This is a genomic window from Nostoc sp. CHAB 5836 (assembly GCF_020829445.1).
In the GTDB taxonomy this organism is placed as follows: Bacteria; Cyanobacteriota; Cyanobacteriia; order Cyanobacteriales; family Nostocaceae; genus Nostoc.
This window is the reverse complement of sequence record NZ_JAIVFV010000035.1, coordinates 1-50,183: the sequence shown is the minus strand read 5'-3', so window position 1 is coordinate 50,183 and position 50,183 is coordinate 1. Positions and strand designations below refer to the sequence as shown.

Sequence of the window (50,183 nt, the reverse complement as noted above, 5' to 3'; positions counted from 1 at the left end):
CGGTGTTACAGCCAACTACCACACCATCTTCCAAAACTGTATAGCCGGATTGTTCCATTTTTAACCAACCAGTCCGAGTCGGAACAAAACCAAAGCCTTCTGCACCATATTTCTCAGTGACATATTCAATCACTTTATCTCGTTGTTCAATACAGAAATCCGTATCAATATCAGGCATAGATTTCCGTTCTGGGTTCAAGAAACGCTCAAATAGTAACCCATGATGTACAGGGTCAATATTGGTAATTCGCATTGCATAGGCGACTAATGAACCAGCCGCCGAACCTCGACCCGGCCCCACAGGAATGTTATTATCCCTAGCAAATTTGATGTAGTCCCATACAACTAAAAAGTACTTAGAAAAACCCATCTGCTGAATCATTTTCAGTTCGTATTCCAATCTTTCTTTATAGACGGAATCGACTTCATTGCGAGATTTACGATTTAATCGGTCTAAAAGTCCGCTCCATGCAACATCTTCGGCGTAAGTATCAGCAGTATGACCAGAGGGAATGGGAGGTGTAGGAATCTGAGGCTCACCCATAATATTGTAAGGCTCGACTTTATCTGCAACCTCTTCAGTGGTGGCGATCGCTTGGCTAATCACATCACCCGGTAAATGGTCACGAAATAGCTGCTCCATCTCCTCACCAGATTTGAGATACTCTGTGCCGCTATAGCGCATCCGCTTATCTTCAACAATTAATTTGCCAGTTTGAATACATAGCAAAGCATCGTGGGCTTCAACGTCAAAACAAGAAATAAAATGCGAATCATTAGTAGCAACAAATTTAATCCCTAGCTCCCGCGCAATCTTAATAATTTCAACATTAACAATCCGGTCTTCTTGTGAGCCGTGGTCTTGAATTTCTAGATAATAATCATTACCAAATACATCTTTATACCACTGAGCAATTTTCCGGGCTGCATCTGGTCTATTACTGAGAATCGCTTGAGGGACTTCTCCACCTAAACAAGCACTGGTGACGATCAAGCCTTCATGATATTGTTTTAATAAATCTTTATTAATACAAGGGCGAGAAAAAATTCCTTTACCTTGAACACCTTTAAGGTGAGAAATCGTGGTTAATTTGACTAAATTCTTGTAACCTTTGGCATTTTTAGCTAAAACAACTTGATGATATTTGGGGCGACGTTCTTGTTTCTCGATATCGCCGTTAATGATATACATTTCATTGCCGATAATCGCCTTAATGTTATGACTACGGCAGATTTTGATCAGTTCAACGGCTCCATACATGACACCATGATCAGTAAGGGCGATCGCTTTCATGCCCAGTGCGATCGCTTGATTCACCAACTCTGGTAGCTGACTTGCCCCATCGAGTAGACTGTAGTCACTGTGAATATGTAAAGGGACAAAGGACATAAGCGTCTCCAACCACAAGCCAAGATATCTCTAGGGGCCTACCTTGTGGTATACCCTTTCGAGCTAGATTTTGCAAAGCAACGGAATCTTAGATTAACAGTTTTTAGCTAAAATTAAAGCAGTTCTTTTTCCAGAATTGTCACGGTTATCACTGTTGTTTTAATAGTTACAGCAGTTAATCAGCATCTAGCCAGTGAATCAAAAGACCTCTTGCATAAATCAAACAATTTGAACCCCACCCCGCCCCTCCCGAAGAGCGGGGAGGGGTTGGGGGTGGGGTGTTAAGACTTTTGCAAGAGGTCTAAACAGAAAGTACTACTTCCCCTGCAACCAAGGGTAGCCCTTAGTGGCAGAGTATCCCTCTCACCTTGCAAATTCTCAAATTCCAGCTGAATTGGTGCTAAAGGCTCTTTGCGCCCTAGCTACGCCCCTAATTTTGGTAGCGGTGCTGCATACTTTAAATATCTAATGCTGTTGAGGCCCCTTGGCATCACATTCTCTAGTCCAGCAGCGTTCTAGAAGTTGAAGATGCCAGATCAATGCAAAGCGTTGGGGATTCAATACTAATTTAGTATCGGGACTAAATAGGGGCTGGTTCAGATATTGCCAGAGGGGAAATTTGATTTTGGTGTGTTTTGGAGCCATAAGAACAACAAAGTTTTATAAAAGTTCTGTCTATAAACTGCCTGATACTGTTTTTCTAGTTAAAGGCTACACTGCGGAATGGCACTTGTCTTGGTTGCAATTGCGGAATCTCCGCAAGTGAATTTATGTTGTTTCCGCTTTAATACTGAAATTGCACGCACCATTTTAGATTTTAGCTAGTCATACTATTTTAGGACTTACGCAAGTGTCACAAAAAAATCAGATTTGTAGTTTGTAGTAAGGGCTTTAGCCCTTCTCGCATCGGGAAGGGGGGAAGGGGGTTAGGTTTTTGGTGGACTTTTCCACAGAACCTGAATTGTCAGCCCGATAATCGGGTCGTGGAAGCCCAAAAAATGGGACGGGCAAGATGCCCATCCCACAAGAAAAAAGAATTTTTGTCATCAAACGCCTTGGCTATATTTACAGCTATTTTCAGGTAAATAGACCACGGGGTAGGGAACATTGCTGTGCCCTGACAACAGATGTGGAACAAAATACATGATTTCTGCTGTAAGCTAAAGCGGTTTCGTTAAGTTATAGCGCTTCTCAATTGCATGGAATACAGACCTAACCCCCAGCCCCTTCCCTTGTAGGGAAGGGGAGAGACTCAAAGCCTCTCTCCTCTTAGGAGAGAGGTTTGGAGAGAGGTCAAAACTGTACTGCATCCAAGCGAGAACCGCTATAAATTTCTCACTGTCTAATAATGAGTGCCGGTTTTGCGATGGTTGATAGCAGTAACAGCATCAGGCTTGAGTAATTTACCTTCATCTACAGTTGCATACACAACCCAGTGATCGCCACATTCCAGACGTTGATTGACTGAGCATTCCAAATATGCTAAAGCATCAGTGAGGACGGTACAGCCGTTATCTGCAACTGCTGTACTAAAGTTGGCAAATCGGTCTTCCCCAGGTGCGAAAGATTTACGGAAATGCTTCATGTAATCTTGATGATTGCCTTCAGATAAGATATTTAAGGCAAACTTACCGCCTGGATACATCAAAGATTCGATCGCTCGGTCTTTGGCGATCGCCACAGTTAATCCAGGTGGGTTGAAGGTGGCTTGAGAAACCCAAGCGCCTAACATCCCCGTAGACACTTCTCCAAGTTTTGCTGTAATCACGCATACGGAACCAACAATCCTACCAACAGCCTGTTCCACTGGAGTCGCGGCTTGTTGTGGTACCCGTACCTTTTTAGCTTTTTTCAGTGCTTGGGCAAAGTCTGTACCTAGTTCTTCACAGAACTTGAGAGTGACATCATCAGGTTTAAATTTGACCTTCAGGGTGTCAAAGCCAAAGCGATATCCAGCATCCCGGAGTTTACCTTCGATTAAGTCAAAGGCTTCGCCACTCCAGCCATAAGAACCAAAGACTCCGGCGAGTTTGCTGTTGTCACCACTTGATAACACAATCCCTAAAGCAGTATGAATGGGAGTTGGTGCATGACCACCGATAGTAGGAGAACCAATGATAAAACCCTCTGACTGTGCGAGGTTGATGCGAATTTCATCAGGGGTGGCAAATTCGCAGTTAATCGATTTGACTGCGACTCCACCTTTAGTTAGTCCCAAAGCGATCGCTTGTGCTAAAGTCGCCGTATTGCCGTAAGCTGAAGCATATAGTAGGGCAACAGAAATCTCGCGATCGTTGTGAGAACGACTCCACTCTCCATAAGCTTTGGTGAGTTCAATTAAGCTGCTGCGTACTAAAGGCCCATGACCCACAGCATACATTCTCACCTGCAAATCTGATATTTTCTCCAAAGCTGCTTGCACATGAGTAATTTGAGGAGCCATCAAGCAGTTAAAGTAGTAACGCTGATCTTCTTTGAGCGCTTCCCAGTTATCATCAAACACTTCATCACCACAGAGATGAGTTGCAAATAACTTATCTGTGTAGAGAATTTGGGTTTGCTGATCGTAGGTACAAAGTCCTTCTGGCCAACGTGGACTGGGAGTGGGGAAGAATTTTAAAACATGACCCTTGCCTAAATCCAGAGTTTCTTTCCCCCGCATCACCAAAACTTTCAAATCTTGCTCTAAGAAAGCAGCACGCAAATTGTTCGCACCGGGAAGAGAACAGACAAAAGTTACCTGTGGTGCTAGTTCCAAAATTGCTTTGATGGTTGCAACTCGGTTAGGATTAAAATGACCCAGGATTATATAATCCAAACGTCTTAAATCTAAAGTCTGCCGCAATGCCTCTAAATAAATTTCGGTAAAGCTCTCTGGCGGTGGATCAATAAGTGCGGTTTTATCAGCTTCAATTAAATAGCAATTGGAGGTAGTACCTCTTTCAAGTGCATATTCAATTTCAAACCGCAGACGTGACCAACTACGCGCTCTGATAGCTTTAGTATTTGTAGCAATTGGTAAAACTTGGACGTCGCGTGGCTTGGAATTGGTCATAGCTGTTGGATAAAGTTAGGGAACAGGGAATAGGAAATAGGTTATAGAGCAATACGGTTCACTTAAGGCTAAAACCCTTGTCCAGTGGACAGTGTAGAGACGTTGCAATGCAACGTCTCTACAGGCCTATGGTTCTCCAGAAAATCCTTAACTGAACGGTATTGGGTTATCAGAAATTTGGGTTTAAAACCCCGTGCTTCTAGCACGGCTTTCTGGTAAGATATGTCTAGTCGCCATAGGGCATTGGGAGACTCTAAACGGACGTGGAGAGGCTGTAAGACTACCTAGTAGCTAGTTTCGGTGAAGCGTCAAGGAATCTCTGAACTTTTAGGTCAGGGAGGTATGTCAAAGAGTATGGATCATCGGAAACAGGGGATAGTTTTTTGCTGTCCCCTGTCACCTGTTACCTCTGGACTCTTTCTTAGTAGTAATTACCTACTTTGCGATGGCGAACGGCTGTCAATCCATCGTTTTTGGAGACCCGACCTTCTTGGACGGTGCAGTATAAAATCCAGTGGTCGCTGCATTCCATGCTGGTCTGTATTTCACATTCCATGTATGCTAAAGCATCTGCCAAAATCGGCGAACCGTTTTTCGCGGTTTGAGTTTTCACTCCTGCAAAGCGGTCAGCACCAGGATGCAAGCGCTTGAGAAAGTGCTTTTTGAGTTCTTGAAAATTACCTTCTTCCAAAACGTTGAGGACAAAGCGATCGCCTACTTGCATTAAGGAATCAATGGCGCGGTCTTTAGCAACGGCAATTGTGAATCCTAATGGTTGCAAACTCGCTTGCGTTACCCAGGATGCCAGCATTGCGCTTGACACATTTCCTTTTTTCGTGGTGACTATATACAGTCCACTGCTAATGCGACCCAGGGCCTTTTCCATGTTGACATCAAGGGACTTGATTTGCTTGATGTTGCGATCGCGCACTAGCAATTGTCCGATGTCTTTACCCGCTTCTTCACACAACTGGAATGTAGAGTCGCTGGGAGCTTCTTTAATCCGAATGGGTGGAAATGCTTCTTTGATGCCAGAGTCAAGAAATTGTCTGCGCAGTGTATCAATGGGTTCATCATCCCCACCGTAACATTCAAACAGCCCAAGAAATTGCTTGTTCTTGGCGACAGCTAGCACCGAACTGATACTAGCTTGGGCGGCGGCGGAGGTAGTTGGGGGCATACCAATAATGATGCCAGCTGCTCTCCCGGCTAGTTCTTGAATTTCTTGGCTTTCAGCAGTACTCAAATCCAGTACTTCTACCCCAATGCCAGTTTTCAATATACCTTCGGCAATTGCGTGACCAAGGCGCTCACCATAACCATATTCTGAGACAAAAAACAAGCCAACTGTTGTTTCTGCTTTTGCTTGTTTTTGGCTCCAATTTTCGTAGCACCCGGTTAAAACATCTAGATGGTGGTATAATAAAGGGCCGTGACCGTTAGCGATGATATTAATCTTTCCAAGATCACCCATCCGCTTCATCGCATTCAGCAGCGAACGAGCATTAGGGCCCATCAAGCAGTCGTAGTAAAATCTAAAGTCAGCTTCGATCGCTTCTAAATCTTCGTCGAAGGTGCGATCGTCACAGAAGTGCATCCCAAAAGCATCACAGGTGTAGAGAATTTGGGTTTTGCGGTCAAAGCTAAAGATTGTATCCGGCCAGTGCAGGTTAGGCGCACTCACAAATTCAATTTCGTGTCCTTTACCTATATCTATGCGATCGCCGGTTTTCACAACTCGCTTAGAAAATGGATCGTGTACTAAGCCTTCCAAAAACTGAAGCGCAACTTTTGAGGCTAAGACGGTAGCTCTAGGAGCTAACTGGAGAACATCTTCTACTAAGCCGCTATGGTCTGGCTCTGTGTGACTGACAATTATGTAATCAATTGTCTTGAGGTTTACAAGACCTTTGAGGGTCTCTAAATACAGATCACGAAACTTCTGGTGAGAAGTATCAATCAAAACTGTTTGTTCACCCCTAATTAGATATGAATTGTAGGTTGTGCCGTTTTGCAGTCCGAATTCGATATCAAAGCGATCGCGATCCCAATCAAGAGAGCGAATCGCCGTTGTGTTAGGGGCAATTTCTACAGTTTGTATACTTAGCCGATGCTGAACGTTTTCTGCGATCGCTACCATTATTCGTCTCCGAGCGCAAATCATCAGGTTTTTATTCTGCCCCCATTGTCCCTATTATTTGTTTCTTAAGTTGTAATGAATATCAGTTTTTGGAAATTTTCAATCGTATCATTTATTGCTGTTTTTCCGCAATAAATATCACTCCCAAAATATACTAAATATTAATTTATTCCTCTAGGCTTACTGAGTCTTTTTTTCCTATTTAAACCTCATCTAAGTTGAGAACCGTACTTTTCGCCCTCACCCTAAATCCCTCTCCCAGATCTGGGAGAGGGACTTTGAAATTCTAGCTCCCCGAATCCCATGTCTGGGAGAAGGGGTTGGGGATGAGGGCAAATCCTTTTCAAAAGAGTTGAACTACAGGTTTCAAGATAGACGTAGTTTATCTGTTTTGAGCATAATTCCAAAATATCATATTTAGGACTTACGCAACTGGCATATTATTTGGAGTTTGTAGTGAGGACTTTAGTCCTCTTTCATCAGGGCTGTTCGCGAAGCGTTCCCGTAGGGTAGCTCTTACTACAAACTAAAAGCTTTTATTTTTTGTGACACTTGCGTAAGTCCTAATATTGATTATCTCATTTTACCAGGAAACCATAATTTCAGCAAGATTGGATTCTTCGTTGATATATAGCAATCCTTGCAGGAGTTGTGAAATTACTAGTTGAGGCAGGGAACAGTGAATAAGGATGTACAAATGTACTTTGTTTTTTCACAAATAGAACTGTTATGGCAACTTGAAATCATTTGTAATATTCGATTTCATCATCTACCAAATGTAATATGTAGGAATAATTCCTAATTCCTAATTTAAAATAGTAGCTTATGAACTGTCCTCTGTCTTCTTGACCAGTCAATTAAAATTTTCATCTAATTCTCGGTCAAGTAGGAAAATTTCTCCAGCTACTCTTTTAGAAGTAATGGTTAAAAGTAGGAAAGGTGGGAAAAGTGGGAAAAGTAAGATAAATTTTCATCAGGTTGTTATAAGCATCAAATAAACTGCTAATATCATTTTTCCAATGGATATTGAATATCTTCCTGTCTCAATCAACCATCTACTTACGTCAAATATAAATTTTATGTAAAGTTTAAAAAACAGCTATTTTTTTGGAGATAGTCAGAGCAAATGTTCCGAAGACGAGTTGAGTAAAAAACAACTGTGCTTGCATATCTTTTTCTGCTCATTCAAGCGGGAAGTAGCACAAAAATGATTTTTAAAGTTTCCATAAATATCCGTAAGTCTACGAATCATGTCATATTTTTAATGATACAGTCCTTTATTATCGACTTTAGACACTAATCAGGATAACGCCAACAAATTATTATCGTTATAGCTATAAGCTACAGGCTCTAGCTATGCAATAAACCTGTTCATATAGGCTAATGGTGTTATTTATGATGTGCCTAACAGACTACAAAAATCCATTTTCGATGATAAATTGCAAACTTTGATAGTGTTCTCAAGCCAATACTTCTCACGTAACAGCCTTATAGATGCCGGTATCCTTAATACTTGTAGTTCCGATTGGAATCTGTACTATGTAAATACATATGTAATTAAGTATATAGGCGTGAATAAACATAAAAATAGCAAAAATTGACTGTGTAAAAGGTTATTGTTTATGGGATGCCGATTAAAAGTCGGGCAAACTCCTCTGCCTAAATTACTTTACAATCCTGCTAACCGCGCTCCTATTTCCAATGAACCCATCGCCCAATTCCGAATAGTATTTACTACAAATGGTGTGCTACAAGTTAGCCCTTGGCGCGGATATGCTAGGACGCCAGAAGTAATCGGTGCAAAAATTACTGACTCTAATATAACTAAAGGTTTAAATCAAAAGCTTTATAATGCACTTCGCCAAAGTTGGAGTGGTACTCCCACCTTTACGCGAGATTTGAAATATCGGGTAGCAGTCAACAAAGATAGTGTAATTGCTGACTATGAACCACTCAATCAAGTCGCCTTTGACTATTTCCGGGAAACACCCCTTCCCAAAATGTTCAACGATATCTACGGTTCCAATGTAGCTGCTCCCAACAACAAAGAACCTCTCGCTCACTTCCAAGTAATATTCAAGCCTAGCGGCAAACTTGAAGTCACACCTTGGCAGGGATATCAATAATTGGGAATGGGGAATAAGGCAAAAAAATTAAGTTGCTATTCCCTATTCCCTAAGTACAATATTTCATAAATTCGTAGCGAATTCTCTTTGCGTTCCTTTGCGCTTCCCTTTGCGCCCCTACCCTGCGGGAAGGCAAAGCGCCTATGCGTTTAAATTTCAACCCTCAATTCGCCACGATTTTATGCTGCATCTGTACTAAGCACTTCCAAATAAAAAAATACCCAAAAAACTCTCTTCTCTTCATTCCTCTGCGCTCTTTGCGCCTCTGTGGTTCGTTTATTTGAGTAATTTATTTCTTGTCAGTCCCCTATTTCGTATTTCCTATCTATAGGAGTTTTAGTTCAAATCTCAAAGGTAGTTCTAACTACTCCTAAAAAAATGTCCCCATTCTGTTCGTTGTGATTTGGTGCTGTCAGCCAAATCAAACCAGGAGTAACACTGATATTATCGTTGATTTTATATCGATAAAATCCTTCAATATGAAATCCAGTATCTGGATCACGACGAGGTAAGCCCGATAGGGGTGCTGAAGTACCAGTCAACTTAGGCTGCATCCCGATGATAATCCCTCCCAAATTACCCTTTTTGCCCAAATCCGGAAAGGCTAGGGTGGCAGCCCAGCTCCAAATATCAGCATCGCCTTTGACCTCTCCACTCAGCGCCCGCGCATTGGTGTAGCTTACCCATCCACCAAGTTGAAAGCCATTACTAATATTTACATTCGTTTCAATCCCAAAGGAATTAGAGGAAACTTTTCTGCCTCGCAAATTAGATAATAAGCTGCCCGTATTATGTGCTAAACCGTCGTCGTTGTAAGCATTAACGTAAGTGAAGGCAATTTTGGTAATTGGATCTTTTTCGTTTGGATAGAATACAATCTGCCCCAATGCACCATATTTACCAGTGAACAAGCCGCTACCAGGGTTGTTGGTATTACCTGCTAAATAAAACATCTCTGCTTTGAAATTGCCATTCGGCTTAAAAGTCACACCTACACCCGTATCTCCACCTAAACGAAAAATCGGACTGTATCGACCGAATCGAGAAATAGCAGCATTCCCATCGCTTTGCAGAGGATTAATCACATCCGCATCATCAAAGTAAGTATTAAAACCTGTACCCAACAGAAAACTTACCTTATCGCCTATGGGAAAACGATATTCCAGCTTACTGAGGAAAACATTATTATTTGTATCACTACCAGATTGGAAGCTTAAACGAGCTTCATTTCCAGGTGCAGTTGGGTTTATCACATTACTCGCCTGAAATCTTATCCGCAGCCGATCTTGTCCAGTAAAGCTGCTATCAAAGTTGAGACGCACCCGACTAGAAAATGTGAGGTTGCTTTGATCCCCATTTCCACTAGGACTAGCATCTCCAAAAGCATCTGTAGCAGCAAATATCACTTGAGCATTAAGTTTTGTGGTGGTAGAAAACTCCTGTTCCTCTAGCTGTTCGGTACGTGCTTCCAAGGCATCAACTCTACCCCGTAAGGTAGCAAGTTCTGTTGCAAATTCCTCTTGTAGCTTTTGCAAAGTCGCCAAATCTTCTTTGTTAACCATCGCTGTAATATCAGCATCAATTTGTTGATTAACTTTGTCTAAGCAGGCGTTTAATGCAGTAGCAAACTCAAAGCGAGTCATGGCACGATTCCCTTTGAAACTACCATCGGGGTATCCAGCAATACAGCCATAACGCTCAACTAGAGACTGCAATGCTTGAAATGCCCAGTCAGTCGGTTGCACATCAGAAAGCTGAGTAACTGAAGTGACTGGTGCAGAATCCAGTTGAGCATATCGACTAACTTTTTGAAGGGAATCAGTACTTTTGTCAGTTGTTGAAACTCCTAGTGAATCTTCAGCCTTAACCCTTGCGAAGGGAGTTAGCACTAAAATCAAGACAGCAGTAACTAAGCTCAGAGAAGTTCTGAGAAAACTAAACATATTTTTGTCCTGGCAAGAATTATTTTTACAGAAACCTGAAATCAATATTTTTTGTAAGTACGTTGGTACGAAAAAAGTCAAGTATGTTACGAAACGTAAATAAGCTTATATTACATCTTGGTAAACCAATGGCAATGGAATTTGCTTACCTACATTCAATCCGGCTTTCTTCAACTCATAATCCAAACACTGTTCATAAGCCGACTCCAATAAACCAGGCCCCAAAGTAGTATGTACCCTCATCGCACAACCAATAATCAGCCCACTCAACTCATTCTCTCTCATCCTCTGCGACCCTCTGCGCTTTCCTTCGCGTCCCTCTGCGTTTAAAAATCTTTCACAAATTCCGTCAAGAACCTAAATGCCTTCAAAATATAACTAGCACAATCTCTGGGAGAGGTATTGTAAAACGATCGCCACGCACTAGCTTTATCCTCATCATAGCGATCGCTGCGATGAGTATGGTTTTCTAGCCACGCCAATCGCACTGCATGGCCGACTAACACATCTAAGACGATATATTCTTCGACTTGCAATTTTGGATTATTGGCAGCGATCGCAGCTAATTCGATTAATGCTTCAATGTTAACCTGTCGGTATTCTGGAGCTTCGATTTTATTCAGCAAATGCTCAACTAACAAAGCAAAATTTCTTTCCCCTGCTGTCATTTCTGACAACATCAATTCACTATCTAAACGATTGCGACGCTCTAGTTTATCACCAATTACTAGACCTTTACAATGTCGCATTAATAGCCAAATTTTCTTGAAAAAGTCTTTTGGTACGCGTCCTGTTGCACCCTCGGCTTGGCGAAACCGTCGCCAACCACCCGGCGGAACTTCTATTCCTTCTCCGATTGCTGGTGACACTACCCAAGCAATATCGCTTTCTTTTTGCTTAACGTGCAGTGATTCTTGCTGGCGTAACAGGTTACTCATGCCAGTATATCCAGTTAATACCTGACGTAAGCGCATTTTCACTTCAAAGGGTGAAAGTTGCATTAAGTAATCGTACGCTTCATCTTGAGTGACGTGTAATTCCCGCGCTAGTTCGCTGGTGATCAATAAGATGAGATAGCCGACTCTCAAGGTTAATAGTCCCTGAAATAGTTCCGGTTCTGAGCGAATTAAGATGCCAAGATAGATTAAAATCTCTTGGGTTAGGACGCGATCGCGTATATCTTCACGACAAAAATGATTTATTTTATCGGCAATTTCATCGTGAGACATGGGTACGGTAATCAAGGACGCTTCACTGTAAGCTTTACCCACGGCAATTTGCTTACCCCGTACCAAAATACTTGTCACTGCATCTGATAGGCTGATATCAACCATTTGCCGCAACCCCGCAGCCCGACGCACTACTGCCCAAATACCTAAATCTCCAGCTTTGGTGTAAACTTCATCTAGTAAATCGGCTACGGTGACGGGGTATCCTGGGCCGCCATACCCAGTGTCAAATTCCATTCCCTGCAAGCGAGTCAAAGTTTGCAATAATTCGATTTGCTCGTAGATATTCTCTGATGAGCGCAAATAAGAAAGCAATAACCCAAAGTTGGTTTCACACTCCATTTGAAATTCTTGGGTATGTCCTAAGCGCCAATTTTTCTCAGGATGATATGCTAAATGATCGCAACGTGGACTAGCATTTTTCACTGGCGATCGCAAAAATTCTGCATTGGGTAGAAAATCAATTCTTTGGATTCCAGCTGTCAACATTAGCTGATTTAGCCGCCCTAATTTCACCCGCACACCGTTACAAACACCATTTTTTAGTTCTTGCATTAGTTCTAGTAATGCTTCTGAACCGATTTCTAACATGGTGTGCGTCAACATCAAAGTCAAGGTAGGACGCCCTAAATCGCTCCAATATTTTTGAATGTAAGCTAGTTCGCTTCTAATTTGATCTAACAGAAAATGGTAATCAAGGGTTAAGTAAAACTGTTGAGAATCGGAAAATGAAGGCAAAAATACAATTGTTTCACCACTAATCCGAAATATTCTGGATGTCGTTAAACTCCGCAGCCGCCGCACTGGACGGCCAGTTAAACCCAGTTTTTCATTACGTCCAATTTGAGTATAAATGGCTGAAAATTCTTCAGCTTTTCTCACTTGAATCGGTTCTACTTGAGCGGGTGTTTGTGTTTCAATCCCGTGGACTTCTAGTTGAGCTTGTAAATTTTCATCTTCTGCTAATAAGGCAATTTGTACCAGTGCATCGCGCTGTTTCCCCACACACAAATGTCTTCCTAAAGGGTCGATATCACCCACCGCAAGGAACCCTTCACTCAACATTTGACTGAGAAAATATAAACTCTGTGCCCACACTAAGGGAATATTTTCATTGGGCAAACGTGGTTGTGTTTGGGGTGCTAACTTTTCTGCTTCTATGTTTTCTGCGGGAACGTAATAAAGTTCTGGTAATAAGCGTAAACCATTTTGTTCTATAAGTAATGATTCTAAAAGCTCCCGGTATTTTTTCACTTGTTCTCGTTCGCCGCGAAATAATCCATCTAGAACTAAATAAGTGAAAAATAACGGCCATTCGCATTCAATATGCTCAAATTGCTTGAGTTCCCACGGTTCATAGTGTAAACGTTGATTATCTTCTAAAACGGTTTGGTGTCCATCACGCAGAAAGCGCTTGCAGCCGTATTTACCAGCGAGTTTATTGATAATATCGTTAAAGGTGCGATCGCGTAATTGCAAATCTTCCACTGCAAAGGCAGGATAACTAATAATACTCAACAGCGCCGCATCAATTTCTTTGGAACCAGATTCTCTCGGTAATAGGGATTCTAAAGTAATCCGGGCGCGGGCGATTTCATCAGGTAGTACATGAATCACCGATGCTTGACTACCACGCACACCAAACAAATCCAGTCCGTTGATAGCTTCTAAAGCAGCTTTTGCCATACCTACAGAACTGGTATTTAACTCAGCGCTACCACGATTAATTTTATTACCACGTTCCCAAATGCCGTAATCTGGTGTGCGGTAAGCTCGTCCAATATAGTAAACCAGATTTTGGACGAAATTCACTTCATCAATGGTATAAATTATTTGCAATCCTCCTGCCGTCATTTGCCCCAACATCAGCAAAAATATAGATGTGGCATCCAATTGCAAATGTCCCCATTGGTCATCACCAACAACAATGTCACCAGTGGCGGTATTATATTTGGCGTGCAGTCCATCTAGTAGCGACTGAGTATGTTTAAATGTTTCTACTTTATGAGCCTGTCGCATCATTGCAAACAACAACCCGCGCATTAGTTTGATGACGCTGTGTTCTAATTCATAAGTGCGTCCCTCATCGTCATCAATTTTGCGGTATGCAAGTCCTAAACCCCAAACTGCCAAAATGCTATAAACATTGTCTCGCACCCAGGCATCAGTATAATCGCCGTGGGCTGTAATCGCTGTACTCGCAGGTAGTAAACCCGTAATTGGATTTTGCCGAGTCAGGATGATCGTTTTTATTTGCTGGTAGTAATAGTCTAAGCGAGATAGCAATTTGGTAGATGTTTTCATGATTTGGTTCAGAACAACTTGCAGAATTCGACCCTGTGACTCCAAACCAAGCCAGAACTTGTTCTGTAATGGTTCATGGGACAACAGCTAAGGGTGGTGTGAGTTTATTATTATCTCGTGTTAGTAGACCTCTGGGGACTGAATTTTAGCGATTTTATTTCGGCGTGGCAGTGGCGAAATAGTCAAAAATTGGGTAGATTTTTCAGTGTGGTCAGAATTACGTACTATAGAGCAATACAGTTGGGTTAAGCATTTCCTCCTTCTCTCTTCTCTCTTCTCTCTGTGTTCTCTGCGCCTCTGTGGTTCGTAAAAAAAGAGTTTCGGCCCTTTTGTGAACCGTATTGTGCTATGGAGTGCAATCTGGGGGACATGAGCTAGTATGCGGAGATATGACGAATGACTAAGCCTAAGTTTGCAGCAATGAGTAAAACAGAGTTAAAAGGTTATTTATTAGAGAATCGTAATGATACAGAAGCTTTTCATGCTCTAATGGATAAAATTAACGCTGAACCTAACCCCAAGTTTTATACCATAGATGAAATTGGTGAACTGGAAAAACTAATAGAAGCAAAACGGACACGAGAAAATCTCTAAAAATTACCGAAGAAAGGCAGAGGGGAGTTCAAGAGTGAAGGCAGGAGAAAGAAAATATATTTTTTGTCCTTCTGCCAAACGGGTTTAACACAGTCAAGGATACAGCTAATTTTTAGTCATGGGTTAGAAAATGACCGCGATCGCAAACTAAAATACAATATTTGTTCAAATCGTGGATGGCATCGTCAGCGATGCCTTCGGCGATCTTCGCTAACGCCAAAGCTCAAACACCTTACCACGACTATGAAGTGAAATCTGCCAGCCCATTTCTGATTCTCCGTCGTCCCAGCGACTATGCATGAAGTTGCTTGATCTAAAAAAATTACTTAATAGTGCTGTAAATATTTTAACTATGTAAAGTTTACGAAAAAAATCGTTAATTTGCTTGACATAGCTGATGACAATAGTAAAATCTACTTTAAGTTAGATGAAAATTACTGAAATTATCAGGTAATTAAGTTAGCTATTAGTGGTGAAGATCACAAAAGCTGAATGCTAGTATTCAGTATCTCGTGGAGAGCGCTATTCCGGGTTAGGATGATGAATAGCGATGCCTTAATTTAGATATCGATATTGAATTGTTGAAATTTTATGGGCAATAGTCCACCAGATGGCAGTATCAACCTCCTCTGAACTGGCGAGGAAGCCTCCCAGCGCGGGGGAGACTTAGGAGATATATCTCATGCTCACACAAGATATTCGTGATTTGCTGACTGATACTACCGATTTAAACCAGTTGAAATGGGATTTAAATCGCTTGCAACCTGTGGATGTGGGAGAATACATTACACAATTGCCTGAACAACAACGCGCGATCGCATTCCGTTTACTCAACAAAGCTCAGGCAATTGATGTATTTGAATATCTGCCCACAGAGGTGCAGGAAGAACTAATTAATTCTCTGCATGATGTCCAGGTAGTGCAACTTGTAGAAGCCATGAGTCCCGACGAACGGGCAGAATTGTTTGATGAACTACCTGCTGGGGTAATCAAACGGCTATTGCAACAACTGAGTCCAGAAGAAAGGCAAGCAACAGCAACGATTCTTGGCTATCCAGAAGGGACTGCTGGGCGGGTGATGACAACCGAGTATGTGCGGTTGCGCCAAGGATTGACTGTAGGTGAAGCCTTGAGCAAAATCCGCCGTCAGGATGAAGACAAGGAGACAATTTACTACGCCTATGTCACAGATGATAACCGAACGCTGGTGAGAGTAGTTTCACTGCGCCAGTTGTTGTTTACCTTTCCCGATGTTTTCATCAAAGATATTGCTAGCGATCGCGTCATTAAGGTGACAACTGAAACCCCTCAAGAAGAAGTGGCGCGAATCATGCAGCGCTACGACTTAATCGCTATCCCCGTAGTTGACCGAGAAGACCGATTGGTGGGCATTGTCACCATTGATGATGTCATGGATATTTTGGAAGAGGAAGCCACAGAAGATATTCAAAAACTGGCGGGTGTCAGTGGTGATGAAGCAGCTTTGTCCTCTCCCCTACTTACCATCCGCAACCGCTTGCCTTGGCTATTGGGCATCATGGCACTATATATTGGTGCAGCCAGTGCGATCGCGCCTTTCCAATCTGTAATCTCCGCAGTGCCAGTTCTAGCAGTCATCATGCCAATTTTTTCTAACACAGGTGGTACTGTTGGAATTCAATCATTAACGGTAACAATCCGTGGCTTGGGAATAGGCGAGGTAACACCCAGAGATACCTTAAAAATTCTTCGCAAAGAACTTCTAGCAGGTTTAGCCACAGCCTTAGTTTTAGCCACAACGATGATCCTGCTTTCCTTGATTTGGGCGCGACCCCAAGAGCGATGGGTGGCTTTAATTGCCGGAATGGTAATGGCAACTAATACAATTGTGGCTGTTACACTCGGCACTTTACTGCCAATGGCTTTGAAACGACTGAAGCTTGACCCTGCTTTGGTTAGTGGCCCGTTAGTGACTACAATGCTAGATACAATTGGGTTCTTAACGTTCCTCAGCCTAATTTCTCTAGCTTTAAACCTTTTCCATTTACCAACTTAAAAGGATTGGGCGTTAGGAGTTAGGAGTTAGGAGTTAGGAGTTAAGAGTTAGGAGTTAAGAGTTAGGAGTTTTGTTCATCTCCCTCATCCCCCTCATCCCCCTCATCTCCCTCATCCCCCTCATCCCCCCACTCCCAAAATTCTATGCCTACTGCCACTTGGAATCGTCATCACATTCTTTCCCTGGCTGACTTCACCACAACTGAATATGATACTGTTTTGCAAACTGCTGCTAGTTTTCAAGAGGTGCTATCACGGCGGACGAAGAAAGTGCCAACCTTACAGGGACAGGTGGTGGCTAATTTATTTTTTGAACCGTCTACTCGGACTCGCAGTAGTTTTGAACTCGCTGCCAAACGCTTAAGTGCAGATACGCTGAACTTCGCCGCAGCCACATCTTCTATGACTAAAGGAGAGACAATTCTCGACACGGCGAAGACCTATTTGGCTATGGGAACTGATATTATGGTAGTCCGCCATCGAGAGGCAGGAGTACCCAATGCGATCGCGGCTGAAATGGATCGTCTAGGTGTAAAAGTTAGCGTCCTCAATGCTGGTGATGGTCAACATGAACATCCTTCCCAAGCACTGCTAGATTTATTTACCATAACTACTCTAATTGACCCAGCTAGTCCCAGACTGGAACTTTTAAAGGGGAAAAAGATGGCGATTATTGGGGATATTCTTCATTCTCGTGTGGCGCGATCGAATATTTGGAGTTTAATTGCTAGTGGTGCCGAAGTGCATCTAGCAGCACCACCAACCCTCTTACCCAAGTTATTTGCTGAGTTTATCTCAGAGGAAGTAGTAGGCAGAAGTCAGGAGGTAACTGAGCGTAGTCGAAGTGAGTCAGGAGTCAGAAGTAATTCCCCCACTCCCCAACTATTTCTACACTGGCAATTAGAACCAGCTTTACAGAATGCTGATTTTGTCATGACTTTACGTTTGCAAAAGGAACGCATGACAGCTCATTTACTGCCAAGTTTGCGAGAATATCATCAGCTATTTGGGATTACACGCACAAAACTGCAACTTTGTCAACCTAATGTTAAAGTTTTGCATCCAGGGCCAGTTAACCGTGGTGTTGAAATTAGTTCTGAGTTGATGGATGACCCAGAATTTAGTCTTATTCAATCGCAAGTTACTAGCGGTGTCGCCGTTCGTATGGCCCTACTGTATTTGTTAGGTAGCGGCAAGGCTTAATTAGTATATTTTTGTCCCAAGTCCAATATATCCTAATACGGTTCACTTAAAGCTGAAACTCTTTTTTTTACGAACCACAGAGGCGCAGAGGGCACAGAGAGAAGAGAGAAAGAGAGGGAAGAAATGCTTAACCCAAACGTATTGCAATATATCTAATAGACAGACATCTGGTAGAAATTAAATATGCGTTACCCAGAACCCTTGTAGAGACGTAGCAGTGCTACGTCAAAACAATTCTTTTTGGGAGATGTCTAATGATGAGTAAAGATTTTAAAGTGATGAGTTAAGAGTTATATTCAACTCCTAACTTTACACTTTCTCAGTTCTATTCACCAGTAATCGACAATTCATTCACCCAGATTTTCGGGCAAACTCCACCTGGCGTTAACTCTGGCTCTTTTTCTACATAAATAATTGACTTTAAGAGTTCTAAGAAGTCGCCAGCAACAGTTGCTGACTCAATACTTGTCTTAACACCCTGATTAACTAGCCAACCATCAAAGGGCAAAGAAAAGGAACCTTGCAAGGATTTAACTCCAGCATGGAGAGCTTGTAAATCATCGATAAAAATCACATTTTCAGCCTTTTCTAAGCTCAACTCTTGCTCAGGAGTTGCTGTTGAAAAAACGTGATAAAAATTGGGACTGACGCTAACTTTTGCGCCAATACTAGCATTACCTGTCGGCTGGGCATTTAACCTTTTAGCAGTGCCTGCACTATGAAGAAATCCTGTTAAAATGCCATTTTCAATCAATGAAATCTGACGAGTAGGAGTTCCTTCCCCATCAAAAGTTTCTGCACCTACGTTAGCTGGGTGCAATGCATCATCATCAACTGAAAGTAGAGGAGAAGCAATTTGCTTACCTAAATCATCAGGTGTAGATAGACTTTGATTGTCCAAAATACTTTGGGCATTGAACAAGTTAGAAAAACCACCCAACAGACTTAAGAAAGCTTCCGGTGAAAAAACAACTCGATATTTACCAGTTTTGATTTTTTCATAATTCAAATGACTGATAGTTTTATCTGCGGTTTCTTTGATGCAACCATTAATATCTAGATTATCTAAACTCTGGTTGATTCTATAAGCGCCTGCACTGCGAGGTTTTTTCCCTTCTTCCTCAGTTTTGCTATAAAGATAAACTGATGCCAAGGAGTGAGATTCAGTTCTCACTGCACCGTCGCTATTGAGATAGAATCTGTCAACATCCCTTTGTGATAACCCGTTATAAGGTACACCTTTAATTGCTGGATGAGCTGCTAGTAATTCTTTTTCAGCTACCAACAATTTTTCTATAAGTTCAGCAACAGGTGCTTGGGGTGTCTTATCCAGAGGTTTATTTGCGATAGGAACAGTAGCTTCTGGACTAAAATCAGGAACATTTTCTTTAACTCCAAAGAAACTAGCTTCGTAGGCAGTTTTTAAAGCTAATTCCAGTCCTTTAGGGTCTACATCTGTGGTGCTGGTGACACCCATTGTATTATCTTCATTCCAAACACGAACAGTAACACCAGAGCGATTTGAAGCTTTGACTTGTTTTGGCTCACCTTGGTCTACTTGCACACTAGTGTCATCTACTGTTGAGCCATAAATGTCGAATTTTTTAATGCCAAGCTTATCGGCATTGTTCTTGGCAGAATTTGCAATTTCATTGATATTCGGCATAGTCAATTTTTGATTTTAGATTTTGGACTAATTATTATCGTCCACCGACGGTAATAGAATCAACCTTGATATGGGGTTGTCCTACTGTGGTGTAAATACTGCCACTGACAGAGCCACAAAAACCTGGTGCAATTTCCAAATCTTGGGAACACATGGAAATTTTGTTCATAATTTCCTTGGCTTCACCGATAAGAATTGCTCCCTTTAACGGTTTACTGATTTTGCCATTTTCAATCAAATAAGCTTCATCAACACTAAAGTTAAATTGACCTGTAGCACCAACGCTACCACCACCCATCTTTTTACAGTAAATACCTTTATCAACAGAGGCAAATAATTCATCAATGGTGTGTTCGCCAGAATCAATATAAGTATTACGCATCCGGCTAGCAGCAGCAAAGGTATAATTTTGGCGACGTCCACTTCCCGTTCTGGGGTGTCCGGTGCGTGTAGAGCCTGTTCTATCTGCAAGGAAGTTTTTCAGAACGCCTTTTTCAATTAATAGGGTTCTTTGAGCGGGCATACCTTCGTCATCCATATCAATTGTCCCGAAGGCATTTTCAGAACGCCCTTCATCCCAGGCTGTCAAACTTTCGTGGGCAATTTTTTCGCCTTTTTTGTTAGCAAAGGGAGAGGTATTGCGTTCAATTTGAGTGGTTTCTAGGAGGTGTCCGCAAGCTTCGTGGAAGATTACGCCGCCAAAGTGGTTGGCCATAATGATGGGGTAAGTACCCGATTCCACATAATCTGCATAGAGCATTTTTCCAGCAGATTCAGCTATTTTCTCAGCAGCTTGTTGAGAATCCCAAGTTCTCAAGAAGTTGGCATCGCTAGTGTTACCTGCGCGATCGCTAATTGAGGTACGATTACTACCATCAGCACACAACAGGTTAAATCCCACTGACTGGGTGAGGCGAATATCACGGGCAAAAGTACCGTCACTGGCGGCGACTAAAACTTCTTGCCAATCCCGGAAATAGGTAGCACGGCGCGATTGGATGTGGCTAGCTTTTTGCTTCAGGTGGGCAGTACCATCAAGGAGAACTTCTCCCATTTCTCGGATGGAACTACAGACTGGTAGCCATGCATCTTTACCTCTTTTGGTGGCGTAATCTCTCAGTAATTCTAGATTGATTTCTGGAATGAAAGCTTTAGGAGTGGGTAGTTGCAATCCTAAGATAGAAAGACCTTTTTCTAAGGCTGCTTTCAAACCGGAAAAAGAAAGGTCATTGGTGCTAACGTAGCAGTCAGCTTTACCGCGAAATACTCTGACTCCCGCCCCTGTAGACAAACTGGGTGAAATACTAGTGATGGAGTCGTCTTCTGCAAGACAACTAATATAGTTGCGACGCTCTAAAAATAATTCAATGAAGTCAGCGCCTGCGGCGCGTCCTAGTCCCAGCAGGGTAGCCAGAGGGGCTTCCCAGGTTTCATCGAAACGCTCTGGTGTGGAGGAATATTGAAGGGTGGGAAGTTGATTCGAGAGAAGTAGCGTACTTGTAAGCATGAGTAGCCTCGTCTGCTGGCGTAGTTCAGAGATTTGACTGAAAAATCCTGGTGTGTTCAGTCTAACAAATGAGCGAAAGTCATCGTTGAGCGAAAGGCGGTGTGGATTTCCGTTCTGTAAAACTTACCCAAAACTACCCAGGTCTAGACTTAACTGGACATGAGCAGTTTTGATGTTTACTTCCTGATTCATCGTAGTCTCAAGATGACTCTTGAGAGGTTTGTCTACTCCGCAGGCTGACACGGTGGAACTCACCGCCAAGTCTGAACGACTCGGAATAAAAATTCCCTCAAACCATCGCTCAATATTTTTCGCCGCGTTTAAGTCTCTGTCTTCTGTGTGACCACAATCAGGACAAATGTAAACGCGGTTCTTTAATGGCATTTTATGACGATGATTGCCGCAGTTAGAGCAAATCTGAGAGCTTGGGAAAAACCTATCTACTAGGATTAACTTGCTTTGGAATTTTTCAGTTTTGTATTCTAATTGCCGTTGAAATTCGTACATACCACAATCAGCAATCGCACCTGCTAATTTATGGTTTTTCAAGAATGCCTTAACATGCAAATCCTCAATTCTAACTTCGCTGTGGTTTTTGGGGAGGTGATGAGTTAGTTTGTGAATTGCATCTTGACGAATATTTGATACTTTGGCATGAATTTTGGCAAGTTTTCTAACTGCTTTACTGCGATTTTTAGAACCTTTAACTTTTTTGCTTACACGACGTTGAGAACGCTTTAAACGTTTACTCATACGGCGATAAGCTTTGGGGTTAGAAAACACTTTACCATCACTACAAACAGCTAATTCTTTAATGCCGATATCAACGCCAACAGTAGGTCTATCGCTGAAAACAGTTGGTTGTTCTGTTTCGTATTTGATAGCGATAAACCATCTGTTAGCTTGTCTTGAAATCACGCAATTAGGAACATCGTGTTGAGATTTTATTTCAGCAACTAACTTTTTATGTAAATCAATTGCTGAGGGAATCTTAACAGATTTATCGTCTTTACGAATTTCTAAGACATTCTGTATAGTTGCGTTTGCCCAATTATAAGCATGACGCGCTACACCAGAAGCTTTACGAAATAACGTCTCTTGCTTGTTATTTGGTATCAGTGCTGTTTGGAATGAAAGTAGCATTGATTCGACCTCTAAGCTTGTGGTGCGTTACCCTCTGCTAAATATTATTAATGTCTTCGTGAGATGGAAAGTAGAATCATGAGCATAATGCTTCTTCCTAAGTAAAAATCGAACTTAAGTAGAGCGACGCAAATAAAGCTAACTAGCTAAGGCTGTCATTTGTCATTTGTCATTTGTCATTTGTCATTTGTCATTTGTCATTTGTCATTTGTCATTTGTCATTTGTCCTTCGTCCTTCGTCCTTCGTCATTATATAAGGGTTTAAGGTGTATTTACGTTTCATAATATAGTTTGGTTTATTTTTGCCAACTTACTTATTCGCCAAAATTAAGTTAATTTATGTCAGATTTTCGTAAAGAAATCAGAATTTGTTTTATTGGTGAATCCTTTGTCAATGGCACAGGTGATCCAGAGTTTCTGGGTTGGACAGGTAGAGTGTGCCGCAATGCTGAGTCAAGAGGATACGCTATCACCCATTACAATTTGGGGGTGCGGGCTGAGACAAGTCGGTATCTCAAACAACGTTGGTACTCGGAAGTCTCCTATCGTCTCCCAAGAGAATACGATGGTCGAGTAGTGTTTTCCTTTGGGGCAAACGATTCAGGATGGGCGGGTAAACAGCAAGGAATCGAACTGTCAGAGTCGATCGCAAATGCTCGCAATATCTTAAGCCAAGCAAAGCAACTCTATCCGATCTTGATGGTTAGTCCACCACCCTGTGGTGATAATCACATTCTTGCCAATCTTTCACAGGAATTCGCATTGGTTTGCGATCAACTAGATGTTCCATATCTTGATGTCTTTTCCAGTTTGCTAAAGTCGCCAATTTGGCTAGCAGAAGCAAAAGCCAATGACGGCGCTCACCCAAAAGCAGATGGTTATACAGAATTTGCCGCGATCGTACAAAGCTGGCAAGGTTGGTTAAATTGGTTCACACCTTAAAAATGCCGACATCCTTATCTTAATTGGCTAATTATGGCTGAGTCGATTTGTTGCATAGGGTTTTAGTTGTGCGATCGCATTCTATTGGGAGCATCCCAATGCAAGCTTAAATCTTTTCCCTCACCCCCATCTTGGCAGAGGGGAGACATAATTTTAGTTACCCGAATCCCAAACATGGGATTCGGGGTTAGGGCTATCAAGGTTTTTGCACATTTGGGATGCTCCCAACCTATGTAGATCATGGGAGGCTATTAATATCACCTGCACGGGTAACTTTAACAACACTTGCGCTAAATCACAGCTAACTTAATGATAGAGTATATTTGGAGAAAAAGGTATGCCTAACCACATAATAACATACTAATAGGTGATTAAATGTAAAGTTTAGATAAAACTTGGGAAAATACTATGAATCGAAGTATGGCAATTACTAAACTCCCAGAACAGCTAACTGTAATAAAAGTATTATTCAAGTTTTGAGTAACTAGGTTCAGTCAATAAAGCCAGGAAATATTTGGCTTTATTTTCCTCAGTTATTACACATAGTCGTTCTGTAAGATGAAATTATGAAGATCAACTCATCTAACTCCCTATTAACAGTACCAACTGGCCCACTAAAAATTTCAGATTTGCCCCCTAAGCGTGTCGGCACAAGTAGTAAATCTACCCATCTTTCTCTAATAATTCCTACTTATAAAGAGCGTGACAATATTAATAATGTAGTCCGTATATTAAGTCAATTATTGGATGAATCTATTCCAGGACACTACGAACTGATTGTGGTAGACGATGATAGCCCAGACCGAACTTGGGAAATAGCACAATCCTTGACGGCAAAATACCCTCAGTTGCGGGTGATGCGACGCCAACGGGAACGGGGGCTGTCTTCAGCAGTAATTCGTGGGTGGCAAGCAGCAAGTGGGAGTGTGTTGGGGGTGATTGATGGAGATTTGCAGCATCCGCCAGAGGTGCTGATGCAATTGTTGCGTAGTGTTGAGGAAGGAGCAGATTTGGCAGTAGCCAGCCGTCATCTCGATGGAGGTGGTGTTAGTAGGTGGAGTATTGTGAGGCGTTTCTTGTCTCGTGGCGCTCAGATGTTAGGCTTGGTGATCTTACCGGGGGTACTGGGCAGAGTTTCCGACCCCATGAGTGGTTATTTTCTGGTGCGCCGGAGTGCGATCGCAGGTGCAACACTCAATCCAGTCGGATATAAAATTCTCTTAGAAGTAATCGGGCGGGGAAAGGTAGACCAACTTGCTGAGGTTGGGTATGTGTTTTGCGAACGTAAACGGGGTGAGAGTAAAGTTACATGGAAGCAATATATAGATTACATCCACCACTTAGTGCGGTTGCGGCTTTCCACAGGCAGAGTAGGACGATTGAGTAAAAAAGTCAATTTCCCCATTGGTCGATTCCTCCGCTTTGGATTGGTTGGCTTTAGTGGGGTATTTGTGGATATGGCAGTGCTTTACTTGCTCAGTGATCCGAGTACCTTAGCTTGGCTACTGATACCCAGCAAAATTATTGCCGGTGAGATTGCGATTTTAAATAATTTCTTCTGGAATGACGCTTGGACGTTTGCTGATGTCAGCACCAGACAGCAAGAATGGCATCAACGCCTGAAGCGGTTTTTGAAATTCAACGCCATTTGCCTTGCTGGACTCCTATTGAATGTACTGATATTAAATTTGGTATTCAATTTTATTATTCCTAACCGTTATATTGCTAACTTGATTGCGATCGCAATTGCTACCATCTGGAATTTCTGGATGAATTTCAAACTTAGCTGGCGCGTCACCGATGTTAAATAGTCACAACGAGGGATTTGAGATTTTGATTTTTGTTTTTAAACTTTAGAACGAACTTAAATCTCAAACGTCAAATCTATAAATCCATTCGTCTGAGGCTCGGCAATGAGAGTTTTTTTCCAAGGTGTATTTTATTTTTACAGAAAAATTATCTCATTGCTACCTGCATCTGCTATCCATTTCCTACCTCTGGCAGATACAAACTTTGGCTCACAACACAAGGATTGGTATAATTGGCAGGCTTACCTGCCTTCTTCCTGGCTTCACCCCTTGCTAAACTTGATTTGGTTGATCATCGGCATCAGCTTACGCTTCGCCAACTTAACTGCAAAGCCTCCTTGGACTGATGAGTTTTCTACCTTGGTATTTAGCTTGGGGAATACTTTTTTAGCAGTACCCCTAGATCAAGCGATCGCAGCTGATATTCTATTGCAACCACTGCAACCAAACCCAGGTAATAGTATTGGTGATGTGGTTCATAACTTAGTTACACAAGATACTCATCCACCACTGTATTTTGCACTAGCTTACCTGTGGATGAAATTATTTCCCAGCGACGGAGGATTAGTATCGCTGTTTGCGGCGCGATCGCTACCAGCGCTCATCGGCGCTGCCTCTATTCCGTGTATTTACGTATTAGGCAAAGTAGCGTTTCGTTCTCCATTGGTGGGACACTTGGCTGCTGCGATGATGGCAATATCACCCTATGGCGTATTTTTAGCACAAGAAGCACGCCATTACAGTTTGGCTGCCTTATGGGTAACTGCTTCCCTCACCTGCTTAGTAATTGCCACACGTCATATTCAAAACCGCACACCTTTACCTATATGGATTGCATTTTTATGGTTAGAAATTAATGCTTTAGGTGTTGCGACTCATTACTTTTTCACCCTCACTCTCTGCACAGAAGCTGTAGTTTTGATTTTTCTTGCTTGGCTTCAATTGCAGACTAACAGCAAATTTTCTCTCTTCTTCTCTCCTCCCTGGCGGCGCATCTATGCCGTTGCCACAGGTACTTTTGTGGCGAGTTTAATTTGGCTACCAATCTTTTTAGAGAATCGAAATCGTAGTAATTTGACCGAATGGATTCAGGGTTCCCGTGTCGGACTAGATTGGTTAAGTCCAATTTTTCAAGCTTTAGGAACATTGATTGCAATGATTTGCCTGTTACCAGTTGAGTCTTCACAGCTATTGCTTGTAATTCCTTCGGGAGTGGTGATGTTGATTTTCTTTATTTGGGCAGTACCAATTTTGCTGCGTGGCATCAAGATTCAACTACAGCAACCAGAAAGCCGGATGATGATTCAAGTGTTTATGGGAGTTGTGATCAGTGCGATCGCTTTATTCTTTATCTTTACGTACTTTTTCGGAATCGATCTCACCAGAGGGGCCCGCTATAACTTTGTTTACTTTCCGGCGATCATTGTTTTACTAGGAGCAAGTCTGGCAGTGTGTTGGCATCCTCCCAAGGAAATAAAAAGCATAGGCAAATGGGGCATAAACGGCAAAAAAGCCGTGATCTTAATTTGGTTAATGGGATTCTTCAGTGCAGTTACAGTCTTCTGCAATCTCGGCTATCAAAAATATTATCGTCCTGACCTATTTGTGCAACTAATCCAACAAATATCACCAGTGCCAGTACTGATTGCCACTACCCACAAAACTTATGTACACACTGGGGAAATGATGGGGGTAGCTAGGGAATTTAAAGTTGCTAATTCACCCCAAAAACCTCTGTTTCTCCTTGCCCATCAAGATAAAGACCCGAATACTTCGACTATCGCTCTAGAATATACTTTAAAGAAATTACCACGGCCTTTTGACTTGTGGCTGGTAAACTTTCACACTCCGGTAGCAGAAGCTGTCAAAACGTGCGTTATATCTGATACTAAATCTTTGCCAAGGGTAGATGGCTACGAATATGAACTTTATCATTGTCAGCAGAATTAAGTATTTAAGCTATTTCTAGCTGAAATTTTGGCTTCTTCACCCGCCTGGAACTAAAGTTCTTTGGCTTTTAGCTAAAGTCTACTGAAGACTAAAGATTTAGGACTTACGCAATAACTCTCTGAAACTCTTATTAACGTGAGTTCGATGAACCTCTCCCTCGCAGCCTGCCTCTGGGAAGTTCCTCAAATATCGATATCCATAGGAGACTAGAGAAAGAAGAAGAAGAAAATATATCTGACAAGTTTTCAAGCAGCGAAGGCTGTAAATAGCTAAGGAGGATTTATGCGTGCAGTACTGATGGCGGGGGGTTCGGGAACGCGGCTTCGCCCGTTAACTTGCGATCTGCCCAAACCGATGGTGCCGATCCTTAATCGACCAATTGCCGAACATATTATCAATCTCCTCAAACGACATCAAATTACCGAAGTTATTGCGACATTGCATTATTTACCTGATGTCTTGCGAGACTACTTTCAGGATGGCAGCGATTTTGGTGTCCAGATGACCTATGCCGTGGAAGAAGATCAGCCTTTAGGTACAGCAGGCTGTGTGAAAAACATTGCCGAACTTCTTGATGAAACTTTTTTAGTCATTAGCGGTGATAGCATAACAGATTTCGACCTGACGGCAGCGATCGCATTTCACAAACAAAAAAAGTCAAAAGCTACTTTGATTTTAACCAGGGTTCCTAACCCAATTGAATTTGGGGTGGTGATTACCGATGAAGAAGGACGAATTCGGCGATTTTTAGAAAAACCCTCTAGTAGTGAAATTTTTTCAGATACTGTCAACACTGGCACTTACATTCTCGAACCAGAAGTTTTGGAATATCTGCCAGCAAACGTTGAATGCGACTTTTCTAAAGATTTATTCCCCTTACTATTAGCAAAAGATGAGCTAATGTATGGTTACATTGCTCAGGGTTACTGGTGTGATGTTGGTCACTTAGATGCCTATCGCGAAGCTCAGTATGACGCTTTAGATCGGAAAGTGCAACTAGATTTTGCCTACAAAGAAGTTTCTCATGAGTTGTGGGTAGGCCAAAATACTTACATCGACCAGACGGCTGTGATTGAAACCCCAGCAGTAATTGGTGATAATTGCCGCATCGGCGCAAGAGTACAAATTGAGGCAGGAACCGTAATTGGTGATAATGTTACTATCGGTGCTGATGCTAATCTCAAACGTCCCATAGTGTGGAATGGGGCATTTATTGGCGATGAAGCACATCTTTCTGCCTGCGTGATTTCCCGTGGTACTCGTGTAGACCGCCGCGCTCAAGTATTAGAAGCTGCTGTTGTCGGTTCGCTTTCCACGGTAGGAGAAGAAGCCCAAATTAGCCCTGGCGTGCGCGTTTGGCCCAGTAAAAAGATTGAGTCAGGGGCAGTTTTAAACATTAACTTGATTTGGGGGAACACCGCCCAACGAAATTTATTTGGGCAACGTGGTGTACAAGGATTAGCTAATATCGACATCACTCCAGAATTCGCAGTCAAATTGGGAGCTGCTTACGGTTCTACCTTAAAACCTGGTTCTAAGGTAACGGTTTCCCGTGACCAGCGTAATGTCTCTCGGATGGTGACGCGATCGCTGATTGCTGGTTTAATGTCAGTAGGTATTGATATTCAAAACCTCGATGCTACTGCTATCCCCATCGCCCGCACGGTTATACCCACAATGTCGGTAGCTGGTGGTATCCATGTGCGGGTACACCCCGATCGCCCTGACTACATTTTGATTGAATTCATGGATACTAAGGGCATTAATATCTCCAAAGCCCTGGAAAAGAAAATTGAAGGGGCTTACTTTAAGGAAGATATGCGGCGGGCGCTAATTCATGAAATTGGTGATGTATCTTATCCTAGCCAAGTCATGGATCGCTACTGTACTGCTTTTGAAAAACTTTTGCACGTTCATACACTCCGCAACAGTCGGGCAAAAGTGGTGATTGACTATGTTTATGCAGTATCGGGGGCAGTTTTACCCCAAATGTTAGATAAGTTTGGTGCTGATGCAGTTGTATTGAATGCCAGTGTCAATAAAACGGCGATGTCAATCACTAACCGCGAAGGACTGCTGACTCAGTTAGGTCATGTAGTGGAGGCATTAAAAGCTAACTTTGGTGTGCAAGTATCCGCTAATGGGGAACAACTAATTTTAGTTGATGAATCAGGCTACCCAATTCGTGGGGAAACTTTAACAGCGCTGATGGTAGACATGATATTAACTGCTAACCCTAGAGGAACGGTAGTAGTGCCAGTTCATGCTTCTAGTGCTATTGAACAAGTTGCTCGTCGTCATGATGGTAGAGTGATTCGCACTAAAGCTAACCCTACAGCTTTAATGGAGGCTTGTCAAAAAAATCCAAACGTGGTATTGGGAGGTAGTGGAGAGACTGGTTTTATTTTCCCGCAACTGCATCCGGGATTTGATTCCATGTTCTGCATTGCGAAGATAATTGAGATGTTAACCATACAGGAGCGATCGCTTGCTGCTGCGCGATCGGAATTACCCCGTGTAATTCACAAAACTTATACAGTCCGTTGCCCGTGGACAGCTAAGGGTGCTTTGATGCGTTACCTAGTCGAAACTCACCCAGCCCAAAACCTAGAACTGATTGATGGAGTGAAAATTTGTCAACCCTACGATGACAGTTGGCTGTTAGTTTTACCAGATGCCAGCGAACCACTGGTGCATTTGTATGCAAATAGCAACGATCGCGAATGGGTAGATGAGACTGTGAGAAACTACCGCACCCGTGTCCAAACTTTTGTGGAAAGACAACAAGAATATCAACCAGCCGAGGTGTAATTCGTAATTCGTAATTCGTAATTGAATTCTTTAATTACGAACTACGAATTAGCAATTACGAATTATGCTAAGAGGGGTTTCAAATTATCATTGAGAACATTCTGGTAAATTTTTCTTAGCGTAATTACAATCAAAATAAATTAAAGCTTCCCTACTAGAAGGAAATGCTCTAGTCGTGGAGTCCGGGTCACTTTCTCGACTTGCTTCATACAGCCAAACTTTCAAATAGTAATAATTATTATCATCGGTAGACCATAATTCATAGCGGTAATCACCTCCTGAACCCTGACTATTTAAATAGTCAGCTAGTACTTTATTTGATGCAGACAGCAAGCTTAATACTGTCAAAACAGGAATTACGGCTACCTTTAGTATTTGGATTAATTTCATAAATGCACAAAAAATTTACCTTCTCTAGCTTTGTATACTGATGTGTTTTTTGTAACGAGTAATTATTCGGAATATTGTGTGAGGATATCGTAACCCACTTAAAAGAAGTTGGCAGCCCATCCTTGTTGGAGTGGAAGGAACCCGCCGTCAGTCTTTTTGGTTTGTTTTCTGAAATTATTTACAAAAATTTACTTAGATTAACTGATAAATTTTTTCAATAAGTCTGATAGTATATCTTCAGACTTATTGAGATAGATATTCATTAAGTCAACAATCAATTTCAGGTATTTCAAAACTTTCTCAGGAGGTAACGTCATGACAAGGATGGCTGTTCAAACACCGGAGTCGATTCCCTGGTGGGCAGGGAACGCCCGGTTAACCAACCTTTCAGGGCGACTTTTGGGCGCTCACGTTGCTCATGCAGGGTTAATTGTTCTCTGGGCTGGTGCAACGACCCTTTTTGAACTTGCCCACTTTAACCAAGCGCAACCAATGTACGAACAGGGGTTGATTCTATTGCCTCATTTAGCAACCCTCGGCTGGGGTGTAGGAAGTGGTGGACAGATAGTAGATACCTATCCTTACTTCGTCATTGGAGTATTGCACCTAATTAGCTCCGCCTTCCTGGGACTTGGTGGCATCTTTCATGCCCTACGTGGCCCCGCCATCTTAGAAGAGAGATTCTCCTTCTTTGGCTATCGCTGGGAAGATGCTAATAAAATGACCACTATTCTGGGTATTCACCTAGTATTGCTGGGTCTGGGAGCCGGTTTACTAGTTGCCAAAGCTATGTTCTTTGGCGGCTTGTACGATTCTACGGTGGGTGAAGTGCGCGTAGTTTCTAGCCCCACCTGGAACTCCGCCGTAATTTTTGGCTACTTATTTGGCGGCGGTGGCAAACACTGGATTGCTGGAGTTAATAACCTAGAAGACTTGGTTGGTGGTCACATTTGGGTCAGCATTCTCTGCATTGGAGGCGGTATCTGGCACATTACTACTCAACCTTTCGGCTGGGCAAAGCAGCTTTTTATCTGGTCAGGAGAAGCATACCTTTCTTACAGCTTGGGTGCTTTAGCTCTCATGGGTTTAATTGCTGCCTATTTTGTCTCAGTCAACACACTAGCTTACCCACCCGAATTTTATGGCCCAGCCCTGAGTATTGGGTTTGACCGCTTCCCCTACTTCCAGAGTGGAGATTTATTATCCTCTCGCGTTTGGCTGGCGAATGCTCACTTCTGGCTAGGTTTCTTCTTTCTTCAAGGGCATCTCTGGCACGCTTTACGGGCTGCTGGATTTGACTTCTCAAAGGGTAGAGTCATCCGTTCAACTCGTGGGGAGGCAATTTAACAATGACAACTGCAACAATAACAACCCAAGAATCGGGTTGGTGGGCTGGCAATGCCCGATTCATTAACCTGTCGGGTAAGCTTTTAGGCGCTCACATTGCTCATGGTGGGTTGATTGTTCTGTGGGCAGGAGCAATGACCTTGTTTGAAATCACCAAATATAATCCCGCACAACCGATGTATGAGCAGGGGTTAATCTTACTGCCCCATTTAGCAACCTTGGGATTTGGTGTTGGTGATGGTGGTCAAATTATTGATACCTATCCCTATTTTGTCATTGGTGTTTTACATCTGATTAGTTCAGCAGTACTGGGTGCTGGTGGCATTTACCACGCCCTTTTAGGCCCGGAAGTCTTAAGTGAAAACACCTCTTTTCCTGGCTTCTTTGGCTATGACTGGAAAGATGAAGACAAGATGACCACTATTATCGGCATTCATCTGCTGTTGTTGGGGTTTGGGGCGTGGTTATTGGTAGCGAAGGCGCTATTTTGGGGCGGACTTTACGATCCGGCAGTAGCATCTGTGCGAGTAATTACTGAACCGACTATTAACCCTGGTCGCATCTTTGGCTATCTCTTCGGTGCTTTTGGTGAACAGGGGATGGCAGCAGTTAATAATCTAGAAGATGTCATTGGTGGACATATTTGGGTAGGAATACTCTGCATTGCCGGAGGATTTTGGCACATTCTCACCAAGCCTTTTGCTTGGGCAAAAAAAATACTGTTTTGGTCTGGTGAAGCTTACCTATCCTATAGCCTGGGCGCTCTGGCTTACATGGGTTTGTTCGCAGCATATTTTGTGACAGTAAACGATACCGTTTATCCCACAGTTTTCTATGGGCCATTAGGACTGAGTACTACTGCATCGGGAGTAATTACAGTTCGTACTTGGCTAGCAACTAGTCACTTTGCTCTGGCAGTTGTATTTTTAGTTGGTCATATCTGGCACGCATTGAGGGTGCGTGTCATAGCAGCTGGACTTGATTTTCAGCAGGGAGTTGTCAATCCTGCGGGGATGCCGGAAATTGGGAATTTTGATACCCCAGTGAATGCTTCGGATATCACGCTAAACTTGTTAGGAAATCTTCCTATTTACCGTCAAGGCTTGTCTCCTTTTTCACGAGGGCTGGAAATTGGCATGGCCCACGGCTACTTCTTGATTGGCCCATTTGTCAAGTTAGGCCCACTGCGGGATACAGAGTTGGCGAATCAAGCAGGGTTACTGGCTACAATCGGTCTGCTGTTAATTTTATCGATTTGCCTCTGGCTGTACGGCAGTGTATCGTTCCAAGGGCGCAAACCTGCCCAAGGGGAGCTACCGGAAAACATCAAAACAGCTAAGTCTTGGAGTGAATTCAATGCTGGGTGGACAGTAGGTAGCTGTGGAGGAGCTTTGTTTGCCTTCCTGCTGTTAACCAATAGCAGTTTGTTTTTCTGAGTTGGACGAACTATACCATTTTGGATTTGAGATTTTAGACTCTGGATTGAGAATTCTTTCTCTTAAAGTAAAGGGTTCTATGAGTCCATCTGTCGCAATCATTTTTCAAATTGGGATTAGATACAAGGCAAATAGGTATCCTTGCGTCAATTATTGCGATCGCGCAGCATTCCGCAGGGAAGAATAATCGCAAATCTATAATATCAGGTGAAAATATGTCGAAAAAAATTGGTCTGTTCTACGGTACTCAAACTGGCAACACTGAATCTGATGCTGAAAAAATTCGGGATGAGTTTGGCGGCGATATTGTAACATTACATCCCATTTACGAGGCGGATACTACCACTTTTGATGAGTATGAATTGCTGATTATTGGCTCTCCCACTTGGGATATTGGTCAACTTCAGAGCGATTGGGAAAGCTTTTTCCCCGATCTGGATCAAATAGATTTTAGTGGTAAGTTGGTTGCCTATTTTGGTGATGGCGACCAATATGGCTATGGCGATAACTTTCAGGATGCAATGGGAATTCTGGAAGAAAAAATTTCCCAGCGAGGCGGTAAAACAGTTGGCTATTGGCCAACTGAGGGATATGACTTTGATCAATCTAGAGCTTTGAAAAATGGCAAGTTTGTGGGATTGGCACTTGATGAAGGTAGTCAATCTGATTTAACAGACGAGCGAATTAAAACTTGGGTTGCTCAGTTGAAGACAGAATTTGGTTTGTAGAAAGCGAATAGAACTGCCTGCGGCAGCGGCTACACAAACAAAGTCCGCCTCCGCCGACTAAGCGAAAATTAAGGTTTTGCTTGTGTAGACGAGGTTTCTAACCACCGATTTAACCGTTATATATGTTTGTAGTAAGGACTTTAGTCCTTGGTTTTTCAGCACTAAAGTCCTTACTACGAACCTACGAACCTCTAAAAACTTTTGCGACAGACCACTAGTGAAATTGATAATTTAGAAGTTATAGGTATTTATGTCTGATTCATTTGATGTTCTGTGGTTAAGTGCTAGTCCTGCTTTACAGCGTTTTGATAAACCATTACTTGAATACTTATCGGGGTATATAAATGTCGCCCAGTGGGAATACCAGCAAACCAAAGATGAACCCAGTTCCATAGATCAGGCTGTGGAGTTGCTGTATGACTTTTTAGAATGGCGCGATCGCCCTGTGCATTTAGCAGGTCATGGGATAGGTGGTGCGATCGCCTTAAACTTTGCTCGTCGATTTCCCCAAAGAGTGCGATCGCTCACCCTGCTGGCTGTAGCAGCTCAACCTGCAAACAATTGGCACGCTCACTATTATTTCCAACGACAGCTTTTTAGCATCAGCCGTGACCTAATTTTAGCAAACAGTGTTCGCAGTCTTTTTGGAAATCAACCAGCTCATACTGCTAAGAAGTTAGTAGCTGCCTTAGATAAAGATTTAGAACAATCTCCCTCGCAACACTCTTTATTTAAGTTGGTTTATTCACCCAAGGGCGGAGTTTCTATGCCAATGATGGTATGCGGTAGCAAGAGTGATCCGGTGGTCAACCCACATACATTGCATGACTGGTTAAATTGGTTCAAACCAGAAGATAAGCTCTGGGAATGCCCACAAGGGTATCATTTTTTTCACTACTTCTATCCTCAAGAGGTTGGCGAACAGATTTTGAGTTTTTGGCAACACCACCATCCCCATCTACTGGAAGCATCTCCACTATGTATAAAGGCAGAAGCACCCACGTTTAAAAACTAATATTTGCTTGCAGCCAAGAGTAGTTCGAGCGGTGATAGTTACTATTGTCGCTACGCTTGCGCTGCCTATTTTTCCTCCAGTTTTGATGATTACATTTTGTAAAGAGATAGAGTAAATAAGAATTATTTTCAATAAACTAAATTTGTAATCTCAATAATTAGTTATTAACTTCAATAAGTAGAGGAGATGTCAAGAAGTGATATCTGACGATATTCGCTAGCATCTGCGGTCAAAGTGAAGAATATAGCGGTTCTCAATTGCATGGAATACAGACCTAACCCCCAGCCCCTTCCCTGCAAGGGAAGGGGAGTAATATTCAAAGCCTCTCTCCTTTTACGAGAGAGGTTTGGAGAGAGGTCAAACTGTATTGCATCCAAGCGAGAACCGCTATATTTGCTCCCTCAGATAAAAGCTTCGCGTCTAAAGTGGTAGCACTCACGCGACATTTGACTCCTGAAATCAGAACTAACTAATTGAGTATTACTGGCAACAATTAGTAATGGGCTTAACGATGCAGACATACGGCAATCCCAACCTCAAATTTGATTGGTGGACTGGTAACGCCCGCTTCGCCAATCTCTCTGGCTTATTTATCGGCGCTCATGTGGCACAAGCAGCCCTGACGACGCTCTGGGCTGGAGCGTTTACATGGTTTGAAATCGCTCGCTACAATCCCGAAGTACCTATGGGCGAACAGGGGTTGATTTTGCTTCCCCACTTAGCCACCTTGGGTTTTGGTGTGGGCGCAGGTGGTCAGGTAGTTGATACTTACCCTTATTTCGTTATCGGCGCTTTACACTTAATTTCTTCTGCTGTGCTTGGCGCAGGGGCACTTTTCCACACCTTTAAAGCTCCAAAAAACTTAAAAGATACCACTGGTCGCGCTCGGAAATTTCACTTTACATGGGATGACCCGAAAAAACTTGGGTTTATCTTAGGACATCACCTGATTTTCTTGGGAATAGGTGCTTTACTCCTGGTAGGAAAAGCCATGTTCTGGGGAGGATTGTACGATTCAACAATTCACGATGTCCGAGTTGTCACCGACCCCACCCTGAACCCTTTGGTCATTTATGGCTATCAAACTCACTTTGCTACTGTTAACAACTTAGAAGATTTAGTCGGCGGTCATATCTATGTAGGCTTATTGCTCATTGGCGGCGGTATTTGGCACATCCTCATAGAGCCTTTACCTTGGGCGAAAAAGCTTTTAATCTTCTCCGGTGAGGCCATCCTTTCCTACTCTTTAGGCGGTATTGCCTTAGCTGGATTTGTTGCAGCTTACTTTTGTGCAGTGAACACCTTAGCTTATCCCGTGGAATTTTATGGCTCCACCTTGGAAGTAAAACTCGGAGTTAGCCCTTATTTTGCCGACAGCATTAAGTTAGCTAACGGTGGTTATACTTCTAGAGCATGGTTAGCAAATGCTCATTTCTTCTTAGCTTTCTTCTTCTTGCAAGGTCATCTGTGGCACGCCCTGCGAGCAATTGGCGTTGACTTTAGCCGAATAGAAAAGGCAATAAACGCCATTGGTAGTGAATCGTAATAAGTGCTGAGTTTGGAGTTAGGAGTTAGGAGTTTGGAGTTTGGAGTTAGGAGTTTGGAGTTAAAAATTCCTCCTCCACTCCCTACTCACCACTCCCCATTAAAGGTATTTAACTATGACAATTACAACTGATAGAACCTTAGCAGCAGATACAAATTTATCGTGGTTAGTGGGTAATGCTCGTTTAATTGATTTATCTGGTCAATTATTAGGCGCTCACATTGCTCATGCAGGATTAATTATGTTTTGGGTAGGAGCAATAACAATATCTGAAGTTACGCGCTTTGTTCCTAGCGTACCAATGTATGAACAGGGATTGACTTTGTTACCCCACTTAGCAACTTTGGGCTGGGGTGTGGGTGCTGGAGGTGAAGTGGTCGATACCTACTCCTATTTTGTAATTGGCATTTTGCACTTAGTTGCATCTGCTGTGTTGGGTGCAGGTGGACTTTTTCATGTTTTTCGCGCTCCAGCGATTTTATATAATGCCGGTGGACAGACGGCAAAATTTCACTATGAATGGAATGACCCGAAGCAATTGGGTTTAATTTTAGGTCATCACCTAATTATTTTGGGTTTGGGAGCCTTTTTGTTAGTGCTAAAGGCAATGTTTTTTGGTGGTATTTATGATACTAACTTAGGAAATGTTCGCCTAATTAGTAATCCAAATTTAAATCCAGTGACCATTTTTGGCTACTTAGTGGGTCTGAAAGATGGTAACTGGAATCCTTTAGGTATGGCAAGTGTTGATAACTTAGAAGATGTCATTGGTGGTCACATTTGGATTTGCTTCATCTTAATTGCTGGTGGCGTTTGGCATATTCTTGTACAACCTTTTACCTGGATAAGACGAGTTTTGCCCATTGAAAATGGCGAAGAAATTCTTTCTTATAGCTTGCTGGGTTTAGCTTTAATGGCTTGGATTTCTGCCGCGTTCGTGGGATATAACACGACAGTCTTTCCGAGAGAATTTTACGGTTCAGAGCGTCTAGGATTGGCAGATATTCAGTTCTTCCTTGGTGTAGTTGCCTTCTTAGGTTATGTTTGGCACTATTGGCGATCGTCGCATCAAGCTAATAGTTAATTAAGTTTCGTTCAACACTAGCTAAATAAAGTCCAATGCCTGCGGTTAACAGCAGTTGACTGTGGGCATTTTTTGGGAATTTTTATGAGGATAACTAATGTTAACTATGATTTTGTGGGCCTTCTGTGGTTGGACAATAATAATTTTATTTATTGGTAGTGTTTGGTTAACCTTGAAAAAAGGGATAATTCATTTAAAAACGCTGCATGAAATTCCCTGCTCTGGTTGTGAATATTTCACCAACGACTACCGCCTCAAATGTACTGTACACCCAAAAAAAGCTTGTTCTGAGCAAGCGATCGGTTGTATTGATTTTGAACCTAAAACTTCTTCCTGTAATGCTTGCAACAAGGGTAGGCGAAAGCTTTGTTAAATTTATTTGTTTATCAAAAAAGTAAAGGTTCAAAACTGGACTTCGTCCCGCTACGCTAACGTCCGCAAGCGGCGCGAAAAAGCCTTTGGATCTCAAGGTAGGTAAAAACCCCAACGCCATTTGCTTGATGCCGGGGAACCCGTCCACCGCAGTGGCTCCCCCGAAGTGTCTAACTTAATTCAATTACGAATTACTCTCCTACGAATTATTTTTATGCTCTCAGGACTTACGCAAAATCATAAAAAACGAACCGCAAACGCGAGTGCGTCTCCCCTTCTCGCACTTGTGAGAGGCTAGCGCCAAGGGAGAAGGACGCAAAGGAATAAGAGTTTCAAAGAGTTATTGCGTAAGTCCTAGGTCTTTTAAGTAGGTTGGCGCAATTAAAGCTAACTGGCTAAGGCTGTCATTTGTCCTTTGTCATTGGTCACTAGTAAAGATTTTAAGGCTATTTATGTTTCTTAACATACTTTAATTTTTTCGCGCCAACTTACTTACAGTTGGGAGACTTTTGCAAGAGATCTTTTGTATTGTATTGGTGAATAGAATGCGAGGTGCTGAAAATGGCACCTCGCAATAAGTGTCACTTAGTGATGGGAGACTAATCAGAATTAAACAACCACAAAATTATTGTTGGTTAATGACACTCCACCAGATATCTGTGCAAATTGTACCTGAGTAAACCCACTTGCGCTACCATCAAGGTCAAAGTACAGCGCACCTGTAGTGTCGTTGTAGATAAATCTCTGAGCGCTCGTTATTGCAGATGTTCCGATTGTAAATTGACTTGTTTGAAGTGAAGGAGTAGATAACCCGCCACCAAAACCAGTAGCTGATACCTGAATCAGTTCATTAGTGGCGTTGAAGTCATAAAGAGTATCAATGCCTTGATTGTAACCATTGAAAGCAAAGGTGTCAGTACCATCGCCTCCATACAGGCTATCATTACCCTTACCACCTGTGAGGATATCGTTGCCATCGCCACCATTCAATAGGTTATTGCCTGATGAATAGTCAACATTCAAGTAATCGTTACCAGCACCACCATCGAGGGTGTTATTGCCAGAGACAGTATAAACACCGTAAAAGGTGTATAAGGAACTGGAGCCAGAGGCACTAAGAGAATCATTGCCATCGCCACCAGAGAGCAGGTTATTGCCTGATGAATAGTTAGTAACTAAGTAATCGTCACCAGCGCCACCATTGAGGGTGTTATTACCAGAGATAGCATCGAGAGAGAAATCGCCTCGGTAGTCGGTGTAAGAGCCAAAGGCACTAAGAGAATCATTGCCATCGCCACCAGAGAGCAGGTTCTTACCATTTGAATAGTCAGCGTTTAATGTATCGTCACCTGCACCGCCGTTGAGGGTATCATTGCCACTACCGCCCCCGGAAAGGGTATCGTTGCCATTGCTCCCCACAATATAGTCATTGTAGGTTGTACCTGAGATATTTAATTGTTCGATATTCTTGTAGCTAACCAGATTCGCGCCCGCCCGAATCGATCCAGTGTTAGTAGCAGCATTGAATGTCGAAGTGATTCCCCTGGTAGCTTGGTAGCCAGAGAAGGACAACAAATCGTCACCTGTCCCTCCATCTATAGTATCCTTGCCGCGATCGCCCCCGGAAAGGGTATCGTTGCCATTGCTCCCCACAATATAGTCATTGTAGGCTGTACCCAAGACATTTAATCCTTCGATATTCTTGTAGTTAATCACATCCGTGCCCGTTGCGATCGAGCCACTGTTAGTAGCAGCATTGAATGTGGAAGTGATTCCCCCAGTAGCTTCGTAGTCAGAGAACGACAATAAATCATCACCAGTTCCGCCATCTACAGTGTCATTGCCGCTATTTCCGTAGAGCGAGAACCTATCGTTGCCATTGCTCCCGACAATATAGTCATCGTAGACTGTACCTTCAATGTTTAATCCTTCGATATTCTTGTAGTTAATCACATCCATGCCCGCCCGAATCGATCCAGCCTTAGTAGCAGCATCGAAAGTTGAAGTGATTCCCTCATTAGGATAGATATAAGAAACGCTCAACAAATCGTCACCTGCGCCCCCATCTACTGTTTGAGTTGCCCCCTCAGATGGGGAAGTATGTAGGACTAAAGAGAAGGAATCATTGCCATCGCCACCTGAAAGCAGGTTATCACCTGTTGAAAATTTAGCAACTAAATTATCGTCACCAGCGCCACCATCTAGGGTGTTATTGCCAGAGGTGTTAAATACAAAGCGGTAAGCGTCGCTAGAGACACTTAGAGAATCATTGCCATCGCCACCTGAAAGCAGGTTATCACCTGTTGAATAGTCAGCACTTAAATTATCATCACCAGCACCACCATTGAGGGTGTTATTGCCAGAGGCAGGATTGGTAAATCCCTCGAAGTCGTCGTGATACCCAGAGGCGGAGAGAACATCCTTGCCATCACCCCCAGAGAGCAGGTTATTACCTGTTGAAGAATTAGCATTCAATTGATCGTTACCAACACCACCGTCAAGGATGTTATTGCTGGTTGAATAATCAACATTCAACTCATCGTTTCCTTCACCCCCAAAAATCGTATCATTGCCATAACTCGTATCATTGCCGCTACTGCCCCCAAAGAGTAAATCATTGCCATTAGTCCCGACAATCAAGTCAGCGTAGGTTGTACCTCTAACTTCTAATTTTTCGATATTCTTGTAGTTAACCTGATTCGTGGTAGCCGTAATCGAGCCAGTGTTAGTAGCAGCATCGAATGTCGTTGTGATTCCCCCGGTAGCATTGGTATAATACACAGATAAAGAATCTTCACCAGTGCCTCCATCTACCGTTTGAGTTACTAAGGAAGAGGGTGCAGTATCTGGGGCGGATAAATAAAAGATGTCATTGCCATCTTCTCCACTTAGGGTGTTCGTACCCTGGACTTCATTAGCCAAAAAGTAATCATCACCATTCCCGCCTGAAACCCTATTGTTGCCAGTAGAGTAGCTAATCTCAAGGTAGTCATCGCCTATATCCCCACGGAGGATGTTATTGCCAGATGAATAGGACGCATCAAGGGTATCATTGCCCCGATCACCTCGCAGCACGTTGTTACCAGTACCACCAACAAGGGAGTCATCGTCGCTACCACCAAGGAGGGTATCATTGCCCACACCACCAATCAGAGTATCATTCCCACCATCACCGCTCAAAAGGTCGTTGCCACTCAAGCCCTTGATGGTATCATCACCTGTTGTACTCTTGTGGTTAGTACCTAGTAGGGTATCGTTGCCGTTGGTTCCAATGATATTAGACATAACTTTTACCTTATGAATTGATTTTTTGAGTAAGTTCAGTTGTTAGTTGTGGTTAATGCTGTTCGAGGACGCACAGAACTGGCCGAGAGCGATCGCTTTCGACATAACTTTATGCACCCTTGAGGATTAGCAATTTTCTCGAAGATTAGCCCTATTGATGAGCTTGCAAGTAGGGCTTATCTAAATATTTAGGACTGTTTTACTCCCTTCTCGCCAGAAGAATACCTAAGTTTTTTTGACGAACCGCCAACGCGAGTGCGTCTCTCTTTCTCTCAAAGGGAGAGGCTAGCGCCAAGGGAGAAGGACGCCAAGTGAGAGAAAGAAAAATAAATATAGCAGTTCTCTGTTGAGTCCAATATAGGCCTAACCCCCAGCCCCTTCCCTTATAGGGAAGGGGAGTAAGATTCCATTCCTCTCTCCTTTTAGAAGAGAGGAATGCAAGTCAGGTCAAACTGTATTGCATACAAACCAAAAGTGCTACAGGTAATCTTGTAGTGAGAAGCGAGTATGTCTTAAACTCTGTACAAATTTGTAGCGGTTCTTTGGGTGCAGTACAGTTTCAACCTCACTTCCATTCCTCTCTCCTTGTAGGAGAGAGGTTTCGAGTATCACTCCCCTTCCCTTATAGGGAAGAGGCTGTTCTTGTTAGGTCTGTATTCCATGCAATTGGGAACCGCTATATGAGTGCGTATTTAGGAAAACACACGGTTTCAGGCTTTTTTTGCATCCTTGATCCGTAGCGCAACCCAGCCATTGCTGACAAAGCGTCGAAAAGTCAAGCTTCAATGCCTAAAACCCGCACCTCATATTTTTTTGTCAATGCTTAAGTCCTACTGCCGTCAAAATAGAGAACAATTGATCTTGATATGCAAATAATTTTTATACCCTCGTCGTCGGCTATTAACTGTGGGTATACACCTTAAAATAGGGAACATCTGGATAACACTCTAATAATATATCTGAATATTTACTGAGATGTCTATAGCCGGAGATATATCTTTGCATTCTCTTCACATTATTTGACAATGACCGTAATGGTAAGTATTCTCAATTCGCGTTCAACGTGAGCTTTTATGGGAGAGAATAGACATCTGGTGAAATTAATTATGCGTTGTCCGCAATACTTAGTAGGCAAAATTCACGAATTGTGCCTACGTAATTTTTACTAGATGTCTAATACATCGCTATGGACATTCTCCATCTCTGCATCAACTTAATTTTTTGTAGCAATTATAGCACTGCGTCCGTGCAAATCTCAAGTTAGGCAAGAACAAGCTCCTGTTGTAATCATTGATTTACCATGCGTTGTATACTTACCTCTCTTGCCACAGCGACTTGTTTTATGCGAAACGGCAGATTTTTGTTACAAAACTGTACGAAAGAGCATAAAGCCATGAATTCCCGGTGATTGGGGGAAATTATGTTTACAAAAAACTCTAAATGTAAACATTTGTAACAAAAACGATTGTTTCGCGTAAAATTTTCAGTTGGACAGCGAGAGAAAAATAGAGATTCACTTTCGCTTTTGGAGTCTCAGATGCATTATCCCGAACAAGATGAACTAGATGCACATTTATTACAACTGGCGATTTCAGCCCAGCAAAACCCACCGCGATCGCCAGAACGACGACTTGCCTTAGGAAAGCTAGTTAACGGGATTGTGCGCTCCTCTCGACTTTGTCATCCACAAAAAAGTCAATTTCCAGCAGCTATCTATGAAAATATTTATGATGAGGCACGTCAAGAACTTTTACTTTATATTTGTGAAAAAATTGATAAGTATGATGCCGAACGCGGTAGTGTCATGGCATGGGTAAATGTGCTTTTTGATCGGCGATTTTTTAAAGATGCTGTTAGGAAATTTCAGACTTTACCAAGTCTAAAAATAATCACTCTGACTGACCTGGATAATTTGATTACCTCACCGGAAGAACCAACAAATTTCACAGAAATCCTGAAAGAATGTATCGAATCAGATCCAGAAAATATGTTTAAAAATGAACATATAGAAAAATGCCCTCAGGTCAACTTTCAAGTATTGGCAACACGACGACTGATGGGAAAATCCTGGAAAGAGATTTCTACAGAATTTGAAATGAAAGTTCCCACCGTTAGCAGCTTTTATTACCGATGCATAAATAAGTTTTCTTCCAAGTTAAAAGAGTATTGTGTTGGCGATGTAAATTAAAGTAGAGATGAGTAAATAATGAAAAATATTTCAGAGCCTTTAACCTTTACCGTACCCATAAGCTCGTCAGCTCGCGCACTAGCAGAACAGTTTTGTTATCAGCATAGCAATGCCAAAAAAGCTAAACAGGTTTATCTCAATACTTTGGCAGTATCGGCGGTAAAATTCTACCTGCATTGCATGGGGATTGAAACAAATTCCTCAGCAAGTTTAAGTTGGAACCCAGTAATGCAAACAGTCGTAGATACGGCTGATTTACAAATCATCGGTCGAGGTAAAATCGAATGTCTGGCGGTGTTACCGGATGAAAAGGTGATTCATATTTCGCCAGAAGTTTGCTCAGACCGAATTGGCTATATAGCTGTACAGCTTGGTGAATCCCTCAGGGAAGCAACTCTGTTAGGATTTGTGACAACTGTCAGCGAATCTAGCTCTGTAGCTATCAACGAATTGCGATCGCTCGAAGAGTTCATCTTCCAACTGAGTGAAGCACCTGAAAAAATCAAACCACGAACTAACCTAAGCAATTGGTTAATGGATGTTGTTGATGTTGGTTGGCAAACAGTTGAGTCACTTTTGAATCCCCAACCAACAGAGCTAGCTTTTAGATTTCGGTCTGCTGAACAAACTTTAGAGCAAAACCTAGAAACTTCAACTTTTAGTGTGCAAAAAGGTATACTGCTGGACTTAGGGCAACAATCAGAAAGTAAACCAATCGCTTTAATAGTTGGACTGATGCCTGTTACTGAAGAAGAAATAAATATTTGTGTCAAAGTCTGTGCCCTTAGTAGCCAAAAGTATCTACCAGAAGAACTTGAAGTCATGGTGTTAGATGATTCAGGTACTCCTGTGATGCTAGCTACCGCCAGAAGCACCAAGAGTATTCAACTAAACTTTAGTAGCGAATTAGGAGAGCGTTTTAGCATTAAAGTCGCTTTAGGTAATGTCAACTTTATAGAGGCTTTTACAGCTTGAAATGTAGTATAGAGTAATACTGCTGATTTCAGTAACAGTTACTTACTTAAAAAAGATGATTGCTGAGAAGCGTTGTAAAAGAGTTTCTGGATATGATAGTGTTATTTTGATCATCGAAAATCCCTAATTTTAAATGGGTATATGGCAAAGTTAGTTGTTCTGAAACTAGATGGCAATTTGTCGGAACATGGATATCGCGTGTTACTGGAAATTGGAGCAGAAAATGCTCGCCCCAAAATAGAAGTTTCTGGCAATTTACCTGCATCTCCAGAGTTAACTGCTTACCTAAAACAGTGGCAGGATAAATATCGCAGTTTGGGGATGGCTAGCCGGATCAAACCCCAGGAAATTATTTACGATGGCTCCTTCAAAAGTCGAATTGAAAAATGTCGTCAGTCATCTCAATTGTTAAGCGATCGCCTGCATAAATGGCTGAGCTCTGAAGAATTTCGCCACATCAATAATACCTTACGCGAAGAATTAAACCGAGATGAAACAATTCGGGTTTTAATTCGCACCGATGATCGACAACTACAAAAACTTCCTTGGCATTTGTGGGACTTTTTTAGCAGATACTCCCAAGCAGAATTTGCCCTCAGTGCAACAGCTTCAGAAATTCCCAACACAGCACCGCGTAATCAGAAAGTGAGAATTTTAGCGATTTTGGGAAATAGTATTGGAATTGATGTTCAAAAAGATCGCCAATTATTAGAAAATTTACCAAATGCCGAAATAGTTTTTCTAGTAGAACCACAACGTAACGAGTTAAACAACTATTTATGGCAGCAATGGGATATTTTATTTTTCGCGGGGCATAGTGAAAATGCTGATGGTCAAGGTCAGATTTATATTAACAAAACTGATAAATTAGCAATTGACGAGTTAAAGAATGGGTTAAAAAATGCCATCGCCCAAGGTTTGCAGTTGGCAATTTTTAACTCCTGCGATGGTTTGGGACTAGCATCACAACTTGTTTCTTTACACATTCCGCACTTGATTGTCATGCGGGAACCTGTACCAGATGAAGTCGCCCAACAATTTTTAAAGAATTTTCTCCTCGCTTTTTCTAGTGGTAAATCTCTATATCTGGCATTGCGAGAAGCAAGGGAAAAGTTGCAAGGTTTGGAAGATAGATTTCCCAATGCAACTTGGTTACCAGTAATTTTTCAGAACCCTGGGATAATACCACCAATTTGGAAAAATTTATTCTCCCCAAAGATTGATTTAAAACGTATTTTACTTACCATACTGCTGGTGAGTTTACTAGTGACAACAAGTGTAATGGGAGTGCGTTATGTGGGGATGTTGCAACAAAGCGAATTGCAAGCTTACGACCATTTAATGCAAATGCGATCGCCTAGGGAAAGATCGGATCCACGCCTGTTAATAGTTACTATTGGTGAGGCTGATATTTATTATCAGAACCAGCAGGGGATGAAAGGTAGAGGATCGCTTTCAGATCAAGCACTCGCTCAACTTTTGCAAAAATTAGAACAGTATAAACCAAACACTATCGGTATAGATATTTATCGTGATTTTCCTGTAGACCGCGATTATCCAAATTTAGCTACTCAGCTACAGCAAGATCATCGCATTTTTACAGTGTGCAAAGTTTCTGCTGGTTCCGATGGCGAACCTGATGGCATTCATCCCCCCAATGAAATTCCCAAACAACGCCGGAGTTTTAGTGATTTTGTCGCCGATGAAGATGAAATTATCCGCCGTCAATTGTTGAATTTAACTCCTCCCCTAGAATCACCATGTGCCGCAGAAGATGCTTTCAACCTTCAGCTTGCACGTCACTATTTACAAAGTAAAGGAATTAAAGCAGATATTAATTCTCAGGGATACTTGCAAATTGAGAAACTTGTGTTTCAGCCATTAAAAGAACACTCTAGCGGCTACCAAAAAATTGATGCGTCGGGTTATCAAATTCTCCTCAATTATCGTTCTTTGCGTCCTGACGAAAAAATTGCCGAGACAGTATCCCTCAAAGATATTTTAAATGACCAAATTAAGCCGGAGTTAGTGGAGTCATTAAAAAATCGGATCGTGATGATTGGCGTTACAGCTTTGAGTAGTAAAGCTGATTATTGGCAAACCCCTGCTAAAAAAAAGAAAATACAAGGACTCTTCGTGCAGGCGCAGATGGTGAGTCATATTCTTAGTGCCGTTGAAGATCGTAGACCTTTGTTTTGGTGGTGGTCTGGGTGGGTTGAAACTTTTTGGGTGTGGGGATGGTCACTGGTTGGAGGGATTATAGCATGGCGCTACTCAAAACCTCGGGATCTTGGGCTAGCGATCGCCACAACACTGTTGACACTATTTGGAATCTGTTTTGGCATCTTTACACAGGCGGGGTGGATACCACTTGTGCCCCCTATGTTGGCATTGGTGTTAACAGCTACGGCTGTTGTATGGAGTTTACGCAGAGATCGTTCCGTTTCGGAGGTTTCTCGTCCCTATTTCAGAAATAAGATTAAATATTTGGACAATAAATTATGACTAAGAGTAATTTATCTCAGCGCTTATTACAAGCTTGCATTATGCCTTTGCTACTGCTTAGTATTGCGAGTTACCCAGCACAAGCAAACTCACAAGCTACGCAACCTGTCAAGAAAGTTGTACCTAAGACACAAAACCGCCTTACCCAATTGAAATTTCCATTTAACGGCGCACCCATCGGTCGCCGCCAAGGAGGCGCAAGGCGTAATGGAACTCAATGCCCTGACCTGAAAATACCTATTAGTGCCTTGGTGCCTGGGCAAGAAACTTCCGATGAATCGAAATCTTTCTTGGCATTAACAGTTTCTGAGTATCCGACCTTTTGGGTTTACATACCACAGTTACCCACCAACTTCCGCAGTGGAGAGTTTGTATTTCAGGATCGAAAGGGGAAAGACATCTACCGAACCTCTTTGACACTCCCTGAAAAACCTGGCGTAATTGGCATCAGCCTACCGCTAAGTCCAGAATATGCTCTGAAAGAAGACTTAAAATATCAATGGTACTTCAAAGTTTATTGTGGCGAACCGCAAATCATATCTGAGTATTTTTATATTCGATCATGGGTGCAACGCGTGGCCCTCACAAACGACCTTAAAAGTCAGTTAAAGGCAGCATCAAGGGAGTACCTTGCCTATGCTGTTAATGATATTTGGCACGATGCTCTAACTAATTTAGCTGATCTACGCCGCACTAATTCAGGCGATCGCATATTGATTGATGATTGGACTAATTTGTTAAAAGCTGTTGGTTTGTCAGACTTGGCGTCTGCGCCAATTGTTGCGCGTTATGGCTCAGAAAAATAGCTCTCATGTAGTGAAGCGGTGGATGAAATATAGCGTCTCCTACTCCCTTCCCGCTAGAAAATTATCCAAAATGTAATATACTTGTAGTAGAAATATCGCACAACAAATTACCTAGATTGTCACCCTACCTCTCTGAGTAGAAAGCGAGTCATATTTATTTATGTATTTTAATGTAATACATGATAAATAATCTTTCGCCGGCAAGGGAGTAATCACATGAGGTACATCGAAAGCCCCCCTCTTTGCTTGCTCTTAGGAGAGTGATTTCATACAAGCAGAGAAAAACAACAACTGGGTTTCAAAGCCTCTCCCCGTTTCGGGGAGAGGAATGGAAGTGGGGTAAAAAGCCATGCCACTTCCACGAGAAATCAAGACTTATGTATTTTTCTTTCTTCGTATGAAAGCACCCTGCCCTCTTTGCTTGCTCTTAGGGGGTTGGGTTCTTGTACCTCACTGAATTGAGGACCGCTATAAGCAGTTGGTTCACTAATTTATTAAGGAATAACAAAAATGGATATTGAGGGCACCAGTGGAAAGGATATTCTAACTGGCACTTCCGGAAACGACCGTATATCTGGTTTAGAAGCCGATGACATTCTAACAGGTGGTTTGGGTGACGACCTGCTAATTGGAGGTCCTGGTAATGACACTCTCACTGGTGGTCCGGGTAGAGATATCTTTATTATGTATTACTCAGGTGGCGGTGCTGATACAATTCTAGACTTCTCGCGTGGAGAGGATCGTATTGATACGATAAGCGCTCCTGAAATACCCTCGTTAGCAAAAATTGCGCCACTGTCTCTAGATGCAATAGCGCTTGGTTAAGCCTCTTTTGGGCATTATAGACAACGATATCTCAGGGGTTTGAGCTTACTTTCTTTCCTTAAACGAGCAGTATTGCCTCTAAGAGGTTGTTTGAAAAGTCTTATTGTAGGTATCAAAACGTTCTAGATCCCCCTAAATCCGCCTTTTTAAGGGGGACTTTGATTCTTCCCCCAATTTATCGGGGGGTTAGGGGGGATCTAAAAGTGCAAAGATACAGCCAATAACTTTTCAAACAACCTCTAAGAGATCGTGATCAAACGGGCTTTTCAGTCTCAGTGTCTTTTAAAAAATCAAATCGGAGTCTTATTATGATAATGGTAGTTACAATAAACACTTAGATAACTAATCTATCAAGGAGTAACGAATATGGTCATTTACGGCACCAATGGAAACGACAATCTAACTGGCACTTCTGGAAGCGACCATATATATGGTTATGAAGGCAATGACACTCTAACAGGTGGTTCGGGTAACGACGTGCTAATTGGAGGTCTTGGTGATGACATTCTCTCTGGTGGTCCGGGTAGAGATGTCTTTGTTATGTATTACTCAGGTGGCGGTATTGATAGAATTACAGACTTCTCACCTAAAGAGGATCGTGTTGATATGCTCAGTGCTCCTGACCTATCGGCGGGATAACATTTTGACATCCGAGCCAAACACTAGTGCTTTATATTACAGTTATCAACAGCTAGCTTGGCTATCTATTAACCTCACCTGACCAACACAACGACCTATTTTTGCTGGTGCCGTAGTATCTCCACAACTCCTATGTGATTTTTGAACAGGATTTCAGACAAAATCGTGATCAAACGGGCTTTGCAGTCTCAGTATCTTTTAAAAAATCAAATCGGAGTCTTATTATGATAATGGTAGTTACAATAAACACTTAGATAACTAATCTATCAAGGAGTAACGAATATGGACATTTACGGCACCAATGGAAACGACAATCTAACTGGCACTTCTGGAAGCGACCGTATATATGGTTATGGAGGCAATGACACTCTAAAAGGTGGTTCGGGTAACGACGTGCTAGTTGGAGATATTGGTGATGACATTCTCACTGGTGGTCCGGGTAGAGATGCCTTTCTTATGTATTACTCAGGTGGCGGTATTGATAGAATTACAGACTTCTCACCTCAAGACGATCGTGTTGATATGATCAGTCGTCCTAACCTACCGGGCATAGTAAATCCTTCGCCACTGCCTCTAAGTGATGCTATTAAGCCTGCTTCAGATTCTAGCATCAAGCCTGTTCTAAATTCTGCTGCTGGTAGGAATAATACGATTATGAGTGGTTTAATTGATGATTTAATCATCCTTGGAGCGAGTAAAACAAGTAGCTCACTTAATAGTGGCATTATGAGATACAGCCCAAAAAGTGGTGCTTTATATTATGATTCAGAACAGGTAGCATGGCTACCTACTAACCTGAAATGGCCAACACAACCACCTATTTATGTTAGTCCCATAGCATCTACCAAGCAAAAATTTTCATCCTCTCTAATGGAACCAACACCTATTTCTGGTGATGCTATAACAGCATCCACACCTCTAGAAATCATTAACACCTGATTTATCAGAATTCGCGGAAAACCCCATCCGCCTATGCGGTGGGGAGTATCAAGCTGGCACAGGTGCAATTTTATTATTGAAGTAATCAAGTAAGAATCTATTTGGGTAGATCACGCTGAGAGGTTGTTTGAAAAGTTGTTGACTGTGATTTTAATCGAATTATTACCCCCCTTAATCCCCCCGATATGTTGGGGGGAAACAAGAAAATCCGGTTCCCTTCCCTTATCAAGGGGAGGGCTAAGGTGGGGTAAAAAATAT

Annotated in this window: 35 protein-coding genes and 2 pseudogenes; 23 read left to right on the top strand and 14 right to left on the bottom strand. The window is 42.3% G+C overall.

Annotated features, from left to right (window positions below; all coding sequences use genetic code 11):
• The 4 genes from dnaE to LC605_RS09940 form a co-directional block, all read right to left on the bottom strand.
• A partial coding sequence (gene dnaE, locus LC605_RS09955) for a DNA polymerase III subunit alpha (RefSeq protein ID WP_229547390.1) occupies positions 1 to 1,390 on the bottom strand: 1,390 nt, incomplete at its 3' end.
• Positions 1,391 to 1,855: 465 nt separating this feature from the next.
• Positions 1,856 to 2,035 (bottom strand): hypothetical protein, encoded by a 180-nt coding sequence (locus LC605_RS09950; RefSeq protein WP_229547389.1) that lies wholly within the window; start codon positions 2,033 to 2,035, stop codon positions 1,856 to 1,858.
• A gap of 697 nt (positions 2,036 to 2,732) precedes the next feature.
• On the bottom strand, positions 2,733 to 4,445 hold the full coding sequence (locus LC605_RS09945; protein WP_229547388.1) for a diflavin flavoprotein: 1,713 nt from the start codon (positions 4,443 to 4,445) through the stop codon (positions 2,733 to 2,735).
• 421 nt (positions 4,446 to 4,866) lie between these two features.
• Positions 4,867 to 6,585 carry a diflavin flavoprotein gene (locus tag LC605_RS09940; protein ID WP_229547393.1) on the bottom strand — a complete coding sequence of 573 codons (1,719 nt, stop codon included), beginning with the start codon at positions 6,583 to 6,585 and terminating at the stop codon, positions 4,867 to 4,869.
• 1,640 nt (positions 6,586 to 8,225) lie between these two features.
• Here LC605_RS09940 and LC605_RS09935 point away from each other — a divergent pair.
• Positions 8,226 to 8,711 (top strand): annotated as a pseudogene (locus LC605_RS09935) (hypothetical protein); the annotation flags it as partial.
• 341 nt (positions 8,712 to 9,052) lie between these two features.
• On the opposite strand, the gene LC605_RS09930 reads toward LC605_RS09935, so the two are convergent.
• The 3 genes from LC605_RS09930 to LC605_RS09920 form a co-directional block, all read right to left on the bottom strand.
• Positions 9,053 to 10,654: an iron uptake porin gene (locus LC605_RS09930; RefSeq protein WP_229547387.1), complete on the bottom strand. Its 1,602-nt coding sequence runs from the start codon at positions 10,652 to 10,654 to the stop codon at positions 9,053 to 9,055.
• 105 nt (positions 10,655 to 10,759) lie between these two features.
• On the bottom strand, positions 10,760 to 10,939 hold the full coding sequence (locus LC605_RS09925) for a GxxExxY protein (RefSeq protein ID WP_306426853.1): 180 nt from the start codon (positions 10,937 to 10,939) through the stop codon (positions 10,760 to 10,762).
• Between the two features lie 41 nt (positions 10,940 to 10,980).
• Complete coding sequence (locus LC605_RS09920; protein WP_229547386.1) at positions 10,981 to 14,187, bottom strand: glycoside hydrolase family 15 protein; 3,207 nt, start codon at positions 14,185 to 14,187, stop codon at positions 10,981 to 10,983.
• A gap of 396 nt (positions 14,188 to 14,583) precedes the next feature.
• On the opposite strand from LC605_RS09920, the gene LC605_RS09915 reads away from it, so the two are divergent.
• The 4 genes from LC605_RS09915 to LC605_RS09905 all read left to right on the top strand — a co-directional run bounded on the left by LC605_RS09915 (position 14,584) and on the right by LC605_RS09905 (position 18,018).
• The gene (locus LC605_RS09915) at positions 14,584 to 14,781 is read left to right on the top strand and encodes a hypothetical protein (RefSeq protein ID WP_229547385.1); all 198 of its coding nucleotides are present in this window, start codon (positions 14,584 to 14,586) and stop codon (positions 14,779 to 14,781) included.
• Between the two features lie 176 nt (positions 14,782 to 14,957).
• Positions 14,958 to 15,083 carry a hypothetical protein gene (locus tag LC605_RS32890; RefSeq protein ID WP_267868488.1) on the top strand — a complete coding sequence of 42 codons (126 nt, stop codon included), beginning with the start codon at positions 14,958 to 14,960 and terminating at the stop codon, positions 15,081 to 15,083.
• 380 nt (positions 15,084 to 15,463) lie between these two features.
• Positions 15,464 to 16,816: a magnesium transporter gene (mgtE, locus tag LC605_RS09910; protein ID WP_229547384.1), complete on the top strand. Its 1,353-nt coding sequence runs from the start codon at positions 15,464 to 15,466 to the stop codon at positions 16,814 to 16,816.
• Positions 16,817 to 16,959: 143 nt separating this feature from the next.
• Positions 16,960 to 18,018: an aspartate carbamoyltransferase catalytic subunit gene (locus LC605_RS09905; RefSeq protein ID WP_229547383.1), complete on the top strand. Its 1,059-nt coding sequence runs from the start codon at positions 16,960 to 16,962 to the stop codon at positions 18,016 to 18,018.
• A gap of 325 nt (positions 18,019 to 18,343) precedes the next feature.
• Here the strand turns inward: LC605_RS09905 and LC605_RS09900 are convergent, their stop codons facing one another.
• From LC605_RS09900 to LC605_RS09890, 3 genes are all read right to left on the bottom strand, one after another.
• Positions 18,344 to 19,684 carry a TldD/PmbA family protein gene (locus LC605_RS09900; RefSeq protein ID WP_229547382.1) on the bottom strand — a complete coding sequence of 447 codons (1,341 nt, stop codon included), beginning with the start codon at positions 19,682 to 19,684 and terminating at the stop codon, positions 18,344 to 18,346.
• 34 nt (positions 19,685 to 19,718) lie between these two features.
• Complete coding sequence (locus LC605_RS09895; RefSeq protein ID WP_229547381.1) at positions 19,719 to 21,191, bottom strand: TldD/PmbA family protein; 1,473 nt, start codon at positions 21,189 to 21,191, stop codon at positions 19,719 to 19,721.
• Between the two features lie 123 nt (positions 21,192 to 21,314).
• Positions 21,315 to 22,334 (bottom strand): transposase, encoded by a 1,020-nt coding sequence (locus tag LC605_RS09890; RefSeq protein ID WP_229547380.1) that lies wholly within the window; start codon positions 22,332 to 22,334, stop codon positions 21,315 to 21,317.
• 339 nt (positions 22,335 to 22,673) lie between these two features.
• Between LC605_RS09890 and LC605_RS09885 the strand changes: the two genes are divergently transcribed.
• The gene (locus tag LC605_RS09885; RefSeq protein WP_229547379.1) at positions 22,674 to 23,276 is read left to right on the top strand and encodes a GDSL-type esterase/lipase family protein; all 603 of its coding nucleotides are present in this window, start codon (positions 22,674 to 22,676) and stop codon (positions 23,274 to 23,276) included.
• Between the two features lie 62 nt (positions 23,277 to 23,338).
• On the opposite strand, the gene LC605_RS09880 is transcribed toward LC605_RS09885, so the two are convergent.
• Together LC605_RS09880 and LC605_RS09875 are read right to left on the bottom strand one after the other, a co-directional pair.
• Positions 23,339 to 23,518, bottom strand: a complete 180-nt coding sequence (locus tag LC605_RS09880) for a hypothetical protein (protein ID WP_229547378.1) — start codon at positions 23,516 to 23,518, stop codon at positions 23,339 to 23,341.
• Positions 23,499 to 23,570, bottom strand: a pseudogene (locus tag LC605_RS09875) (ABC transporter ATP-binding protein); the annotation flags it as partial. The pseudogene LC605_RS09875 and the gene LC605_RS09880, both read right to left, overlap by 20 nt.
• Before the next feature lie 272 nt (positions 23,571 to 23,842).
• On the opposite strand from LC605_RS09875, the gene LC605_RS09870 reads away from it, so the two are divergent.
• The 3 genes from LC605_RS09870 to LC605_RS09860 all read left to right on the top strand — a co-directional run bounded on the left by LC605_RS09870 (position 23,843) and on the right by LC605_RS09860 (position 29,845).
• Positions 23,843 to 25,087 carry a glycosyltransferase gene (locus LC605_RS09870; protein ID WP_229547377.1) on the top strand — a complete coding sequence of 415 codons (1,245 nt, stop codon included), beginning with the start codon at positions 23,843 to 23,845 and terminating at the stop codon, positions 25,085 to 25,087.
• Between the two features lie 102 nt (positions 25,088 to 25,189).
• Positions 25,190 to 27,034 (top strand): glycosyltransferase, encoded by a 1,845-nt coding sequence (locus LC605_RS09865; RefSeq protein WP_229547376.1) that lies wholly within the window; start codon positions 25,190 to 25,192, stop codon positions 27,032 to 27,034.
• A gap of 282 nt (positions 27,035 to 27,316) precedes the next feature.
• A complete protein-coding gene (locus LC605_RS09860) occupies positions 27,317 to 29,845 on the top strand; it encodes a mannose-1-phosphate guanyltransferase (protein WP_229547375.1) in 2,529 nt (842 codons plus the stop codon).
• Between the two features lie 87 nt (positions 29,846 to 29,932).
• Here the strand turns inward: LC605_RS09860 and LC605_RS09855 are convergent, their stop codons facing one another.
• Positions 29,933 to 30,235, bottom strand: a complete 303-nt coding sequence (locus LC605_RS09855) for a hypothetical protein (RefSeq protein WP_229547374.1) — start codon at positions 30,233 to 30,235, stop codon at positions 29,933 to 29,935.
• Positions 30,236 to 30,559: 324 nt separating this feature from the next.
• On the opposite strand from LC605_RS09855, the gene LC605_RS09850 reads away from it, so the two are divergent.
• The 7 genes from LC605_RS09850 (at position 30,560) to LC605_RS09820 (ending at position 37,764) form a co-directional block, all read left to right on the top strand.
• The gene (locus LC605_RS09850) at positions 30,560 to 31,582 is read left to right on the top strand and encodes a chlorophyll a/b binding light-harvesting protein (RefSeq protein ID WP_229547392.1); all 1,023 of its coding nucleotides are present in this window, start codon (positions 30,560 to 30,562) and stop codon (positions 31,580 to 31,582) included.
• Positions 31,583 to 31,584: 2 nt separating this feature from the next.
• The gene (locus LC605_RS09845; protein ID WP_229547373.1) at positions 31,585 to 33,018 is read left to right on the top strand and encodes a chlorophyll a/b binding light-harvesting protein; all 1,434 of its coding nucleotides are present in this window, start codon (positions 31,585 to 31,587) and stop codon (positions 33,016 to 33,018) included.
• A 215-nt stretch (positions 33,019 to 33,233) separates the two neighbouring features.
• Entirely contained in the window at positions 33,234 to 33,746 is a 513-nt protein-coding gene (gene fldA, locus LC605_RS09840) for a flavodoxin FldA (protein ID WP_229547372.1), read from the top strand.
• 250 nt (positions 33,747 to 33,996) lie between these two features.
• Positions 33,997 to 34,761, top strand: a complete 765-nt coding sequence (locus LC605_RS09835; RefSeq protein ID WP_229547371.1) for an alpha/beta fold hydrolase — start codon at positions 33,997 to 33,999, stop codon at positions 34,759 to 34,761.
• A 511-nt stretch (positions 34,762 to 35,272) separates the two neighbouring features.
• Entirely contained in the window at positions 35,273 to 36,307 is a 1,035-nt protein-coding gene (locus LC605_RS09830) for a chlorophyll a/b binding light-harvesting protein (protein ID WP_229547391.1), read from the top strand.
• A gap of 115 nt (positions 36,308 to 36,422) precedes the next feature.
• Positions 36,423 to 37,391 carry a chlorophyll a/b binding light-harvesting protein gene (locus LC605_RS09825; protein ID WP_229547370.1) on the top strand — a complete coding sequence of 323 codons (969 nt, stop codon included), beginning with the start codon at positions 36,423 to 36,425 and terminating at the stop codon, positions 37,389 to 37,391.
• Positions 37,392 to 37,488: 97 nt separating this feature from the next.
• Positions 37,489 to 37,764 carry a hypothetical protein gene (locus LC605_RS09820; RefSeq protein ID WP_229547369.1) on the top strand — a complete coding sequence of 92 codons (276 nt, stop codon included), beginning with the start codon at positions 37,489 to 37,491 and terminating at the stop codon, positions 37,762 to 37,764.
• Positions 37,765 to 38,372: 608 nt separating this feature from the next.
• Here the strand turns inward: LC605_RS09820 and LC605_RS09815 are convergent.
• A complete protein-coding gene (locus LC605_RS09815) occupies positions 38,373 to 41,048 on the bottom strand; it encodes a calcium-binding protein (protein ID WP_229547368.1) in 2,676 nt (891 codons plus the stop codon).
• Positions 41,049 to 42,585: 1,537 nt separating this feature from the next.
• Here LC605_RS09815 and LC605_RS09810 point away from each other — a divergent pair.
• The 7 genes from LC605_RS09810 to LC605_RS32885 all read left to right on the top strand — a co-directional run bounded on the left by LC605_RS09810 (position 42,586) and on the right by LC605_RS32885 (position 49,925).
• A complete protein-coding gene (locus LC605_RS09810) occupies positions 42,586 to 43,236 on the top strand; it encodes a sigma-70 family RNA polymerase sigma factor (protein WP_229547367.1) in 651 nt (216 codons plus the stop codon).
• An 18-nt stretch (positions 43,237 to 43,254) separates the two neighbouring features.
• Positions 43,255 to 44,211, top strand: a complete 957-nt coding sequence (locus LC605_RS09805; RefSeq protein WP_229547366.1) for a DUF1822 family protein — start codon at positions 43,255 to 43,257, stop codon at positions 44,209 to 44,211.
• A 141-nt stretch (positions 44,212 to 44,352) separates the two neighbouring features.
• Entirely contained in the window at positions 44,353 to 46,716 is a 2,364-nt protein-coding gene (locus LC605_RS09800) for a CHASE2 domain-containing protein (RefSeq protein WP_229547365.1), read from the top strand.
• Complete coding sequence (locus LC605_RS09795; RefSeq protein ID WP_229547364.1) at positions 46,713 to 47,522, top strand: DUF928 domain-containing protein; 810 nt, start codon at positions 46,713 to 46,715, stop codon at positions 47,520 to 47,522. Before LC605_RS09800 ends, LC605_RS09795 begins: the two co-directional genes overlap by 4 nt.
• A 510-nt stretch (positions 47,523 to 48,032) precedes the next feature.
• Positions 48,033 to 48,347, top strand: a complete 315-nt coding sequence (locus tag LC605_RS09790; protein WP_229547363.1) for a hypothetical protein — start codon at positions 48,033 to 48,035, stop codon at positions 48,345 to 48,347.
• Between the two features lie 366 nt (positions 48,348 to 48,713).
• Positions 48,714 to 48,986, top strand: a complete 273-nt coding sequence (locus LC605_RS09785; protein ID WP_229547362.1) for a hypothetical protein — start codon at positions 48,714 to 48,716, stop codon at positions 48,984 to 48,986.
• 282 nt (positions 48,987 to 49,268) lie between these two features.
• Positions 49,269 to 49,925, top strand: coding sequence for a hypothetical protein (locus LC605_RS32885; protein ID WP_267868487.1), 657 nt, complete (start codon positions 49,269 to 49,271; stop codon positions 49,923 to 49,925).
• The last annotated feature ends 258 nt before the right edge of the window (positions 49,926 to 50,183 follow it).

Coding starts and splice junctions, on each gene's coding strand:
- LC605_RS09950 (WP_229547389.1), bottom strand. CDS start 2,035: ATGGCTCCAAAACACACCAAAATCAAATTTCCCCTCTGGCAATATCTG.
- LC605_RS09945 (WP_229547388.1), bottom strand. CDS start 4,445: ATGACCAATTCCAAGCCACGCGACGTCCAAGTTTTACCAATTGCTACA.
- LC605_RS09940 (WP_229547393.1), bottom strand. CDS start 6,585: ATGGTAGCGATCGCAGAAAACGTTCAGCATCGGCTAAGTATACAAACT.
- LC605_RS09930 (WP_229547387.1), bottom strand. CDS start 10,654: ATGTTTAGTTTTCTCAGAACTTCTCTGAGCTTAGTTACTGCTGTCTTG.
- LC605_RS09925 (WP_306426853.1), bottom strand. CDS start 10,939: ATGAGAGAGAATGAGTTGAGTGGGCTGATTATTGGTTGTGCGATGAGG.
- LC605_RS09920 (WP_229547386.1), bottom strand. CDS start 14,187: ATGAAAACATCTACCAAATTGCTATCTCGCTTAGACTATTACTACCAG.
- LC605_RS09915 (WP_229547385.1), top strand. CDS start 14,584: ATGACTAAGCCTAAGTTTGCAGCAATGAGTAAAACAGAGTTAAAAGGT.
- LC605_RS32890 (WP_267868488.1), top strand. CDS start 14,958: ATGGCATCGTCAGCGATGCCTTCGGCGATCTTCGCTAACGCCAAAGCT.
- mgtE (WP_229547384.1), top strand. CDS start 15,464: ATGCTCACACAAGATATTCGTGATTTGCTGACTGATACTACCGATTTA.
- LC605_RS09905 (WP_229547383.1), top strand. CDS start 16,960: ATGCCTACTGCCACTTGGAATCGTCATCACATTCTTTCCCTGGCTGAC.
- LC605_RS09900 (WP_229547382.1), bottom strand. CDS start 19,684: ATGCCGAATATCAATGAAATTGCAAATTCTGCCAAGAACAATGCCGAT.
- LC605_RS09895 (WP_229547381.1), bottom strand. CDS start 21,191: ATGCTTACAAGTACGCTACTTCTCTCGAATCAACTTCCCACCCTTCAA.
- LC605_RS09890 (WP_229547380.1), bottom strand. CDS start 22,334: ATGCTACTTTCATTCCAAACAGCACTGATACCAAATAACAAGCAAGAG.
- LC605_RS09885 (WP_229547379.1), top strand. CDS start 22,674: ATGTCAGATTTTCGTAAAGAAATCAGAATTTGTTTTATTGGTGAATCC.
- LC605_RS09880 (WP_229547378.1), bottom strand. CDS start 23,518: ATGATCTACATAGGTTGGGAGCATCCCAAATGTGCAAAAACCTTGATA.
- LC605_RS09870 (WP_229547377.1), top strand. CDS start 23,843: ATGAAGATCAACTCATCTAACTCCCTATTAACAGTACCAACTGGCCCA.
- LC605_RS09865 (WP_229547376.1), top strand. CDS start 25,190: ATGAGAGTTTTTTTCCAAGGTGTATTTTATTTTTACAGAAAAATTATC.
- LC605_RS09860 (WP_229547375.1), top strand. CDS start 27,317: ATGCGTGCAGTACTGATGGCGGGGGGTTCGGGAACGCGGCTTCGCCCG.
- LC605_RS09855 (WP_229547374.1), bottom strand. CDS start 30,235: ATGAAATTAATCCAAATACTAAAGGTAGCCGTAATTCCTGTTTTGACA.
- LC605_RS09850 (WP_229547392.1), top strand. CDS start 30,560: ATGGCTGTTCAAACACCGGAGTCGATTCCCTGGTGGGCAGGGAACGCC.
- LC605_RS09845 (WP_229547373.1), top strand. CDS start 31,585: ATGACAACTGCAACAATAACAACCCAAGAATCGGGTTGGTGGGCTGGC.
- fldA (WP_229547372.1), top strand. CDS start 33,234: ATGTCGAAAAAAATTGGTCTGTTCTACGGTACTCAAACTGGCAACACT.
- LC605_RS09835 (WP_229547371.1), top strand. CDS start 33,997: ATGTCTGATTCATTTGATGTTCTGTGGTTAAGTGCTAGTCCTGCTTTA.
- LC605_RS09830 (WP_229547391.1), top strand. CDS start 35,273: ATGCAGACATACGGCAATCCCAACCTCAAATTTGATTGGTGGACTGGT.
- LC605_RS09825 (WP_229547370.1), top strand. CDS start 36,423: ATGACAATTACAACTGATAGAACCTTAGCAGCAGATACAAATTTATCG.
- LC605_RS09820 (WP_229547369.1), top strand. CDS start 37,489: ATGTTAACTATGATTTTGTGGGCCTTCTGTGGTTGGACAATAATAATT.
- LC605_RS09815 (WP_229547368.1), bottom strand. CDS start 41,048: ATGTCTAATATCATTGGAACCAACGGCAACGATACCCTACTAGGTACT.
- LC605_RS09810 (WP_229547367.1), top strand. CDS start 42,586: ATGCATTATCCCGAACAAGATGAACTAGATGCACATTTATTACAACTG.
- LC605_RS09805 (WP_229547366.1), top strand. CDS start 43,255: ATGAAAAATATTTCAGAGCCTTTAACCTTTACCGTACCCATAAGCTCG.
- LC605_RS09800 (WP_229547365.1), top strand. CDS start 44,353: ATGGCAAAGTTAGTTGTTCTGAAACTAGATGGCAATTTGTCGGAACAT.
- LC605_RS09795 (WP_229547364.1), top strand. CDS start 46,713: ATGACTAAGAGTAATTTATCTCAGCGCTTATTACAAGCTTGCATTATG.
- LC605_RS09790 (WP_229547363.1), top strand. CDS start 48,033: ATGGATATTGAGGGCACCAGTGGAAAGGATATTCTAACTGGCACTTCC.
- LC605_RS09785 (WP_229547362.1), top strand. CDS start 48,714: ATGGTCATTTACGGCACCAATGGAAACGACAATCTAACTGGCACTTCT.
- LC605_RS32885 (WP_267868487.1), top strand. CDS start 49,269: ATGGACATTTACGGCACCAATGGAAACGACAATCTAACTGGCACTTCT.